Annotated in this window: 40 protein-coding genes and 1 tRNA gene (2 of these 41 cut by a window edge); 20 read left to right on the forward strand and 21 right to left on the reverse strand. The window is 41.3% G+C overall.

Annotated elements, in window-relative coordinates:
- On the forward strand, positions 1-2 hold a 2-nt sliver of the coding sequence (locus tag RT138_RS13640) for an ATP-dependent DNA helicase RecQ (RefSeq protein WP_313191139.1). The gene continues 1,918 nt to the left of window position 1, outside the view; just 2 of its 1,920 coding nucleotides fall inside the window; its start codon lies off the left edge, out of view; its stop codon straddles the left edge of the window (only 2 of its three bases are visible, at positions 1-2).
- A gap of 143 nt (positions 3-145) precedes the next feature.
- Positions 146-2,392, forward strand: a complete 2,247-nt coding sequence (locus RT138_RS13645) for a sodium-translocating pyrophosphatase (protein ID WP_313191140.1) — start codon at positions 146-148, stop codon at positions 2,390-2,392.
- Positions 2,393-2,466: 74 nt separating this feature from the next.
- On the opposite strand, the gene RT138_RS13650 is transcribed toward RT138_RS13645, so the two are convergent.
- Both RT138_RS13650 and RT138_RS13655 read right to left on the reverse strand, forming a co-directional pair.
- Positions 2,467-8,190, reverse strand: a complete 5,724-nt coding sequence (locus tag RT138_RS13650) for an alpha-2-macroglobulin family protein (RefSeq protein WP_313191141.1) — start codon at positions 8,188-8,190, stop codon at positions 2,467-2,469.
- Positions 8,191-8,415: 225 nt separating this feature from the next.
- Positions 8,416-9,315: a LysR family transcriptional regulator gene (locus RT138_RS13655; RefSeq protein ID WP_185214141.1), complete on the reverse strand. Its 900-nt coding sequence runs from the start codon at positions 9,313-9,315 to the stop codon at positions 8,416-8,418.
- A 78-nt stretch (positions 9,316-9,393) separates the two neighbouring features.
- On the opposite strand from RT138_RS13655, the gene hutH reads away from it, so the two are divergent.
- From hutH to RT138_RS13680, 5 genes are read left to right on the forward strand one after another with little or no spacing between them, the layout of a single operon-like run.
- Complete coding sequence (hutH, locus tag RT138_RS13660; protein ID WP_313191142.1) at positions 9,394-10,962, forward strand: histidine ammonia-lyase; 1,569 nt, start codon at positions 9,394-9,396, stop codon at positions 10,960-10,962.
- Between the two features lie 2 nt (positions 10,963-10,964).
- Positions 10,965-12,218: an imidazolonepropionase gene (hutI, locus tag RT138_RS13665; protein ID WP_313191143.1), complete on the forward strand. Its 1,254-nt coding sequence runs from the start codon at positions 10,965-10,967 to the stop codon at positions 12,216-12,218.
- Between the two features lie 4 nt (positions 12,219-12,222).
- Entirely contained in the window at positions 12,223-14,235 is a 2,013-nt protein-coding gene (locus RT138_RS13670) for a urocanate hydratase (protein WP_313191144.1), read from the forward strand.
- Between the two features lie 7 nt (positions 14,236-14,242).
- Positions 14,243-15,223, forward strand: a complete 981-nt coding sequence (gene hutG, locus RT138_RS13675; protein WP_313191145.1) for a formimidoylglutamase — start codon at positions 14,243-14,245, stop codon at positions 15,221-15,223.
- A gap of 39 nt (positions 15,224-15,262) precedes the next feature.
- A complete protein-coding gene (locus RT138_RS13680) occupies positions 15,263-16,135 on the forward strand; it encodes a pirin family protein (protein WP_313191146.1) in 873 nt (290 codons plus the stop codon).
- 150 nt (positions 16,136-16,285) lie between these two features.
- On the opposite strand, the gene RT138_RS13685 is transcribed toward RT138_RS13680, so the two are convergent.
- The 7 genes from RT138_RS13685 to RT138_RS13715 form a co-directional block, all read right to left on the reverse strand.
- Entirely contained in the window at positions 16,286-17,116 is an 831-nt protein-coding gene (locus RT138_RS13685; RefSeq protein WP_313191147.1) for a sulfurtransferase, read from the reverse strand.
- 249 nt (positions 17,117-17,365) lie between these two features.
- On the reverse strand, positions 17,366-19,300 hold the full coding sequence (gene rpsA / locus RT138_RS13690; RefSeq protein ID WP_185214134.1) for a 30S ribosomal protein S1: 1,935 nt from the start codon (positions 19,298-19,300) through the stop codon (positions 17,366-17,368).
- Between the two features lie 104 nt (positions 19,301-19,404).
- Positions 19,405-21,564 (reverse strand): ATP-binding protein, encoded by a 2,160-nt coding sequence (locus RT138_RS13695; RefSeq protein ID WP_313191148.1) that lies wholly within the window; start codon positions 21,562-21,564, stop codon positions 19,405-19,407.
- Between the two features lie 81 nt (positions 21,565-21,645).
- The gene (locus RT138_RS13700) at positions 21,646-22,617 is read right to left on the reverse strand and encodes a YihY/virulence factor BrkB family protein (protein WP_185214132.1); all 972 of its coding nucleotides are present in this window, start codon (positions 22,615-22,617) and stop codon (positions 21,646-21,648) included.
- Positions 22,617-23,027, reverse strand: a complete 411-nt coding sequence (locus RT138_RS13705; RefSeq protein WP_185214131.1) for a thioesterase family protein — start codon at positions 23,025-23,027, stop codon at positions 22,617-22,619. Before RT138_RS13705 ends, RT138_RS13700 begins: the two co-directional genes overlap by 1 nt.
- A 1-nt stretch (position 23,028) precedes the next feature.
- Complete coding sequence (mltG, locus tag RT138_RS13710) at positions 23,029-24,072, reverse strand: endolytic transglycosylase MltG (protein WP_313191149.1); 1,044 nt, start codon at positions 24,070-24,072, stop codon at positions 23,029-23,031.
- Between the two features lies 1 nt (position 24,073).
- Complete coding sequence (locus RT138_RS13715) at positions 24,074-24,871, reverse strand: PASTA domain-containing protein (protein ID WP_313191150.1); 798 nt, start codon at positions 24,869-24,871, stop codon at positions 24,074-24,076.
- Positions 24,872-25,012: 141 nt separating this feature from the next.
- On the opposite strand from RT138_RS13715, the gene RT138_RS13720 reads away from it, so the two are divergent.
- Positions 25,013-26,020: a D-alanine--D-alanine ligase family protein gene (locus RT138_RS13720; protein WP_313191151.1), complete on the forward strand. Its 1,008-nt coding sequence runs from the start codon at positions 25,013-25,015 to the stop codon at positions 26,018-26,020.
- Positions 26,021-26,363: 343 nt separating this feature from the next.
- On the opposite strand, the gene RT138_RS13725 is transcribed toward RT138_RS13720, so the two are convergent.
- Complete coding sequence (locus RT138_RS13725) at positions 26,364-29,027, reverse strand: M14 family metallopeptidase (protein ID WP_313191152.1); 2,664 nt, start codon at positions 29,025-29,027, stop codon at positions 26,364-26,366.
- Positions 29,028-29,270: 243 nt separating this feature from the next.
- Here RT138_RS13725 and RT138_RS13730 point away from each other — a divergent pair, with 243 nt between their 5' ends.
- Both RT138_RS13730 and RT138_RS13735 read left to right on the forward strand, forming a co-directional pair.
- Positions 29,271-30,131 carry an N-acetylglucosamine kinase gene (locus RT138_RS13730; protein ID WP_185214126.1) on the forward strand — a complete coding sequence of 287 codons (861 nt, stop codon included), beginning with the start codon at positions 29,271-29,273 and terminating at the stop codon, positions 30,129-30,131.
- Between the two features lie 19 nt (positions 30,132-30,150).
- A complete protein-coding gene (locus RT138_RS13735; RefSeq protein ID WP_313191153.1) occupies positions 30,151-30,657 on the forward strand; it encodes a glutathione peroxidase in 507 nt (168 codons plus the stop codon).
- A gap of 204 nt (positions 30,658-30,861) precedes the next feature.
- On the opposite strand, the gene RT138_RS13740 is transcribed toward RT138_RS13735, so the two are convergent.
- Complete coding sequence (locus RT138_RS13740) at positions 30,862-31,446, reverse strand: thymidine kinase (protein ID WP_313191215.1); 585 nt, start codon at positions 31,444-31,446, stop codon at positions 30,862-30,864.
- Between the two features lie 211 nt (positions 31,447-31,657).
- Here RT138_RS13740 and RT138_RS13745 point away from each other — a divergent pair, with 211 nt between their 5' ends.
- Entirely contained in the window at positions 31,658-32,764 is a 1,107-nt protein-coding gene (locus RT138_RS13745; protein ID WP_313191154.1) for a hypothetical protein, read from the forward strand.
- 69 nt (positions 32,765-32,833) lie between these two features.
- Here RT138_RS13745 and RT138_RS13750 read toward each other — a convergent pair whose 3' ends face one another.
- A complete protein-coding gene (locus tag RT138_RS13750) occupies positions 32,834-33,325 on the reverse strand; it encodes a hypothetical protein (RefSeq protein ID WP_313191155.1) in 492 nt (163 codons plus the stop codon).
- Positions 33,326-33,435: 110 nt separating this feature from the next.
- On the opposite strand from RT138_RS13750, the gene RT138_RS13755 reads away from it, so the two are divergent.
- Positions 33,436-33,750, forward strand: coding sequence for a YbaB/EbfC family nucleoid-associated protein (locus RT138_RS13755; protein WP_093098324.1), 315 nt, complete (start codon positions 33,436-33,438; stop codon positions 33,748-33,750).
- Positions 33,751-33,760: 10 nt separating this feature from the next.
- Complete coding sequence (locus RT138_RS13760; RefSeq protein WP_313191156.1) at positions 33,761-34,444, forward strand: metal-dependent hydrolase; 684 nt, start codon at positions 33,761-33,763, stop codon at positions 34,442-34,444.
- A 71-nt stretch (positions 34,445-34,515) separates the two neighbouring features.
- On the opposite strand, the gene RT138_RS13765 is transcribed toward RT138_RS13760, so the two are convergent.
- Together RT138_RS13765 and RT138_RS13770 are read right to left on the reverse strand one after the other, a co-directional pair.
- Entirely contained in the window at positions 34,516-35,376 is an 861-nt protein-coding gene (locus tag RT138_RS13765) for an N-acetylglucosamine kinase (RefSeq protein ID WP_313191157.1), read from the reverse strand.
- 244 nt (positions 35,377-35,620) lie between these two features.
- Positions 35,621-37,336 carry an MFS transporter gene (locus RT138_RS13770; RefSeq protein WP_313191158.1) on the reverse strand — a complete coding sequence of 572 codons (1,716 nt, stop codon included), beginning with the start codon at positions 37,334-37,336 and terminating at the stop codon, positions 35,621-35,623.
- A gap of 325 nt (positions 37,337-37,661) precedes the next feature.
- Between RT138_RS13770 and rho the strand changes: the two genes are divergently transcribed.
- A complete protein-coding gene (gene rho / locus RT138_RS13775; protein ID WP_313191159.1) occupies positions 37,662-39,158 on the forward strand; it encodes a transcription termination factor Rho in 1,497 nt (498 codons plus the stop codon).
- Between the two features lie 57 nt (positions 39,159-39,215).
- Positions 39,216-39,902: a CDP-diacylglycerol--serine O-phosphatidyltransferase gene (gene pssA, locus RT138_RS13780; protein WP_313191160.1), complete on the forward strand. Its 687-nt coding sequence runs from the start codon at positions 39,216-39,218 to the stop codon at positions 39,900-39,902.
- Here the strand turns inward: pssA and RT138_RS13785 are convergent.
- Positions 39,889-40,245, reverse strand: coding sequence for an Hpt domain-containing protein (locus tag RT138_RS13785; RefSeq protein WP_313191161.1), 357 nt, complete (start codon positions 40,243-40,245; stop codon positions 39,889-39,891). The two genes, pssA and RT138_RS13785, sit on opposite strands and share 14 nt — an antisense overlap.
- A gap of 1 nt (position 40,246) precedes the next feature.
- Positions 40,247-40,726, reverse strand: a complete 480-nt coding sequence (gene folK / locus RT138_RS13790) for a 2-amino-4-hydroxy-6-hydroxymethyldihydropteridine diphosphokinase (RefSeq protein WP_313191162.1) — start codon at positions 40,724-40,726, stop codon at positions 40,247-40,249.
- 75 nt (positions 40,727-40,801) lie between these two features.
- On the opposite strand from folK, the gene sppA reads away from it, so the two are divergent.
- Together sppA and RT138_RS13800 are read left to right on the forward strand one after the other, a co-directional pair.
- Positions 40,802-42,571 carry a signal peptide peptidase SppA gene (sppA, locus tag RT138_RS13795; protein WP_313191163.1) on the forward strand — a complete coding sequence of 590 codons (1,770 nt, stop codon included), beginning with the start codon at positions 40,802-40,804 and terminating at the stop codon, positions 42,569-42,571.
- Positions 42,572-42,786: 215 nt separating this feature from the next.
- Positions 42,787-43,977: a phosphoglycerate kinase gene (locus tag RT138_RS13800; protein ID WP_185214114.1), complete on the forward strand. Its 1,191-nt coding sequence runs from the start codon at positions 42,787-42,789 to the stop codon at positions 43,975-43,977.
- Positions 43,978-44,027: 50 nt separating this feature from the next.
- On the opposite strand, the gene RT138_RS13805 is transcribed toward RT138_RS13800, so the two are convergent.
- Positions 44,028-46,691 (reverse strand): hypothetical protein, encoded by a 2,664-nt coding sequence (locus RT138_RS13805; RefSeq protein ID WP_313191164.1) that lies wholly within the window; start codon positions 46,689-46,691, stop codon positions 44,028-44,030.
- A gap of 783 nt (positions 46,692-47,474) precedes the next feature.
- Here RT138_RS13805 and mgtE point away from each other — a divergent pair.
- Together mgtE and RT138_RS13815 are read left to right on the forward strand one after the other, a co-directional pair.
- Entirely contained in the window at positions 47,475-48,851 is a 1,377-nt protein-coding gene (mgtE, locus tag RT138_RS13810) for a magnesium transporter (RefSeq protein ID WP_313191165.1), read from the forward strand.
- A gap of 107 nt (positions 48,852-48,958) precedes the next feature.
- Positions 48,959-49,032 (forward strand) — tRNA-Asn (locus RT138_RS13815).
- A gap of 247 nt (positions 49,033-49,279) precedes the next feature.
- Here the strand turns inward: RT138_RS13815 and RT138_RS13820 are convergent.
- The 4 genes from RT138_RS13820 to RT138_RS13835 are packed head-to-tail and all read right to left on the reverse strand — an operon-like array spanning position 49,280 to position 57,182.
- Complete coding sequence (locus tag RT138_RS13820) at positions 49,280-50,695, reverse strand: Gfo/Idh/MocA family oxidoreductase (protein WP_313191166.1); 1,416 nt, start codon at positions 50,693-50,695, stop codon at positions 49,280-49,282.
- Positions 50,696-50,714: 19 nt separating this feature from the next.
- Positions 50,715-52,103 (reverse strand): DUF1080 domain-containing protein, encoded by a 1,389-nt coding sequence (locus RT138_RS13825; RefSeq protein WP_313191167.1) that lies wholly within the window; start codon positions 52,101-52,103, stop codon positions 50,715-50,717.
- Between the two features lie 38 nt (positions 52,104-52,141).
- Positions 52,142-54,049, reverse strand: coding sequence for a RagB/SusD family nutrient uptake outer membrane protein (locus RT138_RS13830; protein WP_313191168.1), 1,908 nt, complete (start codon positions 54,047-54,049; stop codon positions 52,142-52,144).
- A gap of 10 nt (positions 54,050-54,059) precedes the next feature.
- On the reverse strand, positions 54,060-57,182 hold the full coding sequence (locus RT138_RS13835) for a SusC/RagA family TonB-linked outer membrane protein (protein WP_313191169.1): 3,123 nt from the start codon (positions 57,180-57,182) through the stop codon (positions 54,060-54,062).
- Positions 57,183-57,541: 359 nt separating this feature from the next.
- Here RT138_RS13835 and RT138_RS13840 point away from each other — a divergent pair, with 359 nt between their 5' ends.
- A protein-coding gene (locus RT138_RS13840; RefSeq protein ID WP_313191170.1) for an FGGY family carbohydrate kinase crosses the window boundary here: on the forward strand, positions 57,542-57,671 show its start. It continues 1,346 nt past the right edge of the window; 130 of the gene's 1,476 nt are visible here — the first part of the coding sequence; it begins with the start codon at positions 57,542-57,544; its stop codon lies beyond the right edge, outside the window.

The raw sequence follows: 57,671 nt of genomic DNA on the forward strand, positions 1-57,671 counted from the left end.
AACCAATTCCAACATAAAAATTCTTAAGCATAAGTAATTGTTCCTCCAAGGTTTATCGATTGAGTACGAAAACAAACAAGTTTTTGTACGCTTGTATATTGATAAAAAAATGTGTTATCTTTAATACTAACCAAATAAACTTTGTATGGAACAATTTATCATCTATTTACCAGCAGCACTCGCTGTATTGGGTCTGTTATTTATGTTTGTCAAAGCAGGATGGGTTGGTAAGCAAGATGCTGGCGACGGCAAGATGCAATCCATTTCCAAGAGTATCCAAGAGGGGGCGATGGCTTTCCTTAAAGCGGAATACCGAATCCTGTTAATTTTTGTTGTAATCGCCTCGATTGCACTTTTTATCGTTTCTACCTTGGTAGAGACTTCCCACTGGATCATTGTTGTTGCTTTTGTCTGTGGTGCCTTTTTCTCGGCTTTGGCAGGGAATATCGGGATGCGGATAGCGACTCGTGCCAATGTCAGAACAACCCAAGCAGCCAGAACCAGTCTACCACAAGCCCTAAAGGTTTCCTTTTCTGGAGGTACCGTCATGGGATTGGGCGTAGCCGGATTGGCGGTATTGGGATTGAGTATTTTCTTTCTGTTGTTCCTTAAGATGTTTTTGACCGAGGGTGGAAATTTCTACCTGGAGATGACCGTTGTTTTGGAGGCCCTGGCAGGCTTTTCCCTAGGCGCTGAGTCAATTGCCCTATTTGCACGAGTTGGTGGTGGTATCTATACCAAAGCAGCTGACGTTGGAGCAGATTTGGTAGGTAAGGTGGAAGCAGGGATTCCAGAGGATGATCCTCGTAACCCAGCGACCATTGCAGATAACGTAGGTGATAATGTGGGTGATGTTGCTGGGATGGGTGCCGATCTATTTGGATCTTATGTGGCAACCGTATTGGCTTCGATGGTGCTTGGTAACTATATCATCAAGGACATGTCGGAAGTAAATGGGTCACAGTTCACGGATGCATTTAATGGCATGGGACCGATCTTGCTTCCTATCGTGATTGCAGGGGTAGGTATTTTAGCTTCTATTATCGGTACTTTCCTGGTTAAGGTTTCATCGAATGATGCCCGCGAAAACCAAGTACAGAAGGCCTTAAATATGGGGAACTGGACATCGATCCTATTGACGGTGGTTGCTTGTTTCTTTTTGATCCAGTATATGTTGCCAGAGGTTATCCAGATGAAGTTTTTTGGTGAAGGCTATCAGGATGTCCCACGAATGAACATATTCTATTCAACCATTGTAGGTTTAGCCGTTGGAGGTTTGATTTCATCATTCACGGAATACTATACCGGTTTGGGTAAGAAACCAGTTTTGAATATTGTACAGAATTCTTCCACAGGTGCAGCGACCAATATTATTGCGGGTTTAGCTACCGGTATGAAATCGACGGCTTCTTCAGTTATCCTATTTGCATTGGCAATCTGGGGTTCATACGAACTGGCGGGTTTCTATGGAGTGGCAATAGCGGCTTCAGCGATGATGGCCACCACAGCGATGCAATTAGCCATCGATGCCTTTGGACCTATTGCCGATAATGCAGGCGGTATTGCGGAAATGAGCGAATTGCCAAAAGAGGTTCGTCAGCGTACGGATGTTTTGGATTCGGTAGGTAATACTACAGCTGCGGTAGGAAAGGGTTTTGCCATTGCCTCAGCAGCATTGACCGCTCTAGCTTTATTTGCGGCCTATGTGACTTTTACCGGGATCGATGGTATCAATATTTTTAAAGCCGATGTATTGGCAGCCTTGTTCATTGGTGGTATGATTCCGGTTGTATTTTCCGCTTTGGCGATGCAGTCGGTAGGTAAAGCAGCCATGGATATGGTGAACGAAGTGAGAAGGCAATTCCGTGAAATTCCAGGTATCTTAGAAGGAACTGGAAAACCTGATTATGGAAGATGTGTGGATATTTCCACCAAAGCCGCATTGCGCGAAATGATGTTGCCGGGTGCTATTACCATTATCACGCCGATCATTGTTGGCTTTGTGATGGGAGCAGAGGCATTAGGTGCGTATATGGCGGGAGTAGCAGTTTCAGGTGTCATGTGGGCAATCTTCCAAAATAATGCCGGCGGTGCTTGGGATAATGCCAAGAAATCATTTGAAGCCGGTGTCATGATCAATGGCGAGATGACCTTCAAAGGTTCTGATGCGCATAAAGCAGCAGTAACCGGAGATACCGTTGGTGATCCATTCAAAGATACTTCCGGTCCTTCCATGAATATCTTGATTAAATTGACTTGTCTGGTAGGGTTGGTGATTGCTCCAATCTTGGGCGGTCATCACCTTGCAGAAAATGTAAAGAAAGATAAGGTAGAAAATAAAGAAAAAGTGGTTATGGTTGACCATAAACCGGTAATCACGAAAAACAAATAAGCATTAAACCTTTCTAAAATAAAAGCCCTCTGTCAAGCAAATTGCGACAGAGGGCTTTCTTTTTTTATATCTGTTTACTTCACGATCGTGATGACTTTGTTATCAGATCTTGCATTCACGGTCGGATCGTACATGCTTTCGATGCTAGTTATACCGGAGTTGAATTCCCCTAGGTTATTGGCCTTGACCTCGTACTCGAAAGTCCTTTTCCCTTTTTGCAGGGCATTGAAGAAGTAGTTGGTCGATGCATCCTTCAGGGTGAAATAGTAGTTGTTCCTCCAGCTGTAGCCCGAAGGTACGAATACAGGTTCCACGCCTGCAGGTCGGCTGTCCTTCAGGTGCACATATTCCAGGTCCTGGTCGTTGATGACGGTGATGACCACCTTGATCTTTTCGCCCAGCTTGGCCTCATTGCTCTCTACCCATTTACCGTTCCGCTCTACCATGTACTGCTTGCTGACCTTGATGTCGTTAGTCGATGCCTTCACTTCGGATACCGGCAGGAAGTACTGATGGAAGACCCCACCGAAGACGATGCGGTCGTTGTGGTTCTCGATCTGTACGGACCTGTTGCGGTCAAGTTCCTGCTTGCCGAAAGTCTTGGAGACCTGTCCCAGGACCACCGAGTCCATCTGGGCCTTCTGTCCGTCGACCAGTACGGTTACGGCATTGTCCAGGTTGAAGTCCTTTGGATTGTTGGTCAGCAACAGGCTGTAAATAGCATCCACGGTCATCCAGGTGCTGCGCCAGTAGTTGGCTTCCTTGCGGAAGAAGATCCATTGGCTGATCGGGTTGAGCTTGCTCGGGTCATGGAGCTTATAGGCTTCCAGCATATAGCTATGCAGGCTGATGTCGTTGTACTGCTTGCCGTTGCTCTCCCAGTACATGCCCTTGTCGGGATCCAGGATGACTTCCTGTTGGATCCTGTTGCGGATCTCGTTGGATTCCTTGGAATCACCGAACAGTTGGTTGACGATCCATGCCTTGGCTGCATAGCCGGCAGGACCCTTGGCGGTGATGATCGGAGCCTTGGCGATCTTGGTCCGAAGGATATTGCCGTTCTTTTGAGGTACCTTGACTTCCGAGTTCCAGAAGTGGCGTGCGTATAGGTAGTCCAGTGCGATATTGGCGGATGCCTTTTCCCTGGTTATGCTGCTGTCCTGGTCCAGGTAGGTAGACAAGCGTCTCATGCTGCCGTTCATCTGCGGGTTCACTAGGCTGTGGTCCAGGTAGAATACCTTGCCCACGACCTCCAGTATCCGCATGGAGATATGGGTATCGGACTTTCCGCCTTCGAACCAAGGGAAGGACCCATTGTCCAATTGTCCGCGGAGCAGCTTCTGCTCGATGCCCTTGAGCTCGGTCTCGATATCGGAATTGAACAGTTCGGCCAAAGCTTCCAGACGCTTGCTGTCATGCTGTATGTCGCGAAGCCAAGGCATTTCCTGCAGCTTCAGCTCGTTGAGCTGGGCATTCTCCTCCAGTCTGCTCTTGCTATCCTTTACCTTGATGGACCTGAAATAATCGGAGATGGCAGGGTAGTGCTTGCCTATGTACTGTACCATCTTCAGACCGAACCATTTACTGCTGGACTGTTCGGTACATTCATATGGGTAGTTCTTGAGGTAGTCGATGGCCGAGATGATCTCCAGGATCGGATTGCTCTGTACCTGTACCTTGGCCTGCAGGTTGTCCTTGCCGGCCGAAGCGACGCTGAAGTCCTGTTTTTGGCCGGCCTTTAGGGCGATCTTCTCGGTCTGGGAAACCAGCACCTTGTTAGAAAGTACGGGAAGTTCTATGATCTCGCCATCGGAATGTTCCGCGCTTGCCGCAACGATCTTGACCTGTACGCTTGGGTATCCCTCAGGTACCTTGAGCTTCCAGGACACCGTTTGGTTGTTGTCCTTATCGACGCTGAAGTCGGTCGTGATGTCGCCCAACACGAACTGTTCGCTGATATCGGCATTGTCGACCGGGTTGATGACCTCGATCTTTGCCTTGCCCTGCTGCGGCTTGCCGCTGAGGTTCTGTACCTGGGCGATGATCTCGATCTGGTCGGATTCGCGGAAGTACCTAGGCAGGTTGGGACGTACCATCAGCTGCTTCTGGGTCTGGGTATAGAACTGTTCGGAACCCACCTCCAGGTTCTTGCCATGGGCAAAGAGCAAGAGCTTCCACTTGGTTAGGGCCTCGGGACTGTCGAACTCGAAACTGATGTTGCCATCCTTGTCGGTGTACAGGTTCGGGTAGAAGAAGGCCGTTTCCTGAAGGTTCTTGCGCGCTTGGACCTGAGAGAGGTCTACTCCTTGGCCCTTATTCTTTAATTCTTCAACTTGTGCCCTAAGATCAGGGTCTTTTAGTTCATCATATAAGAGTACAGTTTCTTCCGTTACTTCATGTACATCGGCTGCTGCTTCAAGATTGACAGCAGATGTTGTGTTTTTAGCCATTCTTTGCATACCTTTCACTGCAAGGGCGGAACCAACTCTATTTAGAACTGGATCACCATAATAGTTATTCAGGTTATTGACACCTCGATTTAACCAATAATTATCCCAAAGACCATAATTGTTGACTAAAGGTAATTCATTGCCTACTGCATTGATAATTTGTTCATTGGAGCCAAATGGACTTGAGGCTGATGAAGCATAGAATAAATTGGTAAAATTATATCGCCTGTAATAGGATGGGCTATACCTGTCAAAAAAGGTTGGGAAGTAATTGGCTCCAAAAACGTCTAATGACATGTCATACATGGTAGCCAATACCTCGGATGGAATGACTTTGTCCTTTTGCAAGATGCTAAAGCTCCATTTCTCTTTTGTTGCCGGCATAATTTTATCTCTAAAGCTGCTGATTTTAATTTTTAAATCTTGATCATCAGTTCGCTTAGGAGCGCTGATGAATTTATTTTCAATCTGGTTGTCTACAATTAATATAGCGTCCAATTGATAACCTCGTGAAAACTTTTCCTTGTCAAATTTGAATTCATGGGTTGCTCGGCCATTCTTTACAGGAATGGTAAAGGTCTCTTGTTTACCAAAGGAGTTACTTGGGAAAAGAATTATCTCCTTTGCATTTGGCACATCGGTATAGAAATTTAATTTGACCTGTTCATCCAGACCATAATTTGGTTTATCAAAGCTGTAGGTTAGGAAGTCATGATCGCTGCTCTTTTTGGTAACAGGATCGAAAATGCTCACATCTGCTTGACTTCTTATGGTATCCTTTCCTTGGATTGAAATGACTTCAACGTAATACTTTCCTTTTGGAAACAGGTTGGAATCTATTTTCACCAACCCTGTATCCCATGTGTCAAAGGAATAGGTTTTTACCAATTCTGATGGTTTCTTGATGATTAAAGACTCATCAAATGAGGTTGGGAATAGTTTTTTGTATTCTGCATTACTGAAAATATGGTAGTCCACATTTTTAAATATATTGTCAAATTGATCCGGTAAAGCAATATTAGGCTCAGGATACTTATAGATTTTTATCTCACCGGTCAAGGGCAGAGGTTGGTTGTTTTTATTCACGGTACTGATGAATAATTTATTCCATTTACCAGCTTCTTCTATTCTTGGACCTAGAATATTGATGACCCAAGGCTTATCTGAATAAGTATAAAAAACAGATGCTTGCTGCATTTCACCGGTCTGATTCACGACTTCAGCAGTTACACTGATGTTGAAATCTTCCAATTTATTTAATGCGGTATCTTCTAATGGAATCCTGATGGAAAATTTACCTTGCTCATTAGCGATTATTGAACTGTCGGCTAAGGTGAAATTGGTATAATTACGACCATAGGAGTTTATTCGAACTTTGTAATTCACCGAAGCACCTACAAGTGGCACACCGGAATAGGATTCCACTTTTCCTTTAAACTCGGCTATATCTGAGCGTTTATAGGTTTCCTTATTGGGGTCAAATTTAACACTAAAGGTAGGACGCTTATACTCCTCCACGCTTAGGTAGTGATAGCCAATTTGGATTCCCTTATCCATAATCAGGATATTGAATCCACCGGCCAAGGTATTGGCTGGGATTTGAAGTTCTCCATTTACAGAACCAAATGCATTACTGGTCAATGACAAGGAGTCTACCTTTTGACCGTTGGCATCCTGAAGGATAACATCTAGTTTTTTACCTTCTATCACTTTTCCACTTAATGAGCTGTTGTTATAAACAATTCCTTTGAAGTAAAGCTTTTGACCGGGTCTATAAATCCTTCTATCGGTTAGGATCTTGGTATTGAACCTTTCTCTATCCTCTTCTTTCTCGATCTGCGAGAAGCTATAATTTAAAGGAGTAGCCATGTCGATGATCTGCTTTTCTTCGGCAAGGTAAAGCATTGCCCCTGATTGATAGCGATAATAAGAATCCTTATTGATATCTACTGAAAACTCTCCATTCTGATTAGTTTTCATCTTATGGACCAGCTTTGGTGCTTTTCCAGAGTTTACATCATAGATCTCCAACGATTTACCAGCATAGGGCAATCCCGTCTTTCGATTGATCAGCAAACCTTTGAAAAGATATTCTTCTGTATTCTTCCCTTTCTCTAGTTCTGTGTAGTTAAATAAATCCGAAACAATAAAGCTAAATGAGGACACGGTATTGAATAGACCATCAGCTTTGAATTCAGGATTGTTTGAGATGAGGGCTACATAATTGCCAAAAGGGAGGGCATTTATCTTGTAAATGGTAGAATGTCGTTTATAATCATCAAATGATTTTATTGGAATTTCCTCTGCATACACCTCCGTCGCATTTACCCCTACTTTTTTCGTTAGGCTATCTAATTTTACTTCAAATTTCTTATAGTTTGTTGGGGTATTGGTCACATTGAAAACTTTCAAGTAGAGCTTTTCCGCATTTTTAAAGGATAGCTGGACGGGACTGTTGACATTGGAAGGATTAATCTGCTTATTATAAAACTGTATTTCCACACTTTTAAATCGTTGATCCATGAGCTCAACATCCTTGATCCAAGGTGATTTTGGATACTCTTGTTTTGCTTTGGCTAGGTATTCAACTGCCTTTTTTGTGTCATTGTTGTTGTGCAGTGTTTCTGCAATGATGGCATAGATGAACGCGTTATAATCACTTTTGTTTTGGGCAATTACGTTTTTCAAAGCATCAACATAGGCATCTTTTTTTTGATAGCTAGGGGAAATATTGTTAACCATTAGATAGGAGGTTGCATCAGCATATCCTGCTTTCTTATTGATGCTGAACAAATCTTCTGATAACTTTTTGATTTTTACTGCATTTTTTACCCTGTTCCCTCGCAAGAAAGCGAGGTATGCATTACTATTGAAGTGGTAAAGCGTAGGACTGAGGCTAAAATTTTTGCTGGTGGAAAAGAGAGATTTCCAATCTTCAATAGGTTGTTTCAAGAGAAGGTCTTTGTTCTCCAAGGATTTATTGAACAGGGAGTCCAAGATTTTATACTTGGTTTCTTCATCTGCCTCTAAAAATTTATTCTTGCTTTCGCTGTAGTAATCGGTATTGCTTCCTAAATACTGGGCATAAAAACTATAGAGTAGACTTCTTTGAACTCCCTCTGTTTGGTTGATGTTGTTTTGGAAGTGTTTGTCTACTTTATCGAAAAGATCTTCTTGCGTCGTATTGACTTGAAGCAATTGGCTCTCTGCAATAATCGCTCGAAGCTCCATTGGGCCATTTTTAGATTTTTTGGCGTAAGTTTTTATTTCATTCAGAAGAGGGGCTGTCTGTTCATAATTCCCAATGGAAATTAGTCTGTCTACCTCTTTCCATTTTTCTTCTATCATAGTTGTCGTTTTAGATTCTTGACTGAATAGCAGGATGGGTGAAAGTGCGAATAATAGGATGAATAATTGTTTCATATAACATAAACCTTAATGTTCATAACCTTGTTTTTGCGATGGATGCAGAAATGGAGCGGATTCCATAATGCTCCTGAAAAATAATTGTTAATGGGATCGAATTTCTTATTTACAAGAAATCACTTGATTGGTATTAAATTTAGGAAAAAACTATTGTTTTCTCTTTAACCCCGCAACAATATCCAATAGTAGTGGAATACCTGGGTTTCTGTTCTTTTTGCTCCAGATAAGAGATAGGGTAGTGCGTTGTGGCAGATGGTTCAACTCTAAGAAATCCACATGGGTATGATAACCTTTTTTTAAGGAAGTAGGCACAATGGCAACACCCAAGCCTTGACTCACCAGGTTAAAAATACTTAGTGCATTGACTGTGCGAAGGGCAACGTGCGGGTCAAAATCATGGTCTTCGAAAATACTCATCACCAGTTCATAATAGGAATTGCTGTATTCCTTGGAAAAGAGAATAAAGGATTCATCCTTAAAATCATGGAGATTGACCTTTCCCTTTGGCCTAGCCGTGGAGTTTTTAGGAACCACCAATGAGAAATGTTCCGTTAAGATGGGAATGGATTTTAAGCCTATGGGAGTGTCCTTGACCCGAACAAAACCAAAGTCCAGTTCTTGTTTGTTGATCATGTCGATCTGAATCTCATTGGCGAGTTCATTGAGTGTAATATCGATCAATGGTTGTTTCTGTTTCAGTTCTACCAGTAATTGGGGCAACATGGCTTGAACGGCAGATCCGATAAACCCAAGCTTCAGCGAAGTAATCTTTCCTTCTGATATTTTTTCAATATGGTCTTTGATATTGTCCAATTGATTGAAAATCAAATCCACCTCTTTTTTAAGGTAAATGCCTGACTCTGTCAATTCCACATTTCTCTTGTCTCGCAGGAAAAGTTGAGTGCCATAATGCTCCTCCAATTGCTTGATCTGCCTAGACAGTCCCGGCTGAGCAATAAATAGCCTTTCAGCGGCCCTTCTGAAGTGTAATTCCTCGGCTACTACCTTGAAATATAAGAGATGTCGGAGTTCTATTTGATAATTCATGGTTATCAGTTGTTGCTAAAATTGATATTGCCAATTATCAAATATAGCAGGTAAATTTGGGTTACACAGGGAAATATTATGAAAACATTTAAATACGGAGAAGATTATTTGAATAGTTCAATAGCCATAGCTATTGCGAAATCTGATTGCCAAGGGGTATTGACTGAGGAAACGATCAGTAAAATAAACCAAAGCGCCCAGTATGTCCAAGAGATTGTAGATGCTGGAAAAGTGGTGTATGGAATCAACACTGGTTTCGGGCCACTATGTACTACTTTGATCAGCCCTCAAGATACCAAGAAATTACAGGAAAATATTTTAAAGAGCCATGCCGTTGGGGTAGGCGAGCCTATTGATAAGGAATTGAGCAAGCTCATGCTTATCTTAAAGGTGCATGCCCTGGCAAAAGGTTTTTCGGGGGTTCAGTTGAGTACGGTAGAACGAATTATCTGGCATATTCAGAATGATGTGATTCCAGTTGTACCTAAGCAAGGTTCGGTTGGCGCATCGGGTGATTTAGCCCCTTTGTCCCACCTTTTCTTACCCTTGATCGGGTTAGGGAAGGTCTGGAAAGATGGAAAGTCAGTGGATTCGGCGTCTGTGCTTCAGGAATTTGGAATGGAACCCATTCAATTGGGCGCTAAGGAAGGTTTGGCGCTGATCAATGGAACGCAATTCATGGCTGCCCATGGTGTAAAAGCTGTGGTAGAAATGAATAGATTGATGAACAATGCCGACCTGATCGCTACCCTGATGATTGAAGGATTGAATGGCTCTATCAAACCATTCTTTGCTGAATTGCATCAATTGAGACCTTACAAAGGAAATACTTATGTGGCCTCGACTATTTTTAATTTATTGAAAGATTCGGAAATATTGGAGTCGCATAAAAATTGCTCAAGGGTTCAGGATCCTTATTCTTTGCGCTGTATCCCGCAAGTGCATGGGGCGTCAAGAAATGCTTGGTTGCACTTTAAGGAAATCATCGAAACGGAAATCAATTCGGTAACCGATAACCCGATCATCATCAATAGTGAATTGACCATCAGCGGAGGGTCTTTCCATGGTCAGCCGATTGCTTTGCCCTTGGACTATGCTACGCTTGCAGTTTCTGAATTGGGGAATATTTCCGACAGAAGGGTTTATTTATCCCTTGAAGGGGAAACTAATGGGGTTCCTAAATTGTTGATGAAAGCAACAGGTTTAAACTCTGGATTTATGATCCTTCAATATAGTACAGCGGCCATCACTAGTGAAAACAAAGGCCTTTGCTTCCCAGCAAGTGCGGATAGCATTCCGACCTCTCTGGGTCAGGAAGACCATGTGAGCATGGGCTCCATTTCTGGTAGAAAACTGCTGCAGGTCCTGGATAACGTAGATAAAATATTGAGCATTGAGATGCTTTGTGCAGCTCAAGCTAAGGATTTTCATAATCCTAAACAGTCAACAGCGGTGATTGAGGCAATCCATAAACATATCAGGACAAGGATTCCACATATCGAAGAGGATCAACCTATGCAGGATATCTTGGATAATGCTTTGGCTATCATTAAATCTGGAGAGTTGATCGAGGTAGCAAGAAAAGCTGCCAAGGATAGTAATATGCCGTATTTTGGTGAGAATGTCGAATATTTTGAAAACTATTGATCATGAATGAGAACGGAAAATTAATAGGACCATTCAAACAGGTGCTGACTATGCAGCATTTGCCTCTGAAGGGTGCATTAAAGGACGAGCAACTGGAAATCATAGAACAAGCGGGTATTTATGTCGTTGATGGCAAAATAAGCGTAGTAGGAGATTTTGAGGGGTTGAAGGAGGCTTTGCCCGATGATATTGAGATCGTGGAACTGAAAGGTGATTTCGTTGCTCTACCTGGATATATTGATTGTCATACCCATATCGCTTTTGGTGGCAACCGAGCGAATGACTTTGCCATGCGTAATGCCGGGAGTTCTTATCTAGAAATAGCGGAGGCGGGTGGCGGAATATGGAGTACTGTAAAACATACCCGTGCCTGTTCCCAAGAGGAATTAAAAGCTCTGACCCTCAAACGTGCTGATGCTTTGTTGAGACAGGGGATTACGACGGTAGAAGTGAAGAGCGGATATGGACTTCAGGTGGAAGAGGAACTGAAAACTCTCCGTGCCATCAAAGAAGCCAACCAGTCTTCTTATGTAGACTTGATTTCCACCTGTCTTGCTGCCCATATGCATCCTAAAGACCATGAGGGCAATGCAGAAGATTACCTGTTTGAAATGGGGGAAAAGCTATTTCCGGTTCTGAAAGAAGAGAATTTGACCAACCGTGTCGATGCCTTTGTCGAGAAGAGTGCCTTCTCTGCTGAACAGATTTTACCCTATTACCTTAAAGCCAAGGATATGGGCTTTGACCTGACGGTCCATGCGGATCAGTTCAGCACCTCCGGTTCTAAATTGGCTGTTGAATTGGCGGCAGTTTCGGCAGATCACCTGGAAGCCTCAACTGAGAATGAAATCAGCTTGTTGGCTGGTTCCGACGTGATTCCAGTGGCCTTGCCAGCGGCATCATTAGGTATTGGCTGTGGATTTACACCTGCGCGGAAGCTGTTGGATGCTGGTGCCAGTTTAGCTATTGCCACAGACTGGAACCCTGGTTCTGCTCCAATGGGAAAACTGATCGAAAGCGCCAGTATTTTGGCAACTATGGAGAAACTTAGCAATGCTGAGCTCTTGGCCGGGATAACCTTCAGGGCTGCCAAAGCCTTGAACTTGGACGATAGAGGTCGTTTGATGGAAGGAATGTTGGCAGACTTCGTCATCTATGATACGGATAATTACCAAAACATTACCTACCTGCATGGCGGATTGCAGCCAAAGGCAGTCTGGAAAAATGGAATCGAAGTGTTTGTTAGAAATGATTAATAACATGAATGAAAAAGATTTTAAGGAAGCAATAATGCAAGGGATTCCTTCGGAATTACCTGCAAAAGCTGTTCTCGATAATAAGGTAAGCCATGCTCCTAAACGCAAGGCGATACTAAGCCCTGAAGAAGAAAAGTTAGCCATCCGAAATGCATTGCGATATTTCCCGAAAGAGTGGCATAATGAATTGGCCCCTGAGTTTTTAGGGGAACTGAGGACTTACGGACGTATATATATGTACCGTTTCAGGCCTCATTATGAAATGTATGCAAGGCCAATTTCTGCCTATCCAGCAAAAAGTCAGCAAGCTGCAGCCATTATGCTGATGATCCAGAACAATTTGGACCCTGCTGTAGCACAGCATCCCCACGAACTGATTACTTATGGTGGTAATGGAGCGGTTTTCCAAAACTGGGCTCAATACCTGTTGACCATGAAATATCTGTCTCAGATGACCGAGCAGCAAACCCTGCACATGTATTCAGGTCATCCTATGGGACTTTTTCCATCGTCTGAAAATGCCCCAAGGGTGGTCGTGACGAACGGTATGATGATTCCGAACTACTCGAAACCTGATGATTGGGAAAGATTCAATGCGCTAGGGGTAACCCAATATGGGCAAATGACTGCAGGTTCATATATGTATATCGGTCCACAGGGGATAGTTCATGGAACCACTATTACAGTGATGAATGCCTTCAGAAAGCATCTTCCAGTGGGAGAAACGATTCAAGGGAAGGTCTTCGTGACCTCTGGATTGGGCGGAATGAGCGGTGCTCAACCTAAAGCCGGAAACATTGCAGGCTGTATCACCGTATGTGCTGAGGTCAACCCTGCAGCAGCAAGGAAGAGACATGCGCAAGGCTGGGTGGATGTATTGGTAGAAGATATGGACGGTCTTATCCTAGCGGTAAAAGCTGCTATGGCCAAAAAGGAAGTGATATCAATCGCCTATATCGGAAACATTGTTGATGTATGGGAACAATTTGATAAGCAAAATATCCCGGTTACCGTTGGCTCTGACCAAACCTCTTTGCACAATCCTTGGTCGGGAGGATACTATCCTGTTGATCTGAGTTTCGAAGAATCCAATAATCTCATCGCAAATAACCCTGAACAATTTAAGAAGGAAGTCCAACGGACTTTGGTTCGACATGCAGACGCTATCAATAGGCATGCGGCAAAAGGAACCTATTTCTTTGATTATGGAAATGCTTTCCTTCTGGAGGCTAGTCGTGCTGGTGCAGAGGTAATGGCTTCAAACGGAATTGATTTTAAATATCCTTCCTATGTTCAGGATATCCTTGGTCCGATGTGTTTTGATTACGGGTTTGGACCTTTCAGATGGGTCTGTACATCAGGTAAAGTGGAGGACCTCCGTTTGACCGATCAATTAGCTTTGGAAGTGATGAAAGAACTTCAAAAGGAAGCTTCATCTGAGATTTATCAACAGATGGAAGATAACATAAAATGGATCTCTGAAGCTGAAAACAATAAATTGGTGGTGGGCTCCCAAGCTCGTATCCTCTATGCAGATGCCTTGGGAAGAATGAAGATTGCTGAAGCCTTCAATCAAGCGGTTTCAGATGGTCGATTGTCGGCTCCTGTTGTTTTAGGTCGTGACCATCATGATGTGAGTGGAACTGATTCGCCATATCGTGAAACCAGTAATATCTATGACGGTAGTAAATTTACGGCAGATATGGCTATCCACAACGTAATTGGAGATAGTTTCCGTGGTGCTACCTGGGTTTCTATCCACAATGGTGGCGGTGTAGGCTGGGGAGAAGTAATCAATGGTGGTTTTGGAATGGTCTTGGACGGTTCGGAAGCCAGTGATCGCAAATTGAAACAAATGCTGTTCTTTGATGTAAATAATGGTATTGTAAGGAGAGCCTGGGCAAGAAACAAAGAAGCGATTAGTGCCATTGAAACAGAGTTGGAAAGGACATCTACCTTGAAAGTCACCAAGGCTGAACTCGTGGATGACCAATTAATTGATAACCTTTTTGAGTAAACCTTTTATGGAAGCATTTGGGAATGTATGCTATAAACCCGCTGAACAACAAAATTGGTCAGGAAGAATGGATGGTGATACCGTGGATAACCTTCGTTGGCACCAGTTGATCACTTGTATTGATCTGAATGCAGAGGACCTATCACTTGATAAGCATATTGTTTTCTTAGGATTCTGCTGTGATGAAGGTGTTAGAAGGAACCAAGGTCGAATAGGAGCAAAAGATGCACCTGCGGCCTTAAGAAAGGTTCTTGCTGGACTTCCTAACCATATGCAGGCTAGCACTAAAATAGCTGATGCAGGAGATGTATTCTGTGCAGCAGAAGATTTAGAAGCAGCACAGAATGAACTAGCAAAAAGAGTAGCACAGATTTTAGATAAGGGAGGATTCCCTGTCGTGCTGGGCGGAGGCCATGAAGTGACCTATGGCAATTTTAATGGCCTGAAAAGCCATAGTAAAACCAAAAAGATTGGTATTATCAATCTGGATGCGCATTTCGATATCCGACCTCTAGTAGATGGTCAAGGAAACTCAGGGACTGGCTTCTATCAGATTTTTGAGGATGCCGAACAGGAAGGTTTTGAAGCTCGTTATTTAGCTCTTGGGATCCAAGATATCAGCAATACCCAAGCCCTATTCAATTATGCAAAGGATAAAGGCGTACAGGTCATCAAAAGAGAAGAAATCTTTCCTGATAATATCGATAAGTTGATTTCTCAAATCCAAGGATTTGCGGATAGCTCCGATGATATCTACCTGACGGTGGATATGGATGTATTCGCTGCTGCATATGCTCCAGGGGTAAGCGCCCCTGCTTTTCATGGCATTGTTCCCGACCATAACTTCATCAAAATCTTCCAATCCCTTTTGCAGCTCCCAAATCTAAAGTCCATTGACTTTGCTGAAATAAATCCCCTTTATGATATTGACAATAGAACGACAAAGTTAGCCGCTGATCTGATTTTTCGCCTAGTGAATAATAAGTGATAATATGTAACTTTAAAGAAACATAAAAAAAGGAAACATATGTCGAATATAGATTTCATTAGAGAAGAGACAGCAGCGAACATCGGCAATTTTATGGTAGGTAGGCTACTGCCTTTCCGTCAAAAACGTTCTATCGGACCCTTTGTTTTTATTGATCATATGGGGCCAGCTTGTTTGGTCGACCATGAGAACCTGGATGTCGGTCCACACCCACATATAGGTTTATCCACATTGACTTATTTGTTTGATGGTTCTATTTTCCATCGGGACAGCCTTGGTACAGCCATGGAGATCAAACCTGGGGCTGTTAACTGGATGACCGCCGGAAAAGGGGTAGTCCACTCTGAAAGGACTCCCGAATACCTACGGCAAAAGGACAAGTTCCTCCATGGTCTTCAGATCTGGGTAGCCCTTCCTAAGGACCTCGAATTTATGGATCCTGAATTCCACCATACCGAAGCCAGTGATATTCCTACTTGGAAGGATGCAGATGTATCCTACAAACTGATAGCGGGTGAAGCATTCGGAAAGAAATCGCCAGTTCCTGTCTATAGCAAACTCTATATGATTGAGGTCAAGGCTGAGAAAGATTCCTTAATTGATATAAGAGGGGAGCTGTATGGAGAGAGCGGACTGTATATCCTAGAAGGGGAGGTGGAAAGCAATGGCTTTACATATGGCCCTAAACAGATCCTGATCACCTTAGATGCACATCTATGTACCTTTGAAATGAAAGCTGGATCTACCGTATATATCTTCGGAGGCGAACCTTTCCCTGAAGAACGCTTTATCTCCTGGAATTTTGTAGCCAGTGATAAAGCTACCATCGATGAAGCCAAAGAAAAATGGATCAACCATGAATTCCCTAAAGTACCCGGCGATGATGGCTATGTGCCGCTACCTGTAAGGTAGTATTTAGTATTAAGTAATTATCATTAAGTAATTAGTATTAAGTATTTAGTATTTAGACTTTCCTGCAAGCTGATAAAGAGTTGTTAATAAGGAAATACCCTATCTATTCAATCAGTCGGTGTCTAAATACTAAATACTAGATACTAAATACTATGTACTAACCAAAGTATTCTCATCAGCGCCCCATTCGCTCCAGGACCCATCAAAAATAGTTACATAGTCATTTCCTAGTTCATAGGCAGCCAACGCAATGATTGCTGCCGATACGCCCGAGCCACAGGTAAAGATATTTTGTTTAGCGGAATCGATCTTGCCTTCAAACAATCGCTGTAGTTCTTCTTTCTCCTGATATTTTATGCCATCGAGTACCAGGTCAAATGGTAGGTTCTTTGATCCGGGGATATGCCCTGATCGCAATCCAGGTCTCGGTTCTGGAGCAGTTCCATGGAACCTTCCAGAAGATCTTGCGTCGGTAATACTGATATCATCATCGCCTAAGCGCTCCACCAGTTCATCTTTCGAGATAAACCATTCATAATTTGGCTTCGCTTTAAAGTTTCCTAAGGCAACAGGTTCAGCATATTGATGTTCGATGGGCAATCCTGCTGCTTTCCAGGCCGGCAGTCCACCGTTCAGCACATAAACCTTATCCAAGCCCATATACCTCAACATCCACCAAGCACGCGGGCTTGAATAGACTCCCCAGCGATCATAGATGATCAATGTTGAATCCTGATTGATACCTAACTTCTGTACTTCCTTGCTGAATTGCTGTGCCGAAAGCATCGTATGTGGAAATGGACTATGATGATCTGAAAACGCACCTTCGATATCCAAAAACAAACTGTTGGGCAACAGTTCCAGATTATCATTGTCCATCTTTTGGTTGACCTTATCGATGGTCGCATCCAAGACTATGGCATTCTCCTCATTGATCAATTTGAGGGCTTCATCGGTACTGATTAACGCTGCTGTTCTCATGGGTTTTCTAGATATTTAGATATGAGATTTGAGTATTTAGATATTAATCTTCGCAAATCTTCTCAGTCTAAAGATATGCAAAATGTAATAAGACTTAGAACTTCTTCATCTAATCTTTTGCAATCCCTAATCTCGCTTTCCAAAAACAAAAAACCTTTAACAGTTCGACATTTCTGCCATTTCAAATCTATAGACAAAAAAGCCCCGATTTTGCAATCGGGGCTTCGAAGTATTTAGAGTAATCTAAAATTATTTAGATTTTTTCTCGTCGTCTTCCATTTGCTCTTTCAATTGAGCTAATACGTCAAGATCACCTAGAGTTGATTTCTCAACTGAATCTTTAACTTTTTTCACTGCTGCGTTAGCAGTTTTAGCTTCTTTTTTACGAGCGTTGAACTCTTCGATACGAGCTTCAGCTTTAGCATCTTCCCAAATACGAGAGTGAGAAATCACTAGACGTTTGTTTTCTTTGTTGAATTCAATGATTTTGAATTCAGCAACTTCGTCAACTTTCAATGCTGAACCGTCTTCTTTTACAGAGTGTTTGTTAGGGCAGAATCCTTCAACACCATATTGTAAAGCAACGATATCACCTTTGTCACCAACTTTGATTACAGTACCTTCGTGAACTGAACCTTCAGTGAAGATCGTTTCGAAAGTATCCCAAGGGTTTTCCTCTAATTGTTTGTGACCTAAAGAAAGCTTGCGGTTTTCTTCGTCTAATTCTAATACCACAACCTCTAGTCTTTCACCAACTTTAGTGAATTCGTTAGGGTGGTTAACTTTCTTAGACCATGAAAGGTCAGAAATGTGAATTAAACCATCGATTCCGTCTTCTAACTCAACGAATACACCGAAGTTAGTCATGTTCTTAACAACTGCTGATTGTTTTGAACCAACTGGGTAACGTTCAGTGATGTTCTGCCAAGGATCTGGAGTCAATTGTTTGATACCTAAGCTCATTTTGCGCTCTTCACGGTCTAAAGTCAAGATTTCAGCTTCGATTTCGTCACCTACTTTCAAGAACTCTTGTGGAGAACGTAAGTTTTGAGACCAAGACATTTCAGAAACGTGGATTAATCCTTCTACTCCTGGGATGATTTCTAAGAAAGCACCGTAGTCAGCTACAGTAACGATCTTACCTTTTACTTTAGAACCGATTTCTAAGTTCTTGTCTAAAGATTCCCAAGGGTGCTCTGAAAGTTGTTTCAAACCTAATGCAATACGTTTTTTCTCGTCATCAAAGTCAAGAACTACAACGTTGATAGTTTGGTCTAAAGCCAACACCTCTTTTGGATGCTCGATACGGCCCCAAGAGATGTCTGTAATGTGAAGTAATCCGTCAACACCACCCAAGTCGATGAACACACCGAAGTCAGTGATGTTTTTAACAGTACCTTCCAATACTTGTCCTTTTTCCAATTTCGCAACGATCTCTGATTTTTGGTTTTCCAAATCGTCTTCGATCAATACTTTGTGTGATACAACTACGTTTTTGAACTCATGGTTGATCTTAACAACTTTGAACTCCATAGTTTTACCTACGTAAACATCATAGTCACGGATAGGTTTGATATCAATTTGAGATCCTGGTAAGAAAGCCTCAACACCTTTGATGTCTACAATTAAACCACCTTTTGTACGTGATTTAACAAAACCATCGATAACTTTGTCGTTTTCCAAAGCCTCGTTGATCTCTTCCCAAGATTTTTGTGTTTTAGCACGTTTGCGTGATAATACTAATTGACCATTTGCATCCTCTTGCGATTCAACAAATACATCAACCGTATCACCGATTTTTAAGTCAGGTAAGTCACGGAACTCAGATAATGCTACTAGACCGTCTGATTTGAAACCGATGTTTAAAACAACATCTTTGTTATTGATAGATACAACGATACCTTCAATAATCTCACCTTGATTGATTTGGTTGAATGTGCCAGCGTACTGCTCTTCTAGTTTAGTACGTTCCGCATCACTGTAGTTACCAAAAGCTTTTTCATCAAGATCCCAGTCGAAGTCTCCTGATGGAGTACTCCAAGTGTTTGATTTAATCTCATCGATTAAATTTGAATCTGCCTCAGACTCAATCTTTTCAGTGTCCTTCACAACTTTTGTGTCAGCACCTTGTAGCTCTGCATTTTTTGCCGCTAACTCTTTTTCTGCTTCTTGTTTTTTTGCCATTAATTAATAATCTCCTTTTCCCTACAATGTAGGGATTGCAAAGATACGAAAAACTTTTATTTACAAGAGTTTAGATGTAAAAAAGTTTAAAAAGATTGAAAAGTTTAGGATTCTTGACGTAACTCGTCGCTGTCCTCAAAGATAGGATAGATCGTTTTTACAATCACTTCTGTCAGTTTCCGCTCGTTAAATGGCTTGATCAAAATTCCGTCAAATAAGACCTCTCGCTCTTTCTCCAGCTTCTTAACCTGCTCATTATCAGAAGATGTGGCTATTATTTTAACCGAGTTGTAGGCTGGGTTCGCCCTTACGGTAGCCAATAATTCGTCACCGGTCATTACCGGCATGTTGATATCGGTAACAACAACGTCAATCGGAAACCTGCTCAATATCTCTAAGGCCTCTTTTCCGTTGGTCGCTGTCTTAACATGGGTATGTAACGAGAAGAACTGCTTTAAATACAGTAAATTCAAGGCGTTATCATCCACGATTAGCCAACTTAGATCCTTGGAAAAGTCGCTGATTTTCTCAATGTTCAACGATGTCTTCCGACGGAATTTCGGCTTAGGAATAGGGATTTCAACCTTAAAGGTGGTACCTTGACCGGCATTCGTTTTAAAGTTTATCTTTCCTTTTAAAGTGCTGACAATATTTTTGGTGATATATAGTCCCAATCCGACACCACCTTCTACCTTATTGGACTTATTGACCGTATAGTATTTCTTGAAGATGTTCTTCTTCAGGGCATCAGGGATTCCCTGTCCTTGATCCGATACCTTAAAGATAAGGTTGCTCTGGTCATCTACGATGGCGCTAGCCACAACCTTTCCGCCATTCGAGTATTTGATCGCATTGCTCACCAAGTTGCTCATGATCTGGCGGACCTTAAATTCATCCGAGAAAATCACCGTTGGCTGATTTTTGTCCAGCTCATACGCCAATTCTATCCCTTTCATTTCGGCATGGTTGCGATGGGTCTCCACCACATCGATCAGCAGGTCAACGAAATCAAAGTGGATGGCCTCAATGCTGTTCTGTTGGTCTATTTTGCTCAGGTTCAGGATATCATTGATGGTTTTGGAGGTCGCCGTAATATTTGTATAGGCCGATTCCAACAAGTGGATGTCGTTGGCCTGATAAAGGTCCTTTCGGCTCTTCAATAGGTCCACGATGCCGATCAGCGAATTGATAGGCGTCCGGATTTCATGGGTAATCTCCGCCAAGATATCTGTTTTCTGTTCTGCCAATTTGGATGCGTAAACGCGTTCATCCAATAATTTACGCTCATAGTAGTTGGTGAAGAATTGGTAGTAAACCAAGATACAGATCACGATAAAGACAAAGGTCAGGGAGATAATGATCTGCCATTTGAAGGTATCGGTCCTGGCGATCAAGATGCTCAACTCATGGTCGGTCTTGTCCCTTTGGATCTGGATCCGTTCTTCATGAATGATCCTGATCAGCTGGTTGGCAGAATGCAATAGGGTAAAGTTGTCCGCCAAAAGAGACCTTTCATTTTTCCGGATATCGGTCAGGGTTTGTTTCAGTTCTTTCAGCCTGTTCTCAGCTTGTGTATTGCCCTGCTTGATGATGTTTTTCAGGTTCGCGTTCTGTTCTGTTACCTGCTGGGTATGCGTAGGCGTACCTGTTTCCACCGTAATGGTATCATCTCCTTTCTGGAAGATCCGCTTTAACAATGATTTCTTCTTGACTACGACCTTCTTTGGTTCATTTGCAACGATTGCTGCAGGTTCCTTAGGGCGTGGAAGGCTGATATTCGTTTCATTGTTCGCTTGGATGTTAAAGGTCTTCAAGGTTTCTGATGCGACCAAGATAGAATCCAATTTGCTGTTCAACTGACTGTATTTAGGCAGGAGGTCTTCCAATTTCCGTCCATTGTAATTCTTGTCGCCAAACGTTTTTGACTCCTCACTTCGTACTTTGATCAATGAATCGACCGCCGACTTCAAGGTAATCAGTTTCGAACGGTAGGAATTATAGTCATTGATATTATAGGTAATGGAGAATAACCTGAAATGGTCCTCTGCCTCACTGAATATGGTCAGTAATTCTGTAAAGTTATTTTGGTCACTGTTTACAGAAGTGTAGATATTCTGGATTTTGTTCTGAATGCTCTTATACTGTATATAGGAGAAGATGAAAAAGACCACAAAAGTGATGAACAATATAATTATTGAACTCAAAAGGATATTTCTGACGTTCTGGTTCCGCTTGTTCCGCTTTTGTAAATCCTTGTCTTCCATCGGTAAGTTTTTCAGGTCTAATCGTTGATCTGAGTAACAAAATCCTCAATACGATTACAATAATAATAAATTTATAATAAATTAAATTTTGTTTGGTTTAAAAGAGTTGTATACTCGCGGTTTAACTATTTTAATGCTTTGCTTAGAAAGCGCGATACTGGCATTTAATTCGAAACCTATGATCAAGATCAGGGCATTGATGTACATCCAGATCATCACGACGATCAATGTTCCGATAGAACCGTATAATTTGTTGTATGCACCGAAGTTATTGATATAAAAGGTAAAAAATGAAAAAGATAACATGGCCAATATCGTAGCCAAGGTTGCACCGGGTGTAAACAGCTTCCATTTTTTTGTTGAACTGGGTCCAAACTTATAAATAAGGCTGACTGTAAAAAAATAGATACCAAATAAAATGATCCATTGTGCAACTTTAATGGCAAATGCCCAAAACCATTTCAGATCGTAATCGATATGGGTCTTCAGGTAATTGATCAAGTAGTTTGAACCGGCATATAGAGCAATTCCTACGGCTAGCGCCAAAACGATGGCAAGGGATAGTGCAAGGGCTACAATTCGTCTTTGAAACCAAGTTCTGGACTCTTTGGATAAGGATGCTTTATTAAAGCTCATCATCAAGGTCGTCATGCCATTGGTGGCAAAAAATGTACAGAGAACAAAACCGGCAGATAGCAAGCCACTGTTCTGTCTCTTGATGATATCTTCTAAGGTAGTTTCCAGGATTTCGTAAGCATTGTTGGGCAGAGCCAACTGGATCAGTTCCATCAATTGTTCCTGAAAATTGTCTACGGGTATGTAAGGGATCAGCGTAAATAGGAAAATGATTCCAGGGAATACCGCCAACATAAAGTTGTAGGCTAGGGAAGAGGCTTTATTGATGATGGATTCTCGAGCGATCTCCTGAAAGAAAAATACCATGACGGTATAGAGCGGTAATTTTCCAAATCCCGGTAAGGTGGCTGATTTGGTCCACTCAATAAATCTGTCATACGGCTTAACGTACAGAAGATGTTGGTGAATTTTTTTCATTATTCTCCAAAAAATGGAGCCATCTTATCCATGAAAATCTGTGGAGGTTTGCAAGGCCTGTTGCGTTCCATATCAACAAATACCAGTTGGGTAGAACCTGTATTCAGCAGCTCTCCAGATTCATTAAACAGCTCATATTCAAATTTAATCCTTATTCCTGGTTTTTCTCTAATATAAATATTTATGGTTACTAAATCATCATATTTCGCTGCTTTGTTGAATTTGCAGCTCAGTTCGATCACAGGCAACATCACGCCCATTTCTTCGAGCTGTTTATAGGAAATCCCCGTGCTCCTTAACATTTCGGTACGGGCAACTTCATAATAGGTCGCATAGTTCCCATAATAGACATAACCCATATTGTCTGTTTCTGCGTAACGAACCCTGATCTGATGCTGATAATGAAACATACTATTTCTTGATATTTCTGGCGTCTAAAGCTTTTTGGAATTTACGCGCATTGATCAAATGTTCAGCAACTGTTTCCGCGTATAAATGGTATCCTGAAAAATCATCCTTCGCACACATATAGATATAAGGGTGATGGTCATAATTCAATACCGCATCGATAGAGGCGATACTTGGCATCATGATCGGTCCCGGAGGAAGGCCTTTGAAACGATAGGTGTTATATGGATTGTCAATGGTCAGGTGCCTGTTCAAAACTCTACGGATGGTAAAGTCATTATTGGCAAAGATCACCGTTGGATCCGCCTGCAACAGCATCCCTTTCTTCAATCTATTGATATATAGGCCCGCAATTTTAGGCATTTCATCCACATGCAGGGCTTCACCTTTTACAATAGAAGCTAAGGTGCTCACCTCTTGTATGGTCATTCCCAAAGAATCTGCCTTTGCTTTCCGCTCTGCATTCCAGAATTTCTCATATTCCTTCGAAAAACGATCGATGATCTCTTCAGGTTTGGTATTCCAATAGATTTCATACGTATTTGGAATGAACATGCTGAAGAAATTCTCCTTATTGAAGCCATATTTCTCGGCTAACTTCTCATCATTCAACATATTGATGAAAGTCAGGGAGTCCGCTTCAAAATCTCTACCCAACAACCCTGCAAAATCCTGTCTCAATCGTATATTCTGAAATCTGAACTTTACCGCATCCTGATAACCGCCACGCAAGTTCCCGATCAATCTGCGATTGCTCATATCTTTCGATATTTTATATCGGCCAGCTTTTATACCGGTGCTTTCCAGATCCATTGCTTTCGCCACATACTTGAAATAGGTAGGGTTTTTTACTATACCTTCCGACTCGATCCTGGAGATTACACTCGCATAAGGTTCATCGGTTTTAACGTAGAAGTAATCCTCATCGCTGGCAATACTTGGTGCCATAAACGCCTGATAACCTATCCATCCAACTACCAACACTATCAATAAGATAATGATAAGTACGATCCCTAATCCTTTTCTTTTATTTCTGTTCTCAGCCATATTATGGGTTTTGTGGAATAGCAGGTGTAGGAGTTGGTTCTGCCGGTTTACCTAGGGTAACATGGATGGCATTGCCAATGGAAATAATCTTCGCACTCGTATCTGGGTTTTGTTTAACGACCACTGAACCTAAAGTATCGTTTGAGTTCCCGTCAAAAGAAACAGAACCCAAGGTCAAGCCTTTTCCTGCCAGCGCAAATTTGGCCTCCGTCAGGTTCAATCCGATCAATACAGGGATTTCAACCTCATCATCTCCACGGCCATTTCCTAAGATCAAGCTGATCTTGGATCCTTTAGGGACCATACGTCCCGGACGGATCGGTTGGCCGGCAAATTTAACATCCAATACCACATCTCTAGCGATGTCATTTCTATAAACGGTATCCGCAATCTTTAAGGAATGGTTCTTTAAGATAGCAGATGCCTCGATAAATGTTTTATCAATAACTTCTGGGAATGCAATCTCAGGTGCAGACTGGGTAATGATGGTCAAATAAATCGTACGACCACCTTTTACATGCGTCTTCGGGTCTGGATCCTGGTCGATCACCAATCCCGGTTTCGCATCCATTTGGTAGATGGAATCGATTTCCACCTCTAATCCAGCTTTGTCCAATACGTTCAAAGCTTCACTGATGTTCAAGCCTTTCAATAGAGGAACCTCTTGAGAATCACCATGCTTAGTGTAGATCTTTAATCCGAAATAAACTAAAATAAAAAGAATGACAATGAAAATGAGCCCAGCAATTAAGTTTTTCCTGAAAGCACTCGTTCTCAAGTATAAAAAGAACTTCGACATCTATTAATGTGTTTTTTTTGAATATCCTATTAACAATATTAATTCCAATTTTACAAATTCCCGCAAATACTGCTAATATAAAGGCAAAAATATTCGTTTTTCCTCGTATCTCAAATTATATTTGCTTCTCGATTATTACATATGAAAACTAAAGTAGCATTAATTACGGGTGGTTATACTGGAGAGGCTGAAATTTCCTATAAGAGTTCAGCGTTTGTTTATTCCCAAATCGACAAAGAAAAATACGATGTGTATCTTATCGATATCACATTGGATAGTTGGGCTTATACGGATGAGAACGGCCAAAAACACGAAATTGACCGTCAGGATTTCTCTTTGAACATCAATAACGAAAAGCTGCGTTTTGACGTGGCCTTTATCATTTTGCACGGTAGTCCCGGCGAGGATGGAAGGCTACAAGGCTATTTAGATATGGTTGGATTACCTTATACTTCTTGTGGCGCTTTGACCTCATCGTTGACCATGAACAAGGGTTATACCAAGGCTATTATACAGGACATCGCAGAATTGAACGTCGCAAAATCGGTTCTTTTATTTGATATCGACAGACCAAAGGCCTTCGAACTGGTCAAAGAAAAATTAACCCTTCCCTTATTTGTAAAACCAAATGCTGGAGGTAGCAGTATCGGCATGAACAAGGTCAATACCTGGGAGGAGCTTCCTAAGGCCTTAGATGAAGCGTACGATGCAGAAGGAACCGGTATGCAAGTATTGGTCGAAGAGTTTGTAAAAGGTAGAGAATTCTCCCAAGGGATCTTTAGGGACTCCAGAGGAGAACTTCAGGTGCTTCCTGCTACAGAGGTGATCACGACCAGGGAATTCTTTGACTTTGAGGCCAAATACACACCAGGATTGACCCAAGAGATAACACCTGCCGACCTTAACCAGGAACAAATGGATAGGGCGGATGCCATTATCCGTGAAGTTTATGTTCGATTGAATTGTAAGGGTATGGTCCGTGTGGATTTCTTTATCCAAAATGATACCGATAGATTCTATTTTATTGAGATCAATACCATTCCTGGTCAAACTGCACAAAGCTTTATTCCGCAACAGGTCCGCGCAGATGGCCGTACAGAAACCGCTTTCTATTCCGAATTGATCGAGGCAGCGAAAAACGAAATTTAAAAGATAATTAACATACGAAAGGCAAAGATCTAATACTCTTTGCCTTTCTTTATGGTTTCCCAGCAGTATTATTCCTGCCCTAAAAAATCCCTCCTGCTTACTTCCGTTTCCTCTTTGTCTTCTTGTCACTTTCTCTTGGTCTCATTCGAGTCTCATTCGAGAATGATTCGGGAAAATAAGGTGAACTGATTTAGATATTTTGCGAAAATTCCGAATATGTATCGAATAAGGTCAATTGGAAACCCGCAATAAAAATTGGATTTCGAACAGCAGCCTATGTTACAATTTAAAAGAAAAGGCCATATCTGTGTAGATATGACCTTAAAATTTATGTTGATTTAACTTACTGCAGCTGGTTGAACAATAGCTTGAAAGTCCCATGGGTCTGCGCGCGGAAATTGATGTCATTTCCAAAAGATACCAGTTTACCTTTTCCTACTGGCGCTTCAAATGCAATAACTCCATCCTTCAGATACTTCTGTCCCCATGACCATCCACTCTTTAGGACCTTCTCCGAATCAAACCACATCAATGGCTTGATATTGGTATTCTTGATCTTATACAAGTTGTCGTTGCTGTAATAAATATCTATTTCATCATTATAGCCCCAAGTGCTGGCAGATCCTTTTGCAACTTTTGCTGTCAAAACAGAACCCGGGGTATAAAACTCAGTTCTCTTTAAAGCCTTATGCTGGGCATCTACCAAATGGTTCTCTACACCTAATTCCAGATGTTCGGCTAAATCAGAGCTGCTACCGATCGTTACGATTTTTCCTCCGTTTTCCAAGAATGATTTCAATACCGGTATGGATTTCTGTTCTGTCAAGCGCCCCCATCTTTCTTTAAATGGAGAAGGTATGTTTTCTGGAGCCTCTGCTGGCATACGTCCATAATAGGAAGATGCATTCGGATTGCTATTGAACCTAGGAATGGAATTTCCAGGGAAGATAATGATATCATATTTTGCATTCAGGTTACCATTGTCGATATCCGGTGCGTAGATGACTTCAAAATTATAGTGATATTTCTCCATCAGGAATCTCAACCATCCCGAAGGCATGCTTCCGCCATAGGTATCCCATAGCGCTATACGTAGAGGTTTGATCTTCTTGTTTTGTTTTGGTAAGCTATTGCTGGCCTCCGCAGGGAAAATCAATTTCACGTTTGCACTGTTTTCAACATAGATATCCCCATTTGATTCATCTCTCCAAACATTCTTTCCTTGTTTAAGCAAGTCGTTGCTTACGCGGAAGGATTCATTGATTGTTGCGGGAAGTCTTAGGTATTTACCTTTAGGTTTTGCAAGCTCTGCCAATTGGATGACCTTTCCGTTCGTCAAATTTTGGAATGGACCATTGAAGTCATCAAGGATACGGTCGAATTTTACATCCATCAGGTAGGCCAATGTCCAGCCGGCAGCGTCATATGGCGGGATTGGAGGGCCTCCTGGATATTGGAAATCATCAGGGTGATCTTGCGGCTCGAACATATCTAAGATATGCGGACGGAAAGCTTGGTCAGTCTTGATGATATAGGAGTCCTTTGCATATTTCTTGCCGTTTACCGTGAAGTCCGCAGTTGCCTGTTGGATATCGATGCCATTTTGGATCAATGCATTCACGAAATCAGTAGCCTTTACAAAATCAGCCTGATCCGCAGGGATAATAAACCCGCGTGGGTCACGTAGGGATTTGTTCTCGAAGAGGCTGCCCAATAATTTTCTTTCTGCCTCGCGGTTGTTCTCGATTTTAGGGTCCTTTCTCTTGGCTTGTTGAAATGCTGTGTCGATTACAGCTACCTTGCTAGGTGAAAGTGGCCAGAAATCTTTAGAACCACGTTCTATGGAATTCTTGCCCATCCTGAACATGTTGTACAGGACTTCATCCTTATAGCGGCTGGCATAGTTCAAGACTGCGTAATTCAAGGATACGGAATAATCAATTGATTGTTGGAAATGCCATACCTGCGGAATCACTGGGTTTTGGGTATCATTATTTGGGATTAAGCGGTTTGGAACAAGTGGGATCTCAAATGGAGTTGGGTTACCGATCATTTCGGTCAACAGTCCCATCATGTTGTGGAAATAGGTGGTCGTTCTCAGTCCACCATTATACCAGGTCGAGAATACCGAACCGTCTTTTGCCGTGTATCCGGGTTTGCCTTCGGCATTCAACCTAGAAGACATTGCGGCTCCCAAGGCATCGATTCCAGACATTAAGATTGGGTCAAATACATAATTGAACGGATCTCTATAGGGTGCGCCTGCTACCACGGCACCTGCAGGTGCGGTTTGGTGGTGGTTGTACATAATCTGAGGGATCCATTCAACAAACAGCTGTCTAGCCATGTTTTGGGATTCCCTAAGGTTCAGCATAAAAAAGTCGCGGTTATTATCATGTCCTGCATATTTCTGGTATAGGACAGGGACATAGTTACCGGATCTTTTTTCAGGGGTTTTTTCACGCATGTACCAGTTAGAGATCAACTCTTGCCCATCTGGATTGGCATGCACCATGAGGACAATGCTATTCTCCAGGATGTTCTTGGTTTCAAGGTCGTTGGATGAAGCCAGTAGGTAGGCGGTTTGGATAAGCTGGTGCGTTCCTACCACTTCATTGGAGTGCAGGCCACCATCGATCCAAACGATGCTCTTGCCTTTTTGGGCCAGTGAACGAGCTTCCGCTTCAGACAGTTCTGCATGAGCCAGTTTTGTCGAAATGTTCTTGAATTCTTCCAGATTTTTTAAGTTTTCCGGAGAACTGATGATCAGCATACATTGGTCCCGGCCTTCTTCAGTCTTGCCGATGACCGTGTACAGCAATCGATCAGATTGTTGATCCAATTTCTTGAAATACTGTTCAGTTTCAGTAAATGTTGCCAATTGGTAGTCATCACCAATCTGGAATCCAAAGTGCTCTTTCGGACTGGTAATTTGTTGGGCAAATACCATCTGAATAAAAGCAAAGGAAAACATCAGTAACCGAATGAGGTTCATAGAGTTCTTCATAATTTTATTAGGTAATAATTTATAGGTTAAAGATAAGAATCGCTTGCAGATTCATTGGAGAAAGATCGATCTAATGCAGGACCTTCACAATAATATTACAGTCTAGAGCTTTTGCAATCTGATCCGGTTGGGCTTGTTAAAGGGATGGATTTTAATGCCGAATATTCGTTTTTGTTTAAATCGAGAAAACGATTTTTATTCTCTTGGAATTTGTATATTTGAGATGATGACATTTAGTAGCATATGATTTTAGTTGCAGATAGCGGATCCTCACGATCAGATTGGATGCTTCATCTTCCAGATAGCAAACCATTACGTTTCAGTACCAAAGGTTTAAATCCTTTCTTCGTAAGCGAGAAGGAGATTGCAGCGATTTTGACTGAGGTTCCCGAGATAATCCCATATATAAAAGAGGTTCATGAGGTCTATTTTTTTGGAGCAGGTTGTTCTACTCCTGACCGCCGTGAATTAGTATCCAATGCCCTGACCCAAATTTTTCCATCCTCCTTTATTTCTGTTGAAAGCGACCTGTTGGGTTCTGCCTATGCAACCTTTGGAGCTGGAAAAGGATTGATTTCCAATCTTGGAACTGGTTCTGATATCAGTTTCTATGATGGAGAAAAACTGTCGGCAAGCTTGCATGGTAATGGCTATGTGCTTGGGGATGAGGGTTCAGGTGCCTGGTTTGGAAAACAGTTGATTACCGCCTATCTCTATGAGACCATGCCAAGGGATTTGGCGAGGATCTTTAAGGAAACGCATCACATCACAAAAGATATCATCATCAAGAATGTATATCAGCGGGATAGACCCAATGCCTATTTAGCATCCTTTGCCGAATTTATGGGACAGAATAGACAACATCCCTATATCGATAATCTCCTGAGAAATGGTTTTGACGAATTTGTAAGGACCAATATCATGACCTATCCGAACTTTTGGGAATTTGAATGTCATTTTGTTGGGAGAATAGCCTATTATTTTGATATTCACTTAAGAGAGGTATGTTCTTTGCATGGTGTTCGTGTGGGCAAGATATTGAGTAGCCCGATTGAAGAACTGTTCCATTATGTAGTGGACAGAGAGCTGAATGTTCAACTTTAAAAATATATAAATTATGATCATGGCCATGATAATGTTTTATACCATGCTGTTCCAACAGCCTACCGTATATGACTTTTCTTTCACATCCATTGACGGAAAGAAAGTAGATTTTGCTGATTTCAAAGGAAAACAACTTTTGATAGTCAACACCGCTTCTAAATGTGGATTCACCAAGCAATATAAAGAGCTTCAGGAGCTGCATGAACAATATGGAGATAAACTGGTAGTTATCGGATTCCCTTCTGATAATTTTGGAAACCAGGAATACGGCGACAATAAAAAGATCGCTGAGTTCTGTGAAAAGAATTTTGGGGTGAACTTCATCCTTTCTGAAAAGGTAGATGTAAAAGGTGATAATCAAACTGCCTTGTTCAAATACCTAACAGAAACCGAAAATCCAGATTTCAAAGGTGATATCAATTGGAACTTCGAGAAATTCCTGATCGGAAAAGATGGCAAACTAGCACATCGATACCGTTCAAAAGTTACACCACTAGATAAGGTGATAACATCACAAATCTTATAAAAACAAAAAGACGCCTTGGAGCGTCTTTTTGTTTTTATAAGATTTAGACACAAGACATTAGACATCAGACAAAAGATCTTTCTGACGGATTATCTTGCTCAACCTATGGAAGAGATGGAAAATAATTGATGAAAATGAGAATAGTATAAAAACGGTCAACCCTATTTAGGGATGGACATAAGACATATGTCTATTGTCTTATGTCTAGTTTCTTTCTAATCCAAAATAGCAAGACCTACATCTAGGTTCATAGCTTTCTTTTTCCCCTAGAAGGACACGGGATTCATTCTGTTGAAGACGGTAGGAGTAGTTTGCCGGTGCGCCGCATTTAACACAGACAGCATGAACTTTGGTTACATCTTCGGCAATGGCCATCAGGCTTGGTATAGGTCCGAATGGTTTTCCTAAATAGTCCATGTCCAGTCCTGCAACGATCACTCGGATACCACGGTTTGCCAATTCTACACAGACGTTAGGGAGTTCCTCATCAAAGAATTGGGCTTCATCGATTCCTACTACCTTGGTATCGGCACTTAGGAGCAGGATGGCTGAGGAATGCGATACTGGCGTGGAAGGGATGGAGTTGCTATCATGGGAAACGACTTCATTTATTCCATAGCGCACATCGATTTCAGGTTTGAAGATTTCTACCGGAAGTTTAGCAAATTGAGCCCTTTTCATCCGACGGATCAGTTCCTCCGTTTTTCCAGAAAACATAGACCCACAGATCACTTCGATACTACCAATGGGACCTCTTCTGTTGGGAAAATTATGTTCAGAAAACAACATCATTTTGATAAAACTTTATACTAAAAACCTGATTTCAGAAGTTTCATATAATATGAAATTCTTAGCTAATATAGCTTACGAATATCGAAATTTAATCTTATTTTTGGTTTAAGGAGATAGGATAAAAGCGTAAACGAGGTGTCAATCAGTTTGTTTATTTTTTTATATCACATTTAATAATAGAATTAATTTCAATCTATACACATAAAACATGGCTTATTCAGATCAGGATATTTTAGGGAAAATTGGGGATCTTTTGGTAGAAATCAATGAGCATTATGCAGGGCTGGACAAGAACAATCTAGCAAGCAAAAAAGCAGATATATTATTGTTGGCTGCTCAGGCAAAATATTTGGCTGCGCATATCGAAGCCTTGGCTTCACTTCAGACTCAACCGACTCATTTATTGGCCTCTGCAACCGCTGGGCTAGTGCAGGAAGAGGATAAAAGCTTTACGCCAGCCATCGAACACGATGAACATGAGGCTGATGAGCAACCGGTTGAAGAAGAGATCCAAGAAGTTGAATCCGTAGAACCTGAAACTGAAAAGAAACCTTTTGTCGAGGAATATGATGAAGAGGAGCCTGAATCGACCAGTTATGCAGCGGAATCGAATGAGGAAAACCAGGAAATAATAGAAGAAGAGAAAGAGGAATTGGTAGAAGAGCCAAAAGAGGCTGAGGCTAGGGAAGAAGAGAAGGAAGAAGCTGAACCGGTTGAAGAAGTATCTGATTTCAAAAATTTCAATATTTCATCCAATCCCGTTCATACCGCCTCTTCAGGTTATACTTCTGTAGCTTCTGCAGATGAAGCTGAAGAAGATAAAAAGAATGCCGAGGAGCAAAATAAGGAAGTGAAAGCTGATGCTGAACCTACCGTTAACGAGGTCGTAATCGAAGAGAAGAAAATCGAGATTGAGGAAGAGAAACCGGAAGAGGTCGTTTCCTTGAATGATTTGGCAAAACAGGCGGAAGTAAAACCTAGCCGTCCATTGACATTGAACGAATTGATCCAACAGCAGAAAAAGGCTGGATTGACCAATGCTAATCAGTTCAATACCTCGCAAGATAAAAGTAGTGACCGAATTGCAGACCTTAAGGTTGCCGTGAGCCTAAATGATAAACTCCTGTTTATTAAAGACCTGTTCAACGGCTATAGCTTAGCCTATTCTGAAGCGATTGAACTCTTGAACAGATTTGACAATTTTGCAGAAGCAGATGCCTTCCTACAGTCTAACTATTCGCTAAAAAATAACTGGGCTTCAAAACCACAGACTGTGGATAAGCTTTATGCTATCTTAAGAAAGAAATATATATAATTTCATTACGAAAAATAAAAGGTCGCTTCTAATTCAAGAAGCGACCTTTTTTATGGGGTATTGTCCGGATTAAAGATCAAATTTGATCCAATGGTTTCCTTCATGTCCATATACAAAATATTTTGATTGGATAATTTCAGCGAATATCTCTATATCCAACAAAAAGTCCTCTTTGCGTTTTCCAAAATCAGGTTTTTGAATAATAAAGACATTGTTGTTTTTAACCGCTTTATAGTCGCTGTATTGCTCGTTCAATAAATCTGGCAGTGTTCCTAGGAAAACGGGATTGTCGTTGATAAAGATCAGGATTTCGGTGTTTTCAGCCTCTTTTACCAAAGGGTTGTTTTGAGCTCCAGCGATGTCACTCAATTCTTCGATATAAGTTGGGTCTGCAGTAGGTTTTGAGAGGTCCATAATTTCGACCATCGGTCGGTTTTCAATATGGATAAACTTTAATTTATGGATAATGATATTGATTTCTTCTTCAAGTTGCTCGAATTTTTCGGGCTCAGACTCTTGTAATTCGTTTGCTATTGCGGTATAGTGTTTTAGTTGAATCATTATGATAGACAATTATCCTACAAAGGTAAACAAGCTGCTCAAAAGACCCAAGCAATTGTCGAGATTCATAAATAATTTGTAATTTGGGGTTTAAAATTTAAGGAGTATTTATGTTTGATAAGTTATTTGAAGCACAGCAAAAGGCACAGGAGATCAAAGCAAGGTTGGATCATATTTCCGTATCAGGAGAGGCAGAGGGCGGCAAGGTCCGAGTGATTTCCACGGCGAATAAGGAGATCAAAGAGATTCAGATCGACCCTGATTTCTTTAAGGATGCAGATAAAGAGGAAATTGAAGAGCTATTGGTTGTTGCCTTGAATAAGGCTTTGGTTCAGGCTGAAAGTATCAGTCAAACTGAAATGCAAGCGGCCTCACAAGATCTATTAGGTGGATTGGGCGGTTTAGGCAACTTATTTGGTAAATAAAAAGAGAAAAATGAAAGCAACATATTACGGACAGTCATGTGTAGAGTTTGATTTTGATGGGACCAAGGTTTTGATGGATCCATTCATCAGTTATAATCCCTTGGCGAAGGGTGTGGATATCAGTAAGATCAACCCTGATTACATTTTCCTGAGCCATGGCCATCAAGACCATGTGGCCGACATGTTCAGTATCCAGCAACAAAGCGGTGCCACTGTTGCAACCATTGTAGAAACAGCTGCATGGGTTAGAAAACAAGGGGTACCTGATGATAAAGTGATCGAATATAATCTGGGTGGAACCTTAAACCTTCCTTTTGGAAAGGTAAAGATGGTTTATGCAGCACATAGCAATAGCACTCCAGATGGTTCTTATGCAGGTTTCCCGGTAGGTTATGTGTTCTTTTTGAAGGACAAAACCATTTATTTTGCTGGAGATACCGCCTTGACCATGGAAATGAAGTTGTTGGAACGTCATAAGATTGATTGGGCCTTGTTGCCAATTGGTGGTCATTATACAATGGATGTGGATGATGCCGTGATTGCAGCGGAGTTTGTGAACTGCAATAATGTCATCGGAATACATTATGATTCTTTTCCTCCAATTACGATTAACCATGAGGATGCAAAGAAGAAGTTTAACGAATCAGAGGTGTACTTGGCATTGCCAAAGATCGGTGAGTCGGTAGAGCTATAAAAGAGATATATCAAAAGAAAAGCCCAATTGCATGCAATTGGGCTTTTTTATGTTCAGGCTGCTAATGATTATTAAGCAACGCTTTTTGATCTGTTGATATGGAACTGTACCAAATCGTCAATAGGAGAACGCAAGATTTTTCCAACTTTCATTCCATATTGAGCAGCTTTATCTTCCAGTACATTTCTGAAGTTGTAACCTACAGAACCGATACAGTTGAAAGTGTAAGATTGGTAGTCAGGGTATTTGCTCACAAGGTTGTTGAAGAAAGCTTCGAAAGCATCGTCAACAATTTTGCGAGTGTATTCGATATTTACGTTATTGTCGTATACAAATTTACTGAAGCTAGCGCAGAAACGGTTAGCAAGAGGTTTTGTGTATACGTTGTCCATGATTTCATCAGGAGTAAGTTTGTAGGTATTAAAGAATACCTCAGCAACATCTTTAGGCATTAAACCTCTGATAAAATCTACCAAAAGCTTTTTACCGATGAAACTACCAGATCCTTCGTCACCAAGGATGTAAGCAGCAGAATCAATATTGTGGGTTATGTCTTTTCCGTCGTATATACAAGTGTTAGTACCCGTTCCAAGAATTGCAGCAAAACCAGGGTTTGTACCTAATAACGCACGTGCAGCAGCTAACAGGTCGTGACCAACTTCAACTTTAGAATTTGGGAACACTGCTTGGATCGCATCTTCGACAATTTTTGCCTTCTCTTCGTTGTGTACACCAGCACCATAATAATTTACCTCGCTGATTTTTTCAAATGGAATATCTTGAGGTAGTCCTTTTTTAAGGGATGCAATAATGTATTCGCTATCTACAAAATATGGGTTATAACCCTCGGTGTTGAAGTAAATCTTCTTGTTGTTATCATCTAGCAAACACCAGTTTGTTTTTGTAGACCCTCCATCTGCAATTATTATCATTATTTATAAATTTAGTTTTAAAGTAACTTGTTTTTTCGTTTTACAATGGTATTGTTCTAAGTTTAAATCCCAAAATACGGTATTTATTAATAAAAATAAGAATTTTTATTTGATATATTGAAATAATTTAGGAAGGTTAGGGCCTTGATTAAAAATAAAAACCTTATAACTCATTGGTTATAAGGTTTTTAAAATTATTTTAACACGAAAAATACTTAGTGTATTTTTTACAATTAGTTTAGCTTTAGTGAGCTCCTTCAGCTTCAATTTCGTCAATTGCAATTCCTTGTTTAGACAGGAATTTGCGAACCAGTACGGCAAAGACAATGATGTAGATAAAACCAACCGCTGGAACAATGTAAGAGTTGTGAATACCAATGATATCCGATAGTTTTCCTTGGATTGGAGGGATGATACCACCACCTAAAATCATCATGACCAAGAAAGCTGAACCCTGTTCGGTGTATTTTCCTAATCCTACGATAGAAAGACTAAAGATGGATCCCCACATGATAGAACAAGCTAAACCTCCAGCTAGGAAGGAGTAGATTGCTACCGTGCCTGATGTCATTAATCCAACGATCATGGCCAATAGCCCGAAAGTTCCGAAAATGATCAAGGTACGGACAGGTTTTTCTTTACTCAAGAAGAATGCAGCAATCTGTAATGCTACACAGATAATGAAGTAATATAGAACGGACATATCGAATCCAGCTAATGAATTCACGCCAATAATAATGGTGAAAGCTATGACTGGAACAATGATGGTCAGTAATTTTTTCTTAGATTTTGTTAGGTTGAACGCTGTAATCGCGCCTGCCCACCGGCCGATCATCATACCACCCCAGTACATGGAAACGTAAGGAGTAATCTGCGAAGATTGAAGGTTGCCGAACTCATCTAAAGTCAAAAGTTCACCTAGGTTACTACCGATGGCAACTTCAATCCCTACGTAGATAAATAAGGCCAACATACCCAAAACCAATTGTGGATATTTCATGGCGCCCCAACCTTCTGGGTTTTTCTTAGCACTGTTATAAGAGAACAATAGACCGAAAACAATTACGGCCAAAGCACCAAGCAACCATAACATACGTTTGATTTCCAAACCATGGGAAAGGTCTTTAATCTGTGCTAAAAGCTCTTGGTTATTGTTGTTAGCTGCTTGCTCCTTTAGATCTAGGATGTGAAGGGCAGTATCAGATTTGTAACTGGTAAATACCGGGATAAAAGCACATAGCAACAAAATGGTCATAATGATCAATGTTGTCCTAGCCTTGTTAGCGGGTTCCATCTGTTCCAGGTTGAAACCTGCCGGAACTTTCTTAGAGAAATGGAATAAACCAGCTGCCAATACGAAAAGTAGACCGACACCTATATAAAGGTATACGACTTTGTTTAGGGGAAGGTTTGCAATTTCAGCATCGGAAATGGTCTCGAAGGTGCCAAATAGTGCAAATCCAACGATCAATGGTCCGATAGTGGTACCGAAAGAGTTGATGCCGCCACCCAGGTTCACCCGAGATGCCCCAGTTTTAGGGTCACCCAATAGTACTGCAAATGGGTTTGCTGCGGTTTGCTGCAATGAGAAACCTAATGCAACAATAAATAGACCTATTAACATTCCGGTGTACACATTGACTTCTACAGCGACGATCATTGCTGCGGCACCTAATGCCGAGAACAAGAGGCCATAGACAATACTTCGCTTGTAGCCCCATTTTCCTACGAGGTCTTTTCCGGAAATGGTTCCGAAAATAAAGAGAAGAAGCGCGCCAATGTAGTAGGCCGAGTAAAAAGCAAAATCAATAAGTTGAGATTGAAATTGATCTAAGTGAAAGTAATTTTTACAGAACGGAATGAATACACTGTTTCCAGCTGCGATAAATCCCCAGAAAAAAAACACCACGATTAAGGTGTAAAGAGCTGGGTAATTGGTGTTTGTTTGTTGGTTATTCATAAAAAAAATGTCTAACTTTATGATTTAATCGTACAAATAAAGAACTTTTTTTTGATTTCTAAAGTTTTTCGGCAGCTGCTAAAACATTTTACTGCAACTTAACGTTATATAATAAACTATAAATAAAAAAAAGTGCTGATTTTCTTTTGAAATTACAATAGTTCTTTTTTTCTTTGTGGCGGTTCTTAAATTTATCTTTCGGGACGCTAGTATAAAATCTCTATAAAAGATTTAGTTACCCAATAAGACATATGAAATTTATGTATTAGCTGAGAGATATATTTCAAAAAAAGTAAAAATCCTTAAAAATCATATTTTAATATTAATGGATATTAATGAATTGAATACGAAGCTCGTGTCTGAATTGCGCGAGATTGCGAAAGTTCTAGGCATTGTTGATGCTGAAAAGCTTAGAAAACAAGAGTTAATTGATCGTATTTCTGAAATAGCCAAAGAGTCTCAGCAAGAGCAAACTGTAGAAGTTTCTGATGTTGATTCGGATAAAGCCAATGCAGAGCGAACAAGAAAAAGAGTGCGTACAGTGAAAGCTGCAGAACCTGTAGCAGTAGGTAGAAACAGAGTGGCAGCCGATGACGAGGAAACGAAAATGGATTTTGTTAGCAAACCAGCAGCAGAATCTACTCCCGCAGAATCCACAACTACTCCTTCTCCTGAACCTTCTTCTAAAGCTTCCACTCCAACAGATTTTGACAACGTAATTATTAATGAAGGTGTATTGGAAATTATGGCCGATGGTTATGGTTTCTTAAGGTCTTCAGACTATAATTATTTGACATCTCCGGATGATATCTATGTTTCTCAATCACAGATCAAGTTGTTTGGGTTGAAAACTGGAGATAATGTAAGAGGATGTATCCGTCCTCCGAAAGAAGGTGAGAAGTATTTTCCTTTGGTAAGAGTGGAGGCCATCAATGGTCAAGACCCAGCTGAAGTAAGAGACCGTGTGCCTTTTGATTATTTGACACCATTGTTCCCTGATGAGAAATTGAATTTGGACCTTGGTCCGAGCAACTACTCAACTAGGATCATGGATCTTTTCACGCCAATCGGTAAAGGACAACGTGGTTTGATCGTTGCACAGCCTAAGACTGGTAAGACCAATTTATTGAAAGAGGTTGCCAATGCTATCGCGAAAAACCATCCTGAAGTTTACTTAATCATTTTATTGATCGATGAACGTCCAGAGGAGGTTACTGACATGGCCAGAAGCGTACGTGCAGAAGTTGTTTCATCAACTTTTGATGAGCCTGCTGACCGTCACGTGAAAATTGCCAACATCGTATTGGAAAAAGCAAAACGTATGGTCGAGTGTGGCCATGATGTGGTTATCTTATTGGATTCCATTACCAGGTTAGCGCGTGCTTATAACACTGTGGCTCCAGCATCAGGAAAAATCCTTTCCGGTGGTGTGGATGCCAATGCACTACATAAACCAAAACGTTTCTTCGGTGCAGCCAGAAATATCGAGAATGGTGGTTCATTGACGATCTTAGCTACAGCATTGACTGAAACAGGTTCTAAAATGGACGAGGTAATCTTTGAAGAATTCAAGGGTACTGGTAATATGGAGCTACAATTAGACCGTAAATTGTCTAACAAACGTATCTTCCCTGCCATCGATCTTACTGCATCTAGCACAAGACGTGATGACCTATTGGTTGACCGCGATGAATTGCAACGTCTATGGGTATTGAGAAACCACCTTGCCGACATGAACTCGCAAGAAGCCATGGAATTTTTGTTGACCCAAATGCGTGGAACTAAGTCCAACGGAGAATTTTTAATTAGCATGAATGGCTAAAAAGCCATCATAAATTGATATTTTTAAGCCATCTTTGCGAAAAGATGGCTTTTTTTTATGAAGAAATACATTCCAAATACGATCACTTCCCTAAACCTCTTTTCAGGTTGCATCGGTACTGTCATGGTCCTGAACCAAGAATATATGCTGGCTTTTTATTGTGTACTAGCTTCGGGTATTTTTGACTTTTTCGATGGGATGTCAGCTAGAGCATTACATGTCAAGTCGTTGATTGGAAAGGAATTGGACTCCTTGGCGGATGTGATTAGTTTTGGGTTTTTACCGGGAGCCATAATCTTTACGCTATTAAAAGATACCAGTTCGAATGAATATCTTCCATATCTAGGTTTTATCATTACCGTGTTTTCGGCTTTAAGATTGGCAAAATTCAATATTGATACCAGACAGAGCACGGATTTCATCGGGGTCAATACGCCCATGAACACCTTTTTTATTGTTTCTCTGCCTTTTATCCTCCAAGATTACCCTGTCTTAAAGAACACTTGGCTTTTATTGGGCATAGCGATCCTGACCAGTTTGCTGTTGGTGTCGGAAATAAAATTGTTCTCTATGAAACTGAGCAGTTTGAGTTGGGATGTCAATAAATACAAATACCTTTTCCTGATTATCAGTGTAGTATTATTGGTAATCCTGAAATTTTTAGCTTTACCAATTATCCTCGTTCTGTATATTATTTTCTCAAAAATCCATTTTGCCTCCGAGAAAGAAATTAGTGAAGTTTAGTTTGATAATCTTCCAGTTCAGCCATAGCTAAATGGAAATCATTTTTGATGTTTTCAAATAGATCCAGGATATCTGCCATCGGTTCCTCGGCGGCAGCTTTGTCCTCAAGGTCCTGGAACTTCATCCTTAAATCGGTAGCACCTAGGTATTGCATGGTCGGTTTGATATGATGCGCTTTTGATTTGATGTCTGAATGGTCCTGAGATTCTATTGCGACTTCTAAAGCCTTAAAATCTTCTACTCCCTGACCAAGATATAATGGGATCATCTGTTTGATGACCTCGATGTTGTTCATCATGTTCTCTTGGATAGAGGCGGGGTTAATAATGGAATAATGGTTCATGTTAGATTGTTTTTACATTCAGTTGATCGGTTGATTCTTCCAGCAATTCCTTGTTAGATTTCTTGAAAATCGGGTGGGAGTAGTCGGCAGCAATTTCTACGAGAGGTATCAGGGTAAAGTTTCTCTCTTGGATATATGGATGAGGAACTTGAAGGTCCTCGGTATGTATAATGTCGTCGTTATAATAGAGAATGTCAATATCGATGATCCTTGATCCCCAGCGTTGTCCACGGATCCTGCCCAAAAGAATTTCAATCTTCAAGATTTCATTCAAGACTTTATTTGCGGAGAAATCAGTCTCCAACAAGATCACCTGGTTCAAAAATACCGGTTGGTTTTCTACGCCCCAAGCTTCGGATTCATAAATTTTGGATTGCCGTGTGATTTTTCCAATTCTGTCTTCAATTTCAACCTTTGCGTCTTCTAGTTGTTTGTTGGGATTACCAATATTTGCCCCTAAAAGTAGGTAAACTTTATTCATGAGTTTAATATATGAATTGTTTTATGATAATCGGAATAATAGCTTAAATTTACGGACACTACTTAAATAAATTATATGAGATCATTTTTTAAATACGTACTTGCGACCATTACAGGTATTATTATCAGTAGTATATTAATGTTTTTTATCCTGATGGGAATCATTGGGATGATGATCAGTTCGGTGGGCAGTAAGAGCGAAACTGTAACAGCTAGCAACTCTGTTCTGTTAATCGACCTGGATCATGCAATCACAGAAAAAACAGAAGCAAATCCATTTGAAGGTCTTGATATCCCTGGCTATGCGGGTTCTAAGTCCATTGGATTGAATGATATCGTTTCAAAGATAAAAGCAGCAAAAACAGACAATAACATCAAGGGCATCTATCTTAATGTGACAAGTGTAGGGACTGGCTTCGCAACCATGAAAGCCATCCGTGAGGCACTTTTGGACTTTAAGACTTCGGATAAGTTTATCGTAGCCTATAGTGATGTGATGAGCCAAAAAGGCTATTACCTGAACTCTGTGGCTAATGAGCTGTATTTGCATCCACAAGGGAGTCTAGATTTCAGGGGATTGGCTACTTCAGTCATGTTTTATAAAGAGGCATTGGATAAATTAGGGATCGATATGCAAGTCCTCAAAGTTGGGACTTATAAAAGTGCAGTAGAACCTTTTATCCTCAATAGTATGAGCGAAGCGAATAAGGAACAGGTTAATTCTTATCTGAGCAGTATTTATGGCACTTTTCTGAACGATATTTCGGCCGTTAAAAAGATATCTACAGATAGCTTAAAAAGCATTGCAAACGGTTATTTGATCCGTGAAGCGGAAGATGCCAAGAAATATGGATTTGTTACAGATCTGTTGTACAAAGATCAGGTGATTTCAAAAATCAAGGATAAGTTGGGTATTGATGCGAAAAAAAATATTCCAGTGGTATCCATATTGGATTATAATAACAAAGCAAGTGCTGGCGAAGCAGGTGGCGATCGTATTGCTGTATTATATGCCTATGGGGAGATCATTGATGGGGAAGGTATAGAAGGACAGATTGGTGGAGATAAATTGTCTAGGGAGTTAAGAGAATTGAGACAGGATGATAAGGTAAAAGCTATCGTGATGCGCGTAAATTCTCCGGGAGGTTCGGCCTTGGCTTCGGAATCCATCTGGAGAGAGGTCGATCTAACAAAGAAAGTGAAACCTGTAGTAGTATCCATGGGTGATTATGCTGCTTCTGGAGGTTATTATATTTCAGCTGCAGCGGATTCTATCTTTGCCGATCCAACAACCCTTACGGGTTCAATTGGTGTATTCGGGTTGATTCCTAGTTTCCAAAAATTATTCAATGATAAATTAGGCATACATTTCGATGCGGTGAAGACTTCTAAGTTTGCTGATATGGATGTGGATATGGACAGACCATTGTCGGAAGAGGAAAAAGGAATCATTCAGGGCGGCGTTAATAAGATCTACCAAGTATTCCTGAAGCGAGTGGCTGATGGAAGAAAGATGCAAGTAGCAGATGTTGACAGCATTGGTCAAGGCCGTGTATGGACCGGTGAACAAGCTGTAAAATTGAAATTGGTAGACCGTTTAGCGACCTTGGACCAAGCCATTGTTGCGGCTGCCAAGAAAGCAAAAATCGAGAATTATAGAGTTTCGGAGTATCCGAGAGCGAAAGATCCTTTTGCTTCGATATGGTCTACTTCGAGGGATAAAATAAAGATGTGGATGCTAGAAGATGAGATGGGGGATTATGTGAAATATTTGACAGAACTGAAAAGGATCAGTCAGCAATCGGGTGTGCAGGCTAGGATTCCATATCTGGTAGAGATATATTAATTAAAAGCGCTGATTGAGAAATCAGCGCTTTTTTTATATCATGGCAGTTCTTGGCATCGTTCCTTCTAGTGATAAATATGGAATGGGCTATTAAAGGAACTGCATAGGGTATTACTAAATAGATTTAGAATTATTGTAGAGATTTGCAGATTGAAAAGAAAAATGAAAGTTTTTTATATCTTTAAACTCTAAAATCAACCGGAAATAAAAATAAAATGAAAACTATCGACGATTTAAATTTCAACGGGAAGAAAGCTTTAATAAGAGTTGATTTCAATGTTCCTTTAGATGAGAACTTCAACATTACTGATGACAACCGTATTCAAGGTGCACTACCTACTATTAAAAAGATCTTAAAAGACGGAGGTTCCGTTATTTTGATGTCCCATTTAGGAAGACCAAAAGAAGGACCTACCGACAAATATTCACTTAAACATATTGTAAAGCACTTATCTGAGGTATTAGGTGTTGATGTACAATTTGCAGATGACTGTATTGGTTCAGATGCCGTTGAGAAGGCAAAGAATTTGCAGGCAGGTCAGGTTTTATTGTTAGAGAACCTTAGATTCTACAAAGAAGAAGAAAAAGGAGACCGTGATTTTGCTAAGAAATTAGCTGAATTGGGTGATGTCTATGTTAATGATGCATTTGGTACTGCACACAGAGCACATGCTTCTACAGCTATTATTGCTGAATTTTTCCCTAACAACAAGTACTTTGGTTACTTAATGGCGAAGGAAATTGAAAATGCGGAGAAGGTTCTAAATAAACCTGAACGTCCATTTACAGCTATCATGGGTGGTGCTAAGGTGTCTGATAAATTGGAATTGATTGAAGCTTTATTGGACAAAGTTGACAATTTGATCATTGGTGGTGGTATGGCCTATACCTTTGTAAAGGCTCGCGGTGGTGAGATTGGTCAGTCTTTGGTTGAGCTTGATAAATTGGATTTGGCAAATGAATTAGTGAAAAAAGCAGATGAAAAAGGCGTGAACTTGGTTCTTCCTACTGATGCTCAGATTGCTGACCGTTTTGCAAATGATGCCAATGTTTATGATGGTCCTAATGATGAGATTCCTGCCGATAAGCAAGGTCTTGATATAGGTCCTGAGTCTTCCGAGCATTTTAAAGATGTGATAATGGCTTCAAATACCTTGCTGTGGAATGGCCCAATGGGTGTATTTGAAATGGATACTTTTGCTAAAGGTACTCGTGCGGTTGCAAATGCAGTTGTTGCAGCAACAGAGCGTGGTGCATTCTCATTGATCGGTGGTGGTGATTCAGCTGCTGCGGTATCTAAATTTGGAATGACGGAGCACGTCAGCTATGTTAGTACTGGCGGTGGTGCTTTGTTAGAATACATGGAAGGTAAGACGCTTCCAGGTGTTAAAGCTATTTTAGACTAATATTATCTATAAAATATAGGAAGGGGAGCCATTTGGTTCCCCTTCCTTGTTTAATAGCTGTAGCTCAAGCTGAAGCTTGGCACAAGCCGTTGCTTGGCGCTGGCCTGATTGATATAGCTGAGTTTAGCTCCCACTCCAAAGTCTGGAAGTACATATTTGAACATATTGAAGTCTGCTGATAGGCCTATTCCGAATGAGGTAGGTTCGGCCTTGCTGTCCTGGATATTTTGATAGTCGGCAAAGAAATAGCCATGGAACCGTTTGATATAAGCCAATTGTCCAATGGCCCAGTCGGGATAAGCAATCGGGAACCTGTAGTTCATCAAAAGGGTGTTTTCTACTTTCGGCGAATCGAAATGAGCATAGCCAGATACCATTGGGATGTCATAGGTATCATTGTATCTTCCGTCAGTTTTCTGATAGGATAGCCTAGCCTGGAAGCCATGGTTCCTGAAGAAACCAGGGAAATAGAAATTGGTCCTGATGGCAAATAATGAGCCTTCTATTGTGTTTTCGAATGGTACATGACGGTAAAGAACATTGATGTTCTGTCCCCATTTAGGGATCAGCTCCATTTGACTTCTTCGTTGATTGCGGTTGAAATATGCCTGGTAATTGAGAGGGAAGGCAATTTCATCATGAAATCCCCGCAGGGTATTTAAGCTCAGATCATATCGTTTTTGATAGGATGTACCTAGGTTAAAGCCATAGTTATAGGTGGTTTTTCCTCTGTAAATGCTCAGGGGAATCTGCATGTCCAAGCTATAAACATGTTCCCTGAAGTCAAATTTTGTGTACTCATTTTCCGTGTTTTGCTTCTTTGCATAGCCGATCTGGCCTCTATTTTTATAAGAAAAACTGAATTTCGGATAGTATTTCTGATAGGTTAGCTCTGCTGAATAGACGCTTTTTTCCATGTCCAAATCGTATTCATAACCTAATTTTAGCTGAGAAGTATTGAGTAGATCATTGGCAATCCAGAAGATTCCAGGTCTATAATTGTCGAAACTTTCGAAGTTATTACTGCTTATGCTTAGGCTGTGAAAGTTAAATAAATGACTAAGGCTATTGTATTTTTCTACTTGATGAGTCTGTGTTTCCTCGGGTTTAGGACCTGCGAAACTAGCTTTTATCCTGTGGTCAGTCTGGGCCGGAACCTCAAATTTCGCTGTGATTTCCTTTCCTATCAGTTGTGTGGAATCTAGGAAAGCTGCTTTATATCCATTGAATTGATACTCGTTATAAAGTACGGAATGGTTGTTTCCTGGGCTAGGATGAAAGGCTCCGAAAGGGGAATCTGAGATAATATATAGCTTCTTATCGTTGCTGGAATAGCGGTAAAGATTATCGATTTTTTGAAATTGAGCTTTAAAAATAAGGTCATTTTCCAGGTAAATGGGACGTTGGAATTCTTGGTTTGACCAAGGAAACAGCTCCTTAAATTGGGAGGTTTCGAGGTCTATCTCAATGATATTTGTCCCTTTTGGACTGATGGCAATCGCTGAAATCTTTGTTTCATCTGCATTCAAACTGGGCTGTTGGATGAGGAATCCCTCAGGAAAATCCATGATTTTTGAGGATTTCTTTGAAATTCGGTCGATATAGAAGAGGCTGGAAAGGTTGTTTTGGTCCACTTGGACTGTGTATACCTTTTGGGAATTATCGCTCAATATAGGGCTGTAAAATCGAGAATTTTTGGAAAGGTCCTCGATTTTTCCAGTTTTGAGATCCAAAATCCGGATAATATTATAGGTCTGTTTGCTAAATCTAGCATCCTTTCTGAGTTCATCCCATACCAGGAATTGGTCGTTCACATGAAAATATGGAGTCAGTTGGTAGCCAATTTTGGTTATGGTTTCTTCTTTATCAGCAGTCCTTTTTCTGATTTCAGGGATGAAAGCAGGTGATTGAACAAGGGTGAAAATTGCTTTGGACGAGTTGGTTTGGGGAAGAAAATAGTGCGTAGGGTAGCGGTTGTTTTCCTCAAAAATCAGGTTAAAATTTCCTTCATTTTTTGAAGATTCCCATTCCTCTTTGAGTTCAGAAATTGTGGCGTCATAGAGATTTTTGCTGTTCAGTTTGCTGTACTTTTTCAGGGCTAAATTGAAGTTAAAAGGTCGCCATAAATTAGCCCTCATGTTGTCCAAGATTTCCTCCTTTACCCCATAGCCAAAATGGTTGGTGAGGTAGCTGTTCATGCTGTACCCGGTGAGGTAGTAGGTGGGGGTCAAATCACGGAATGACCCGAGAATATTTTTACTGAAAGAGTAGTCTTTTCCGGAGAGCAAATTGGTCCGAAGGGGCATGAACCAGGAGCTACTTCTGCCTCTACCTCCGGCAGAAAATTGAGTTTCTATAGAGACCGCGTCTCCCTCAAAGTACCAAGCTGGCAGGTGAAGACCATATAATGCGAAGGCCAATTGTTGGAAAAATGGACCTTGAATCCTACCTGTCAACTTGTCAAATTGTGCTACATGTCTAAGCTCATGTTGTATAAGATTTGGTAGCCATTCTGTATTGTCGCTTGCCGGTCCAGGGGTTGAAAATGCTTCGACTTTTCGAGGGGCAAGTTGAGCATAGCCGTTCTGTTCAATATGATTTTCGTGAAGAATTATTGAAATTTTCTTTGGAGCGCGCCTTAAATCCCGACTGGAATAATCAATCAAGCTGTCGATTTGTTGGGAGAGGAGCAGGGCAGATTTTTCGAACTCCATCGGGAATATGAGTTGGAATTTTTCAGTGTTTATCTGTCTCCACTTAACCTTAGAAGAGGCTTGTTCATTGTCAATTATTTGAGATTTTACATGATATGTATTTAAACTTACTATAAGTATAGTTAAAACATTGATAAAAAGCTTTTTATAATTGATAAAATATGATAAAAATAGCATATACTAAATATATTAGTAAAAATTTGGATATTTATATTAATTGATTGTTTTTATAGATGATGTAAGTAGTTGAATAAGAGTATTTAATATTCCTAATGATTTTTCTGTAATTTACACTGTTTTACGTGTATTTTTGTCTTTAAATCACTGATTTGCGATTAATAATTCAGTTAACTTTTTGCTTTGTAAATGTAGGTTAAATTTTAATAAATTCAAATGATTGACGCTTCCAAAGGCTTTTTTTAAAATAGGATTGGCGTTGGCTGCTGAGAGGATTTTTGAAGTGGAAAATTTCTGGATCCAAGTGCTAGGATTCCAACATGGTTTTCGTCCCTGTTTTATTTTGAAAAATTTAACACCCCGGATTTTGTTGATTTTTATGAACTGAGAATTAGGCCAGGAATTGATCTCATTTTAATGGGCTGTTCAAGGGAGATATTAAGATGACATTATGACATGTATAGGATTTGGGTATTGGTTGTTTTTTGCGCTGTTCAGGTTGTCGGATTTATTGATTAAAAATTAATTATATTATTATGCCAAAAAAAACGACTTTTGCACAAACGATTTTTGGACCAATGTAGGATAATAAAATAAAGGAGGCGTATGGAAGAATTAGCAATGCTTGTAGCACATGTTGAGCAATTGATTGAACGTGGAGATCATACTGAGCTTGCGGATTATTTGAACGAACTAAATATTTCGGATGTTGAAGAATTGATTGATGAGCTTCCTGAATATGGCCCCCTGTTTTTAGAAACTTTAAGTCTTAAAAGAGCGGTCAATGTGTTCCGTATTTTAGACTTCCCCACCCAAGAAAGAATACTCAAAAAATTACCGGCTTCCAAGATCCGAGAGCTCCTAAACGAGATGCCTCCGGATGACCGTACTTCCTTCTTTTCGGAACTGAAAGGTGATGTTGTAAAAAGGCTCATTATTCTGTTGACTCCCGAAGAGAGAAAGGAAGCGCTGTCCTTGCTTGGTTACCCTGAAGATTCGGTAGGACGTCTGATGACTCCGGACTACATTACAGTCAAGGAACATTGGACCATGCCTCGCGTGTTGGATCACATCCGTCGATACGGTTCGGCATCTGAAACAATTGATGTCTTATATGTGATCGACTCGGATGGAAAACTGATCGATGACGTTCGGATCAAGGACATTCTTTTGGCGGAGCCAGATAAGGTGATTGCCGACTTGATCGACAACCGCTTGATCTCTTTGCATGCCGATGACCCGCAAGAAGATGCCGTGACGATTTTCCGGATGAACAATCGAGTGGCCCTTCCGGTGGTGGATGAACAGGATATCATGTTAGGTATTGTGACGATCGATGATATCTTATGGGTGGCCAATGAAGAGTATACCGAAGACATGCAGCGTATCGGGGGTACCGAGGCCTTAGATGAGCCTTATTTGGATGTTTCGATCTTTCACCTAGTGAAGAAAAGAGCAGGATGGCTTATCGTGCTGTTTTTAGGCCAGCTGTTGACTTTTAATGTGCTTCAGCACTACGAGGCCAAGTTCACTACCGTTCTTGTCTTGTTGATGCCTGTAATCATGTCTAGCGGGGGGAACTCCGGTTCTCAAGCATCCACCCTGATCATTCAAGCGATGGCGATGGGTGAAGTGACCCTTCGGGATTGGTGGATGGTTATGAAGCGTGAAATCCTTTCGGGTTTGCTGCTTGGTATAATCTTAGGTGTTTTAGGTTTCATGAGAATTGGGGTTGAGGAAGTATTCAAGGATACCTATGGTGATGCATGGTACCTGTATGGGGCGGCAATCGGGAGTTCTTTGGTCGGCGTGGTTCTTTGGGGATCATTGGTCGGGGCGATGTTGCCATTCATACTTCGTCGGTTTGGGGCGGATCCAGCGAGTTCATCAGCTCCCTTTGTATCGACTATTGTCGACGTAACGGGCTTGGTGATCTACTTTAGCTTCGCGACCTATATCCTGCGAGATGTTCTGTTTAATTAATTCTAATTGGTTTTGAATAACTTGCGATAAATCGCCAAAAAATATTTGCACTTGTCGGAGAAACTTCCGATAATTGCATCACCGAAAACGAAAGGGACGGTTTAAACTCCTGAATAGCTCAGTTGGTTAGAGCATCTGACTGTTAATCAGAGGGTCGCTGGTTCGAGCCCAGCTTCAGGAGCCCAAAAAAAAGATCTGCAAATATTTTGCAGATCTTTTTTTTTAGTATTTAGTAAAAAGTATTTAGTATTTAGACCTAGGTCGGCTTATCTATCCAAATATTAAATATTACTACTGAATATTTGAAAAGTAACTCTTCTAGACCTTTGTCCACAATAGTGGAAAGTCTAAATACTCAAAAAGTAATTCTTCCAAACCTTTGTCCACAATACAGGAAAGTCTAAATACTAAATACTATATACTAAATACTAAACTCTGTAATACTCTTCCCATCCTCTTGCTGGAGGAGGTCCATAAAGCATTTCATTGGCGAACTTGTCGTTGGTAATCTGTTTGGTTTTTGGATCGAACTCAATTCTGTTGTTCATTTTTTGAGTGATGACTCCAAGACAGAAGACTTGGCTGAGTGGTCCGGCGATTTCAAAGGATGACCTGGTCTTTTCCGTTCCTTTGCAGGCATTCAGGAAATTTGCAAAGTGGTTTGAAGGACTGGCGGGAACTTCAGGAAGTTTTGACGCCATGTCCTTGGCTTTGGTTTCTGGAATGATGGACAGGGTACTGGCATGTGATCCGCCTTTGAAAATTAAATCTTTGGAATAGATTATTTTTCCAGGATTTAGTTTCGCGGGTTCAATTTTTCCAGTACTTGGTGGTGGAATGTTTGGATCCAATCCAGAGACACCATAACCTTCCGGAATCTGTGGCAGGTTGGTAAGTCCATCATACCAATTGATGTCCACTGCAGGCATATTCTTTCTTTTTGGAAAATGGAAGTTCAGGGTCGAGGACATTGGAAAGAAATAGGAGTTATGTCCCTCCAGGGATTTTGCCTCAACCACCGTCGGTAATCCAAGTTCGAGGAATTCATGGGAGGTATCTAAGATATGGGCTCCCCAATCTCCTAAAGCGCCCATTCCAAAGTCAAACCAGCAACGCCATTGACCGTTTACAAAGTCTTTGTTATAATGATGGCCAAGGGTCTGCATTTGCCAGATTTCCCAATCCAGGGTCTCCGGAATTCTTTCTGGGTATGGGAATCCTGTGATGTTGGGATCCCAGCCATGCCATCTTCTTGGGCTGTTCATATGGGCGTCGATGCGGGTGACATCTTTGATGATGCCGGCATCTTTCCAGGCCTTAAACTGAAAGTAATTGGCTTCAGAGTGGCCTTGATTACCCATTTGGGTGGCAAGCTTCGGGTTTTTCCTAGCTTTTTGCATCATCAGCTCCACCTCATTGAAGGTTCTTGCCATAGGTTTTTCCACGTAGACGTGCTTTCCTTGGTCCAGGGCCTGCATGGTAATGGCAAAATGGGCAAAGTCAGGCGTTCCAATGGCAACAGCATCGAACTGATTGCCCATTTCATCAAACATCTTTCTGAAATCCTGATACCTTGGCACATTAGGGAACATCTTGATGATTTCCTGGGTTTGTTTTGCGCCCATGTCCACATCGCAAAGTGCGACAATATTACATTGTCCGGTTTTGTAGAGTTCCTTGATGATTTCGTTTGCTCTATTTCCTATTCCTACGCAGGCAAGATTAACTCTTTCATTGGCACTGGCAAGTTTTACTTTCCCCAGTACACTGTTGGAAAGTAAAACTGCACCTCCTGCCATTATGGACTTGCTGATGAAGCTCCTGCGTGATAAATAATGATTCATATTTATTGACAGCTAATGGTTATTTTGTTTTGTTGATTTTTATTGATCGGAACGATACTTCGTCGCCATGGTCCTGAAGCAGGATATGTCCTTCCGAAGCTTCCCCGAATTTATCCCAGTCCTTGTATTTGCTGATTGCCACCAAATCCTTGAATTCCTTAGACCCTCGCACATAGGATAAAACCTTGACACCGTTGAGGTAGTAGGTCACCTTGTTGTCTTTGTCTACCAGCACACGGCCGCGGTTCCATTCGCCAATTGGTCTTGTGGCACCTCTACCTTTATCGGATGTGATTAGATCATACAAGGAAGCAATGGTGCGATTTCCATCTCTTCCTAATTTTGCATCAGGATGCTTCGCATCATCCAAGATCTGATACTCCAGTCCGATGGCCGATCCTGATGTTTTTTCCGCCAGGGTGACAAAGTATTTTACTCCGCTGTTAGCACCCGGCGTAAGTTTAAATTCAAAGGACAGGTCAAAAACGCTGAACTTATCCTTGGTAATGATATCCCCACCATTGGTAGATTCGCCGCCATCGGATTTCTGTACTTTGATGATGCCATCCTTGATTGACCAGCCTTTTTCAGGGAAACTTTCTCCCTTAACACTTCGCCATCCATCGGAGTTCTTGCCGTTGAATAGCAATTTGCTGCCGTTCTTTTGCTCTGTTGCACTTAATGCATTGGGAGTAAGGTTTACTATGTATTGGCCTTTTGGATAAGGGCTAGGCTTAAGGTTTTCAGTCTTGATCTTTATGTTTTTGAAATAAACCTTTTTTCCATCCAATTCAGCGGGAATGCTGTGGACCTGTAAACCAATGAAGCCAGATGCATCAACGGTATCCACGACATAAGCTGCAGGCACGCCATTAACCCAAGAACGAAGTTCATTGCCGATGGCTTCGATACGGATATGGTTGAATTCATCCTTTTTGTATGCAGCTTTTGAAGGCTCATTTAGGTCCAATGGATAGATCCATCCTCTTCGCCCTTCATCGTAGACACCGCCTGCCCAAGCACGTGGGGAAGGATCGATCTCGATCTGACGGCCATAGACCCGTCCTTTTCCATTGTTGGCATTGGGGTCGATATGGCTTCTCGTTTGGATTCCGGAATTGGTTTTATCGCCTTCCAGTTTGATATCGAGTTCAAGGATGAAGTCGCCATACTCTTTTTCTGTGATCAGAAAGGAGTTTGGGGTTCCTTTGGTCATTCTTCCAACTATTGCTCCGTCTTCAACGGTATATGGTGCAGCACCACCCGCGGATTTCCAACCAGCCAAAGTTTTTCCGTCAAACAGAGGTTTAAAGCCTTTGCTATCGCTGGATTGGGCATTTGCCTGAGGGGATAGTAGTAGGGCGAGCCCTACTGAGGAGATGGATCTGATAATTGTTCTTCTTTTCATTGATTGTTATTTTATGGTATTCAACATGTAATTTTCCCTTATTCTGCTTTAGGGCCCAATACAGTACCTTCATCAGGCACGATTAATGGTTTTTCATTTCTTTCCGCACCTGGGTAGCCAATGTTCTGGTTGATAATTCCCTTTAAGTTGGTGTTGATCGCTCCAGCTGGTACCGGCCAAAGGATATGGTGAACGGATATTTTGTATTCTGCCCATTTATGTTTTACGCCTTTGTTGTAGAAATTGCTTTTTGCTACCACCCGGTCATACCAGAAATTCACTCCATTTTGTTTGATGTTGGAATTGGTTCCGCCTGGTCCGCTGATGTTTTCAAGGCTATAGACCCTTCCTCCAAAAATTTCACAAGGCTTTCTGGTCTTAGCATAGGTATATGACATCCGGACCAATTCTACGTGCCTGTTTTCTTCGTAATAAAGCTCCCTTGCGCGTTCATCAAGGATTTCCCCGATATTGACATCTCCAGCCTGTATAGGTGTGGCACCGGCTCTTGTTCTAACTTCATTAAGCGCATTTGCAGCCATTCCTGGTTGGTTTTTCCAGTAATATGATTCCGCTAAAAGCAAATAAACTTCTGCCGAACGATATACATACCAAGGAGTTTCACCGCCTGTCCAAGTGGAGCTCAAAGGGTCTGGTACAAAAACCTTGTAATGTGGCCAGGAGAACCAAAGACGGATGGTGTCTTCTGGGCTCATACTAGGGCTTTTGACGAAGTTTTTTCCATACCATTGACTACCCTTAGCTTTTAGGTCAGGACTGTTGTATTTCAAGTCTTCCATGCGTTTCCAGCTGTTCATATTGTGGATGCCGCGTAGGTCGTTCTTTTCTTTGTCGGCTCTCCAGATCGAGTTGCTGAAATACCAAGTAGGTCTCAACCTACCAATTCCTCTTCCATAGGATTTGTTGAGGTCCATGGATGGGTCGGTTTCGCCAGGGGCCAAGTTTACATTGGTTCCTGTTTGGCCATCTGGTGTTTTGATATTTCCATTATTCCAGAATGGAACCGCATTACGCATAGTTTCGATTCTTGCCGAACCCTCTGCTTCTGGATAGGCTACCACATACATTAGACCTTCGGTATTGCTCATGTCCAGTTTTGCTTCAACGCTGTGCAGATCAAACATCAAGTTTGTATTGGGTCTGTTTTGGTTGACGGTAAACCTGTTCCTCATCAATGGGTGTTTGGCTACTACTTCGTTTCCAACTTTGATGGCCAGGTCAAAGTCCTCAAGTGCCATAGCTACTTTCATCAATAGGATTCCACAAGCTGCTTTCGAGGTCCTTCCTCGATCAACTATTTCTGGTACCCATTGGTAGGCGAATTCTAGATCTTTTTTCAGTCTTTTCAGGATGCTCCAGCGATCGTAAGAATAGAAATCATATTTAGGTTCGTTGATTTCCCAGTCCAGGAAAGGGACGTCTCCGAATTGATGAACCAATTTGTAATAGCGATAAGCGCGTTGGAAATAGGCAGCACCTAGGATAGCATTCTTTTCAGCATCATCCTTGAAGGTTGCATTGTCTATTCTGGCGATCACCGTATTGGCATATTTGATCCCTTTGTAGGCTTCATACCAATACCAACCCACACGGGTGTTGTTTTCATGGTTAAGCTGTGCATCCGGTAGGAGTGCGATGTCCATGTTCATTTGAGGACCGGCTTTATCCGTAGTTCCTTCAACAGCCACATCGGATTGGATGATTTCGGTCAGGATAGGTGCACCATCACCAAAGAATTCATGACGCATATTACGCTCGCAGGCGGTCAGCGCCGAGTAGAGTCCTTCAGGTGTAGATAGGGCGACTTCAGGGGCATAGAAGGATAGGGGTTGAGGTTTTAGCCAATCTTTGCTACAGCTTTCCATCAAGGCGATGGAAGCAGTGCCAAATAAGCCGATATATAATAGTTTCTTATAAGTTTTCATGATCAATAGGTTATAGTGAGAAATTAAGGCTTAGGTTGTAGGTTCTAGGAACAGGAAATCCTTCTGGGTCACCAAATTCCCAATGTGGAGCCCACATGGCGGCATTTCTTACAGAAGCGGAAATCCTAAGGTTTCGGATGCTTGCTTTCTCCAAGATGTTGGAAGGCACCAAGTATGAAAGAGAAATATTCTCTAGCCTCACAAAGGACTTGTTGATGTAATTTGATCCGATATTCTTTGAACCGATTCTCGCATAATCATCGATAGGGTTTTCAGGAGTCCAACGAGGCATCACATAATCAGTGGTTCGGTCAGCGAAGTTACTGTTGTTTGCAGCACGGTTGAATCCATCAGTTTGTCCCCAATTGGAGTAAATGAACACAGAAAGGTTGAAGTTTTTATAGTTGAAGTCATTTCTCCAAGACCAACGGAAGCGCGGTGTTTTGTATCTTTGGAAGATACGGTCAGCATCAGTCATCACGCCATCACCATTCTGGTCAATATATTTGAAATCTCCAGGTTGTAATCCGAATTTTTCGGCCTCCTCAATTTCATTTTGTTGCCAGATTCCTTGTCTTTCGTAATCCCAGATACGGTCAGGGTCTTGTCCGATAAACCATCTGTTCTTGATGTCATCTGCTTCTTTTTGGCCAATAACATTGCCGGCATCATCTTTAATGTCTACCATGTCGCCATAAAGCGTTACGATCTTTCTGCGGTTTAGCATGAAAATGAAGTTAGAAGACCAGTTAAAGGTTTCTTTTTGGATAATGTTTCCCGTTAAGCTCACATCGATACCATGGCTTTTAAGTTCTCCTAAATTGGCTGCTACGCTGCTGAAACCTATGATTTCAGGTAGTTCGCGGTCCACTAATAGGTCATGGGTTGTTGCGGTATACAGGTCAATTGCACCAGATAGGCGGTTCTTGAACATCGCGAAATCCAAACCTAAGTTGTAAGAAGCTTTGTTTTCCCATTTTAGCCCCAGGTTGGCCATGCGGTTCACATACAATTGTGAGCCTAGGTAAATATTTCCTTTGGAGTCAATATATGGATGTAAGCCTGAGGTCATATCAGAAAGTGCGTCATACTGTGGGATATCGCGGTTACCATTTCTTCCCCAAGTCAATCTTAGTTTTCCGTAGTCTAACCAAGATTTAGTTCCCTCCATAAATTTCTCATTCGTGAAATTCCATGCGAAGGCCAGTGCAGGAAAAGTTGCCCGAGGGTTTTGAGAACCGAATGCAGAGTATCCATCACGACGTACCGATGCGGTGAAAAGGTAGGTGTCTTTGAAAGAGTAGAATAAACGGCCCATTAAGGCATCCCCCGTACGGTAAGTGTCATCACTTTCATTCAAAGGAACCGTTCCGGCCTGTATTCTATGCCAGCCTAAGATATCGCTAGGAACGAAATTGGAAGCCGTGGCTTTGGTTCTCCAATATTGACCTTTTTCAGCATTTTGAAGTAATGTAACCTCAAAGTTGTGATCTCCAAAGGCTTTTTTCCAACGCAGGACGTTGTCAATCTGCCAGTTGTAGGTCCTGAAGAAGGAACGTTCTGCAGTTCCACCCTTAGCTGCCCATTCAGGGTTCAAGGAAGAATCGTGATTGTAGTATTCTCTCCAAATGAATGATGGAGTAAAATTGGATTGGATTTCAAATCCATAAGGCAAGGTGATAACGCCGTATAGCGTTGCATTTAAAGTGTTATATCGATCCACACGGTCTCTGAACATATTATCGAAGAATGGGTTTACTGGAGTAACATCGCCAGTAGGCAATCTTCTATAAAGGCTGTTTGGATCATCGATATTGTTAGAACCATATGGAGGGATAATTGCTGATTGTCCCCAATCTGCCTGTAGGAAACCTTCGTTTCTGGCAGCAAAGTTGGCGTTGGTTCCAACTTTCAAGAAGTTGGTGATCTTGGATTCCAAGTTGATCCTAGTCCTGAAGTTCTTGAATCGGTTTCCAACGATAAAGCCTTCGCGGTCTACATGGTTCAAGGAGAAATAGTAGTTTAGGTTATCCGTTTTATTGGAAATACTTGCTGTATAATCTTGCTGGATTCCTTTGTGAAAAACTTGGTCTTGCCAGTTGGTTTCTTTCCCGATCAGGTAATTTTCAATTTCAGGAGATCTCATTTCTAACCTTGCTAACCAAGAGCGGATCAATTGTTCTTCCGTAACGGTTGTTGCAGGGTCTTTTTGGTCATAGTTATACCATGCCAATTGATCTACATTTGTCAGTTTTCTTGGATCCACAAACATTTCAGGATATTTGTCGTGGTAATCTTGGGCTCTTTTACCCATTTCATAATCATAACGATAGGCTAAGAATTCCTGTCCATTCATGACTCTCGGCATGTAGGAGTTTTCTACGAAGCCAAAATTGCCATTCAAAGTAATGGTTGGTTTTCCGGAAGCGCCGCGTTTGGTAGTGATCAATACGACGCCATTTGCTGCCCTTGCACCATAAACTGCAGTCGCACTTGCGTCTTTTAGGATGTCGATGGAAGCAATGTCATTTGGGTTGATGTCAGCAAATGTTCCATCAAAGATGACCCCATCTACTACGTTGAGTGGGCTAGCACCAGCTTTTAGGGTTCCCCGACCTCTTACTAGAAGATCAGCATCGCCCTTCGCTGTATTTCCTTGGCTGATTACAATACCTGCAGCATTTCCTCGCAATAGATCTTGGACCGATCTAGGAGCTTCTTTTTCGAGCTTTTCGGCTTGTACAGAAGCAACGGCACCAGTAAGGTCCTTTCGTTTTTGAGTACCATAACCTACCACAACGACTTCATCTAAGTCTTCTGCTTTAGGTTGTAAAGAAATCTGCAAATCTTGACTGTTGATTGAAACGGTCTGTGTATTGAAGCCCGTGTGGGTAATTGTCAGGGTTCCTCTAGTACCGTTTATTAATTCCAGTTCAAATTTTCCGTCTCCATCAGATAAGGTTCCATTTTTTGTACCTGTCTGCATGATGCTGGCTCCTTCAACCGGAGTGCCATCCGTGGATTTGACGGTCCCTCGTATGAGGTTTTGGTTTTGCTGTGAAAAACAGGGGTCTGCAGAGAGCAGAATCATCCAAAACGAGAATAGGATGAGTAAAACATACTGTTTTGTCATAATTTAAAGAGTTTAAGGTTTACATTGCATTTTCCATTTCGAAAGCTTGGTAAATAGGCTTAGGAAGCGGAAAATGGAGTTAGATAATGAATGATCTGTAATGGTTTATATCACAATAATAACCAATAAAGTAACTGACTTTGCTAAACCGATATATCTTTATTTACGAAAACGTTATAGTTGAAAAATGTGACTGAGCGAGGTGGTTTTTAGTTGATTATCAGGGTTTTGTATGTTTTTAGCTATAGATTTGGAAGGTCGATCAAAAAACTGTGCTTTCCATGATTTCATAATAGAGTGTAGGTCTTATTTTAAAAATAATTATATTGTGGAATCAACTTATCCATTATAAACAATTTATGCTATTACTAGGGATTGACTTAGGGACCTCTTTTATTAAAGTTTCCGTGTTGGATGCACAGACCGGGAAACGGATTGTTTCTGCCCAATATCCGGAGACGGAATCTGAAATCATATCGCAGCAAAAAG

The organism is Sphingobacterium sp. (genome assembly GCF_032065005.1).
Classification (GTDB): domain Bacteria; phylum Bacteroidota; class Bacteroidia; order Sphingobacteriales; family Sphingobacteriaceae; genus Sphingobacterium.

Bases quoted from the DNA above. Each gene is read 5' to 3' on its own strand.
- RT138_RS13645 (WP_313191140.1), top strand. From the start codon at position 146: ATGGAACAATTTATCATCTATTTACCAGCAGCACTCGCTGTATTGGGT.
- RT138_RS13650 (WP_313191141.1), bottom strand. From the start codon at position 8,190: ATGATAGAAGAAAAATGGAAAGAGGTAGACAGACTAATTTCCATTGGG.
- RT138_RS13655 (WP_185214141.1), bottom strand. From the start codon at position 9,315: ATGAATTATCAAATAGAACTCCGACATCTCTTATATTTCAAGGTAGTA.
- hutH (WP_313191142.1), top strand. From the start codon at position 9,394: ATGAAAACATTTAAATACGGAGAAGATTATTTGAATAGTTCAATAGCC.
- hutI (WP_313191143.1), top strand. From the start codon at position 10,965: ATGAATGAGAACGGAAAATTAATAGGACCATTCAAACAGGTGCTGACT.
- RT138_RS13670 (WP_313191144.1), top strand. From the start codon at position 12,223: ATGAATGAAAAAGATTTTAAGGAAGCAATAATGCAAGGGATTCCTTCG.
- hutG (WP_313191145.1), top strand. From the start codon at position 14,243: ATGGAAGCATTTGGGAATGTATGCTATAAACCCGCTGAACAACAAAAT.
- RT138_RS13680 (WP_313191146.1), top strand. From the start codon at position 15,263: ATGTCGAATATAGATTTCATTAGAGAAGAGACAGCAGCGAACATCGGC.
- RT138_RS13685 (WP_313191147.1), bottom strand. From the start codon at position 17,116: ATGAGAACAGCAGCGTTAATCAGTACCGATGAAGCCCTCAAATTGATC.
- rpsA (WP_185214134.1), bottom strand. From the start codon at position 19,300: ATGGCAAAAAAACAAGAAGCAGAAAAAGAGTTAGCGGCAAAAAATGCA.
- RT138_RS13695 (WP_313191148.1), bottom strand. From the start codon at position 21,564: ATGGAAGACAAGGATTTACAAAAGCGGAACAAGCGGAACCAGAACGTC.
- RT138_RS13700 (WP_185214132.1), bottom strand. From the start codon at position 22,617: ATGAAAAAAATTCACCAACATCTTCTGTACGTTAAGCCGTATGACAGA.
- RT138_RS13705 (WP_185214131.1), bottom strand. From the start codon at position 23,027: ATGTTTCATTATCAGCATCAGATCAGGGTTCGTTACGCAGAAACAGAC.
- mltG (WP_313191149.1), bottom strand. From the start codon at position 24,072: ATGGCTGAGAACAGAAATAAAAGAAAAGGATTAGGGATCGTACTTATC.
- RT138_RS13715 (WP_313191150.1), bottom strand. From the start codon at position 24,871: ATGTCGAAGTTCTTTTTATACTTGAGAACGAGTGCTTTCAGGAAAAAC.
- RT138_RS13720 (WP_313191151.1), top strand. From the start codon at position 25,013: ATGAAAACTAAAGTAGCATTAATTACGGGTGGTTATACTGGAGAGGCT.
- RT138_RS13725 (WP_313191152.1), bottom strand. From the start codon at position 29,027: ATGAAGAACTCTATGAACCTCATTCGGTTACTGATGTTTTCCTTTGCT.
- RT138_RS13730 (WP_185214126.1), top strand. From the start codon at position 29,271: ATGATTTTAGTTGCAGATAGCGGATCCTCACGATCAGATTGGATGCTT.
- RT138_RS13735 (WP_313191153.1), top strand. From the start codon at position 30,151: ATGGCCATGATAATGTTTTATACCATGCTGTTCCAACAGCCTACCGTA.
- RT138_RS13740 (WP_313191215.1), bottom strand. From the start codon at position 31,446: ATGTTGTTTTCTGAACATAATTTTCCCAACAGAAGAGGTCCCATTGGT.
- RT138_RS13745 (WP_313191154.1), top strand. From the start codon at position 31,658: ATGGCTTATTCAGATCAGGATATTTTAGGGAAAATTGGGGATCTTTTG.
- RT138_RS13750 (WP_313191155.1), bottom strand. From the start codon at position 33,325: ATGATTCAACTAAAACACTATACCGCAATAGCAAACGAATTACAAGAG.
- RT138_RS13755 (WP_093098324.1), top strand. From the start codon at position 33,436: ATGTTTGATAAGTTATTTGAAGCACAGCAAAAGGCACAGGAGATCAAA.
- RT138_RS13760 (WP_313191156.1), top strand. From the start codon at position 33,761: ATGAAAGCAACATATTACGGACAGTCATGTGTAGAGTTTGATTTTGAT.
- RT138_RS13765 (WP_313191157.1), bottom strand. From the start codon at position 35,376: ATGATAATAATTGCAGATGGAGGGTCTACAAAAACAAACTGGTGTTTG.
- RT138_RS13770 (WP_313191158.1), bottom strand. From the start codon at position 37,336: ATGAATAACCAACAAACAAACACCAATTACCCAGCTCTTTACACCTTA.
- rho (WP_313191159.1), top strand. From the start codon at position 37,662: ATGGATATTAATGAATTGAATACGAAGCTCGTGTCTGAATTGCGCGAG.
- pssA (WP_313191160.1), top strand. From the start codon at position 39,216: ATGAAGAAATACATTCCAAATACGATCACTTCCCTAAACCTCTTTTCA.
- RT138_RS13785 (WP_313191161.1), bottom strand. From the start codon at position 40,245: ATGAACCATTATTCCATTATTAACCCCGCCTCTATCCAAGAGAACATG.
- folK (WP_313191162.1), bottom strand. From the start codon at position 40,726: ATGAATAAAGTTTACCTACTTTTAGGGGCAAATATTGGTAATCCCAAC.
- sppA (WP_313191163.1), top strand. From the start codon at position 40,802: ATGAGATCATTTTTTAAATACGTACTTGCGACCATTACAGGTATTATT.
- RT138_RS13800 (WP_185214114.1), top strand. From the start codon at position 42,787: ATGAAAACTATCGACGATTTAAATTTCAACGGGAAGAAAGCTTTAATA.
- RT138_RS13805 (WP_313191164.1), bottom strand. From the start codon at position 46,691: ATGGAGTTCGAAAAATCTGCCCTGCTCCTCTCCCAACAAATCGACAGC.
- mgtE (WP_313191165.1), top strand. From the start codon at position 47,475: ATGGAAGAATTAGCAATGCTTGTAGCACATGTTGAGCAATTGATTGAA.
- RT138_RS13820 (WP_313191166.1), bottom strand. From the start codon at position 50,695: ATGAATCATTATTTATCACGCAGGAGCTTCATCAGCAAGTCCATAATG.
- RT138_RS13825 (WP_313191167.1), bottom strand. From the start codon at position 52,103: ATGAAAAGAAGAACAATTATCAGATCCATCTCCTCAGTAGGGCTCGCC.
- RT138_RS13830 (WP_313191168.1), bottom strand. From the start codon at position 54,049: ATGAAAACTTATAAGAAACTATTATATATCGGCTTATTTGGCACTGCT.
- RT138_RS13835 (WP_313191169.1), bottom strand. From the start codon at position 57,182: ATGACAAAACAGTATGTTTTACTCATCCTATTCTCGTTTTGGATGATT.